Genomic DNA, 57,671 nt, shown 5'->3' on the forward strand with positions numbered 1-57,671 from the left:
TAAATAACAACTGCAACAAAGGCAATTGCCCCTCCTATTATGGTTAAGGTTTTAGTGCTAAATCTCTTCTTCTCTATTTTTTTGTCCATTGTTCGGTTTTACTATTTGATTACCCATTAACCAAGCCTGTGCCAAAAGCTTAAAAAACAAATAAAACACTAATAAACAATGACTTAACTAATTTTAAAATTTTAACCTGTTCATTATCGAACAGTTTATGTGCGGGAGCGGACAGTTTGATTAAATTTGTGATAGAAATTACTACTTTCTTCAGCAAATAGAGATAAACACTTTATGTTAGACGCTACCGTTTTAATCATCGACGATGATGATGATATTCTTTTAAGTGCCCGCCTGTTCTTAAAACAGCAGGTAAAACAGGTAATTACCTGCAAATCGCCAAAAGAAATTAATGTTTTACTTAGCAAAAACGAAGTCGATATTATCTTGCTGGACATGAATTACCAGAAGGGTGCAAGCGATGGACGTGAAGGTTTATACTGGCTTGAGCACATTTTATCGATTGATAAGGATTATGTGGTCATATTAATGACGGCTTTTGGTAATGTTGAGCTTGCCGTTAAAGCCATAAAAAACGGCGCAACCGACTTCATTCTTAAACCTTGGGAAAACGAAAAACTTTTTGCTACCATCTCAGCAGCATCAAAGCTTCGCGAATCGACCAGAAAAGTGAAAAAGCTGGAAAAAATCCATACTTCTTTACAAAAAGATATGGCCAGGGGTTTTGAACACATTGTTGGTGAGGCCGATGTTATAAAACAGCTTCAAAATACCTTATTAAAAGTTTCGCCCACAGATGCCAATGTATTAATTTTAGGTGAAAACGGTACCGGAAAGCAGGTATTTGCTTATGAAATCCATGGAAATTCGCAACGCAAGAACCAGGTTTTTATGCATGTTGATTTAGGTTCCCTAAATGAAAATCTTTTCGAAAGTGAATTGTTTGGATATGCCAAAGGTGCTTTTACCGATGCAAAAGAAGATAAACCCGGTCGTTTCGAATTAGCAGATGGCGGAACTATCTTTTTGGATGAGATTGGAAACCTGAGCTTACCATTACAGGCCAAACTCTTAAGTGTGTTGCAAAACCGAACGGTTACCCGCCTTGGAGAAAGTAAAGAACGTAAAGTAAATGTTAGGCTAATTACAGCAACTAATATGCCCCTGAACGACATGGTTGCTAAAAACACTTTCAGGCAGGATTTGCTCTTTCGTATCAATACGGTTGAACTTTTATTACCGCCGCTAAGAAAGCGTGGAACCGATATTCTGCTACTTGCAAATCATTTTATGCAGGTTTTCAGTTCGAAATATCATAAAGAAATTAGAAATTTAAGTCATAAAGCCGAAGAAATGCTGTTAAATTACAAATGGCCTGGCAATGTGCGGGAGTTACAACATGTTTTAGAGCGGGCAGTAATCATGAGCGATGGCAATGAAATTTCGGATGATGACTTACAATTAAGCCCGCAGCGCTTTACACAAACTACTGCGGTGCCTGATGAAATGGCACTTGAGGATATGGAAAAAATGATGGTTCAAAAAGCCATCGACAAGCATAAGGGAAATATTTCTAAGGCTGCAGCAGAATTGGGCTTAACCCGGGCAGCTTTATACAGAAGAATAGAGAAATTTGGAATTTGAGCGAAAAAACCTGAAGACTAAAGCGGAAAGCTTTTGGCCTTTTAACTTTTTAGCTTTTAGCATAGAAACATGTTTTATAAACGCTTTACTTTTCGTTTAGTATCCAGATTGGTAATCATTAACCTTTTAGGTTACCTGCTTTTTTACCTGGTTAAGAATACACAACTGTGGTTTACGATTATAGGTGTAAGCTTAATTTTGATAGGTTCGATTATTTCGCTCTATTATTATATCAATGAAATCCGCTCTGATATTAAGCGATTTATTTTAGCTGTAAAAACCCGCGACCATACCTTAAATTTTAAGAATAAAGCAACCAAGGGCAGTTTCCCTGAACTATATGAATCGTTTGGCGAAATTTTACAGGTGCACAAACAAATCAGGATGGAGCAGGAAGCCATGTTTCAACTCATTAAAACCATTCTTGAACAAGTTCCTGTTGGTGTAATTGTAGTTAAGAATAGTGAAACTGAGCACGATAATGAGGAAATCGCATTTTTTAATCAGGCGGCTTCAAATCTGCTTGGCGTTCCGGCTTACAAATACTGGCATCGTTTAAAACAGCATTTGCCAAATTTCACTAACGAGGTAGACCAGATTACTGCCGGAGGAAAACGATTTCTGGAGTTGAAAATCCAGGAAAAATTGATTCAGCTATCAACTGAGGTTATTCCACTAAACCTTTACGGGAATAACTACACTATTATCAGTTTCCAAAACATTAAAGATGAGATTGAGCAAAAAGAAACCGAAGCCTGGAATAGGTTAATTGGTGTAATCTCGCACGAAATATTAAATAGCATTACGCCAATCAGCTCTTTATCCGATACCATCAATAGCATGGTAAGTAACAAGGAGAACCTGGATTTGGATGAAATGGAGGATTTGAAAACGGCCCTGCAAACCATCAAACGCCGTTCAACAGGTTTATTGGATTTTGTTAAAGATTACCGTTTGATTGCAGAATTGCCAACCCCAAACCTCGAATCACATACTATTGGCGAAATCCTTAAACACATTAAAGTACTCATGCAGCCATTTGCCAAGGTTAAAAATGTGGTTCTCGATGTTGAACAAACTTCATCTAAAATTACAGTTCAACTCGATTTAAAACTTATCGAACAGGTATTAATCAACCTGATCACCAATAGTATTTATGCTGTCGAAAATAACGAAAACCCTTATATCTCTGTAAAATACCGTTTAGAAAACACCAAACTTTATATTGATGTAAGCGATAACGGAAAAGGCATAGAATCAGCTGATTTAGAGAAAATTTTTGTCCCTTTTTACACTACCCGGAAAAATGGCTCAGGCATTGGTTTAACCATTAGCAGAAACATTATGAAAATGCATCGCGGTAGCATTGAAGTGGTTTCGATACCAAATGAGCAAACAACTTTCTCGTTGCTTTTTAATTACGTTTAAGTTATTTACGGCAACTTTCTTTATCGGGGCTTATCCTTTTTAGCAATAGTTCTACTATTTCAAAAAATCATCTGAATGTTCTTTTAAAATAAAAATTCAAACAAAAACAGAATTAAGCGCTTTTATTAATGTGGATACATCAAATACAAGCATGAAGACAGTTATAATATCGAACAGACTACCCGTTAAAATTATTGAAGAAGACAACGAATATACTTTTATACCCAGCGAAGGAGGCCTTGCCACTGGTTTGGGCGACGTTTACAAATCAGGCAATTCAATATGGATTGGCTGGCCGGGAATAGAAGTTCCTGAAGAAAGACAGGAAGAAGTAATTCAAAAACTTAGTACGCTCAACCTGTATCCCGTTTTTCTTACCCAGGAAGAAATAAATCTATATTACGAAGGCTTTTCAAACGAGGTTTTGTGGCCTGTTTTTCATTACCTGGTTACCTACGCACATTACGAGCAAAATTATTGGGACTGCTATAAATCAGTAAACGAAAAATTCGCAAAAAGTGCGATGCAGGTGCTAAACAGGAGAGATAAAATTTGGATTCAGGATTACCAGCTACTACTATTACCAGGAATATTGCGAACTAAACTTCCGAATTCTACCATTGGATTCTTTCAGCATATTCCATTTCCATCTTATGAGATATTCAGGTTAATCCCCTGGCGTGAGGAATTACTGAATGGCTTAATAGGAGCCGATTTAATCGGTTTCCATACTTATGATGATGTACGACACTTCATCAGTACAGCAACACGATTACTAACAGTTACTTCTTCTTCAAATGTCATCCATAACAGTGAAAGACAAATTGTTATCGAAGCTTTCCCGATGGGAATAGATTATGATAAATTTTCTGCGTTAACAGCAACTGATGAAGTAAAACATGAAATCTCGAATTTCAGAAATGGAAAAGAAGATATGAAAATTATCCTTTCCATTGACCGCCTGGATTATAGCAAAGGAATTTTAGAACGACTGAAAGCACTCGAATTACTGTTGCAGGTACATCCCGAATACATTGGTAAAATCGAGTTATTCATGATCGTAGTTCCTTCAAGGGATACGGTACCCCAATACAATGAGCTTCGCGAGCAAATTGATCAGTTTGTTGGAAATTTAAATGCCCGCTACCGTTCTATGGATTGGATTCCGGTTAATTATTTCTACCGCTCTTTCCCTATTGAAGTATTATCAGCGCTGTATTCATCTGCTGATATTTGCCTGGTTACCCCCATGCGTGATGGCATGAACCTGGTAAGTAAAGAATACGTTGCCAGCAGAAATAACGAAGATGGTGTTCTTATTTTAAGCGAAATGGCCGGTGCTTCCAAAGAGTTAACGGATGCACTTGTTGTTAACCCGAATAACCTTGGCGATATCATGGATGCCATCGTTACCGCCTTAAAAATGCCCGTAGAAGAGCAGCAGCAGCGTATGAAAGCCATGCGTTCCATAGTAGAAAAATTCAATGTGAAACATTGGGTAAACAATTTTATATTAAGATTAAACGAAGTGAAAGATTCACAAAAATCATTACTAACAAAACACGCAGTAAATACGATTAATGAGATTATTGCTGCAAAATATGCAAAAACGAAAAACCGCGTACTGTTTCTTGATTACGATGGGACGCTGGTAGATTTTACCGGAAATATTGATGATGCATCGCCGGATGATGAATTATATGACCTGATTGAAAACCTGACATTAGATAGTTCAAATACGGTTGTTATTATTAGCGGCAGAAGAAATGAAACACTTGAAAAATGGTTTGGACATTTAAAGGTTGATTTGATTGCCGAACATGGTGCCTGGCAAAAAACCTATGGCGATAAATGGAATTGTCTTCCTTTATTAACTGACCAATGGAAAAGTGAAATTAAAGCACAACTGGAAACCTACACAGATAGGACACCGGGATCATTTATAGAAGAAAAAAGTTATTCATTGGTATGGCATTACCGCAAGGCGGAAGAAGGACTTGGCGATTTAAGGGCGAACGAAATTGTAAGTCATATGAAAATTTTGGCTGCAGATAAAGGTTTACAACTGATGCCAGGAAACAAGGTTATCGAATTTAAAAATATTGAAGTAAATAAAGGAAAAGCTGCATTGAACTGGTTATATAATAAACATCCTGACTTTATTATGGCTTTAGGTGATGATCATACCGATGAGGATATTTTCAAGGCTTTACCCGATGATGCTATTACGGTTAAAGTTGGCAATAATCTTTCTGAAGCAAAATACTATCTAAATGATTTTAAAGAAGTTAGAAAACTTCTCTGGAGTTTAGTTAAAGAAGAATTTGTGGAGAGGGATTGAGTTCGTTACGTCGTCATTCTGAATGCAGTGATCTCTTACATACTGTTTTCTGGTTCGGTGACACAATAAATCAGGTTAAAATACCAAAACGCTAAATACTGGTCGGTGATGCACCGACCAGCTTAAAATTAAATCCTTACAAAAATATTGGTCTATCCAGTTTAATCGCAATGCGATACGCGGCGTTCATTAAGCCTACATGGCTATATGCCTGCGGAAAATTCCCCCATTGACTACCCGTTTTGGCATCAACATCCTCACTGAAAAGTAACAGGTGATTACAATATTTAATAATGTTTTCAAATTCCTTAATCGCCTCGTCAGTTCTGCCTACGCAAGCCAATGCTTCAACGTACCAGAAAGCACAGATTAAAAACGTTGTTTTAGGTTTTCCAAAATCATCGGCATGCAGATAACGGTAAAATAAACCATCCTCAGTTTTCAATTCTTTTTCCAACGCAATTAAATGGTCTTTTGCTTTATCTGATGCAGGGTCAAGGTAATTCATCATGATTAGCTGCAATGTACTGGCATCCAGATGGGGGCTTCCAACAGCATTGGTATAAACCTTTCTTACTGGATCGTAACAAGCCTCAATATGTGCTGCTGCTTTATCGATTAGCACTTTTGCTCTGTCCTCGAAATCCTGGTTACCGATTGTTTTTGCCATTTTTAAGGCGGCTTGTGCACCTGCCCACTGAAACAAATTACTATAGCAATGTACATTTGCTATATTCCTGAACTCCCAGATGCCGGCATCTTCCTCATCAATTGTTCGCTCAATTTTAGACAGTACGCCCTCTATCCATTTCACCGAATCACTTCGTTCTGAGAATACAAAACGATGATCAGTATAAAGTGGCAACATTGAAATTAACACCTGCCCGTAAATATCATTCTGTATATGTTCATAGGCCTGGTTACCAACCCGAATGGGCTGTTCACCTTTGTACCCTTCTAAATGCGGTAAAGTATGCTCAGTAATTTCCCGCTCACCGGCAATTCCATATAAGGGTTGGTAGCGTGTATCCTCGGCACGAGAGATATCAGATAAATAATTAAAATACTTTTCCATTTCCTCAAAATGCCCGATATGATTAAGCGAAGTAAGTACATAGTGTGAATCCCTTAACCAGCAATAACGGTAATCCCAGTTTCTTGTGCTTCCAGGCGATTCAGGCAAACTCGTAGTACTTGCAGCTATAATGGCACCGGTATCTTCGTACTGATGAATTTTTAAAACCAAAGCCGAACGAATTACAAATGGCTGGTAAAAGCCTGCAATTGATGAATGTTTAATCCACAGGCGCCAATAGGCAATCGTATCACGAAGAAAGTTTTCAGCAGTACTTACTACAGGTGCTTCCAGGTTCTGACCATAAGTCATGATCAGGTATTTTGCTTCGTTTAGCACAAAAGCTTTCTCATCTAAAATATAAGTTAAGGAAACATTTGTACTCAGCCTTATATTCTCATCACAACCTAAATAGTCGATATGATTACTGCCTCTGCTCGAAAGCATTTTCCCTTTTCCATAATTGCAAACCGGTTCGCATTTAACTGTAATCCTCGGGCTTCCCTGTAATGGTTCTATTTTTCTGATAAACATTAAGGGTTTGAAATACCTGTCGTATAAACGGAATCGTGGCGCAAAATCAGTTATACGATACTTTCCATCTTCTGCCGTGATTTCCGTTCGCAATACATTCGTATTTTCAATATAGTATTGATTTGTAGTGTACTCACCTTGAGGAAGAATAGAAAATTCACCACCTTTTTTCCTGTCCAGTAAGCTACCGAAAATAAAAGGGCTGTCGAAACGCGGCCAGCAAAGCCATGAGATATCTGTGTTTTTATTTACATGCGCTAAAAAAGCGCAATTTCCAATTATTCCCGTTTGATAGAGGTGTTGTTCTGCCATGCGATTAATTTGAGTTTAATTAAATACTAACAAGCGTGGCCCTAAAATGTTGGAGCAAATGAGGAATTTTAAGGAGAATTAAACATCGTGTATGAAACAAGCTCTTATTAAATAAGCCTGATTGAAGAGGAAATATTTTTTTGCTAATAACTTTGAATAGACTGTCATGCTAAGGCACGAAGCATCTGCAACCGATGAAACGGCTGTTTCTTGCCTCAGCATGACAACAGTTAAAATATTGAAACGTAAAACAGGGCTGCAACCGGCGCTAGAATGCTGAACGTTCAATTCAAAAATCATAGATAATCATTAAATTCTTTACAAGAAAAAAGCCAGTTCCGAAATACACGAAACTGGCCTAGTTAATGATAATGATTATCTTAAATTACTGTTCCACTTGGTAAAACAGCACCTTTTTTTACCACTACAATGCCGTCTTTAACAGCATAAAGCTCAAAATCGCCATCCTCTAAATGCGGACCGCCATTAATTTTCACATCATTTCCAATTCGGCAATTTTTATCGATGATGGCATTGTTAATGTAACAACGATCGCCAATACCAATTAGGGAATTGCCTTTACTATTTTCAGATTGTATTTCTTCTAAAGTCTGGTACCGGTCGCTTCCCATGATATAAGCATTAGTTACAACAGTATGCTTGCCAATTCGGGCACGAATACCCAAAACAGCATGTTCTACCCTACTCGCCTGTATAATACATCCTTCAGCAATAATGGCTTTCTCTAAAGTTGTACCCGAAATTTTTGATGGAGGTAACATCCTTGCACGGGTAAAAATAGTATGATTACTATCAAACATATTAAACTTCGGAATCTCATCCGTTAAGCCCAGGTTAGCTTCGAAGAACGATGAAATATTACCTATATCTGTCCAGTAACCTTCATACTGATAACTTAGCACACGACTTTGCGTAATTGCTCTCGGTAAAATCTCTTTACCAAAATCTTTCTCCTCCTCGTTTTCGTTCAGGATATTGATTAAGTATTCGCGATTGAAAACATAGATACCCATTGATGCCAGAAAATTACGCCCCTCGCCTTGCATCTCTTCACCTGTATCAGAAATCCACTCTTCAAGACCTGTTTTTGGTTTCTCGATGAAAGAAGTAATCATATTTTCATCATCTGCCTTTAAAATACCAAAGTCGGTAGCATCTTTTGCATTCACCGGAATGGTAGCAATCGTAATTTCCGCATTGGCTTCGATATGTTTTTCAATCATATCTTTAAAATCCATCTGGTATAACTGATCGCCAGATAAGATTAAAATGTAATCAAACTCATGCGAAACAATGTGGTGCATACATTGGCGAACGGCATCGGCAGTTCCCTGGAACCAGCCTGCATTCTGTACCGTTTGCTCTGCCGCAAGAATATCAACAAAAGCCGTACTAAAATGGCTAAAATGATAAGTATTTTTAATGTGTTTATTTAGGGATGCTGAATTAAACTGGGTTAACACAAACATACGGTGGATGCCAGAATTGAGGCAATTTGATATTGGGATGTCTACCAACCGATATTTACCAGCAATTGGAACTGCCGGTTTAGAACGTGTTTGTGTTAATGGCGATAATCTAGAGCCCTGGCCACCGCCAAGGATAACGCCTAAAACTTTGTCAGTCATGTTTAAGCTTATTTTAATATTTGGTATAATTCTATGTAATTCGTTGCTGCCCTATCCCACGAATGATCAATCTTCATCATGGTTTTACGTACTGCTTTAAAAGCTTTTTTATCATTGTAAAAGTTTACTGCCCTGTTAATGGAATGCATAACATCCCAAATGCTGGTCTGGTCGTGGCAGATACCAAATCCATCATCTCCAATATCAATCACGGTATCCCTCAAACCGCCAACTCTGCGCACAATCGGAACCGTTCCGTAGCGCAAGGCATAAAGTTGATTTAAGCCGCAAGGTTCTACCCTTGATGGCATTAGGAGAAAATCAGCCCCTGCGTAAATTTGATGAGAAACCTGCTCATTGTAACCAATGTAAGCGTTGTACTTTCCATCAAAAATTCCTTTTAACTGATTTAATCTTCCTTCTACCCAATTATCGCCAGAACCTAAAACTAAAATATTAATATTTTCGCCATGTTGCTGCAATGCGGTATAAAAAATATCAGGAAGTAAATCTGCTCCTTTTTCATCTACCAGCCTACCAATAAAGGTGAATAATGGCTTTGAAGCATCTAATTGAAAAACATCGCACAAGGCCTTTTTGTTTGCAGCTTTTCCTGCCTCAACTGTTTTTAAATTGTAACTTTTGCCTAACATTGGGTCAGTTTCCGGATCCCACACTTCATTATCGATGCCGTTTAAAATGCCGCTGCATTTCCAACGCTCCTGCCTAAGCAAACTTTCCAGCCCACGGGCATTATTCATCATCTCTTCCAGATAACTTGGCGAAACAGTAGTTACCCTCCAGGCACATTTTATGGCCGATGCCAGTGGATTTATTGCATCATCCCAACCTAATAAACCACCTTTCCATAAATCAAAAGCAGGTAAATAATATAATTTATCCCATCCAAACTGACCTTGATATTGTGCATTGTGAATGGTTAAAACAGTAGGTACTTTACTTATATTTTGATATTTAAGGCAGTTCGAAACCATGAAAGGTATTAATCCTGTATGGTGGTCGTGACAGTGAATTACATCCGGGCGATGTTCCCACTGCGCTATCCAATCTAAAGTAGCAATCTGGAATGCAACAAAACGTTCAGTATCATCGCCATAACCATAAACATTTGGTCTATCAGTTAATCCCTGTATGTGAACAATGTATAAATCGTAACCAAGCTTATTGGTCTTTTCCCTTAAAATCCGGTAAGCAAAATGGTGATTACCATAATTAGCCCAGGCATCGTATGCTACTTCAAATTCGCTCTCGCGAACAAATTTTGTTTCATACGCAGGCACAACCACTTTGGCTATGTGGCCGGTTTTATTCTGGTATTTAGGTAGGGCCCCTACAACGTCTGCTAAACCACCAACTTTAGCAACTGGGTAACATTCGGCACTAATATGTATAATTTCCATCAAATATTTGGTGTAGATAACTCCGTTAAGTTAGTAATTGTTTTCCGATTTAGAAATAATCGGAAATTTATTTTTGATGGCATTTTTTTCGTCAGAATCGGTTCTTATTGGAAGGGAATATTCATCACTTTTAGTGGGCTACAGCCCTGCTTTTCGTTCCAATATTTTTCAAACTTCTGTTATATTAAGACCCGAAGCATCCGTTTCAACGGTTGCAGATGCTTTGTACCTCAGTATAACATTATATTAAAGCTTAGCTGCAATAAAAAGTATTTCTAATCAATCAGGTTTATTTAACAAAGGCCTGTTTATAACAATTCGTCTGATCTTATCATATTTTACTTCTGCGGAAGATCATTAAAAACAAAAAAGCCGTTAACTTTCGTCAGCGGCTTTATAACAAAACAAATAAATGTGGTTTAGGTTAATTATTAATATTCTTCTGCTATAATTTCGTAGAAATCTCTGATAGGCTGAAATTGCGGATGTAAAGAAACCACATCACCAAAAACCAGTAATGCCGGGGCGGTAATTCTTTTATCTTCTACAACCTCTGCAATGGTATCAACAATGCCTACTGCTATTTTTTCCTGTGGCGTAGAACCATTTTGAATTACTGCTACTGGTAAAAGGTTTTTATTTTCAGCCTGAAAAATGGCTGCAATTTCTTTCACTTTCTCAATACCATTTAAAACGACAATTGTTGCTTTTGTTTTGGCAGCAATGTATAAATCTTCTGAAATTTCTCCCTGCGCATTTGTTCCGGTTACTGCCCAGAAACTTTCGCTAAGGTCTTTATAAATCATTGGTATTTTCTGTAAGCTTGGTGCTCCTGTTGCGCTAGAAATACCAGGAATAATTTCTGTAGGGATGCTGTACGATTCTGCGGCATCGATTTCTTCGTAACCTTTTGCAAAGAAAAACGGGTCACCACTTTTTAAACGAACTACGTGACCGTAGTTTAAAGCATAATCGATAACCAATCTGTTAACAGCTTCCTGTGAGAAATTCTCATCATCAGTACGCTTTCCAACGAAAACTTTTGGAATACCATCTGGTGCATGACACAATAAAGCTTCGTTCACATTTGCATCATATAAAACAACATCAGCTGTTTTTAATGCTTTAACACCTTTTAAACTAAACAAATCCGGGTCGCCAGGACCAGCACCGATTAGTGTAATTTTTGGTTCAATGTTCGCTTTTTCTACTTTATTTAAAATCATGGCAGTAACAAATTAGCTCGTGATAATTTTTATTAATTATACAAATATATAAAGTCTATAGAAATTGTAGTAATTTATTTTAAAATATTTTAATTTTATAACATATCTGCAAGAAACAAATCGATCAGTTAGATCAATTCGCTGAAAATCAAAACAATATGCACGGAATCCATTTTCTAGAAAAGATTACTTACAAGGTACTTCCTCGAAAGTAAATTTACCTGCCTCATAATTAATCGGCTTGCCTTTTACAAAATAAGATCTACCCAGTGTAGTTTCTATCTGGGCAACACCCATTATTAATTTACCATCTTTCTTTAAAAACGCAAGTGGGTTGGTAAATGCTCTCGTGGTATCGCCACCAGTATTAAAGCGATAATCAACCAGTAAAGTATCGCCATTAAACTTGCCATTTAAAATACCATTATTCTGTGGCTTTTCGGCATACTTAACCAGCAAGGAACCCGTAACTTTTCCTGAAGCCAAAGTCTTAACAATCATTGCAGCACTATCTTTTTCAAAAGATGATGTATAACAGGTTTGGTTAGTTACTGAGTCTACTTTGGCACCATTTGCTTTGTTATCTGAAGAATTGCAAGCATAAAAAAATGGAAAAGCAGTAATAGCGAGGTAAATAATTTTGTTTTTCATCTTATGATTTTTTAAAGATTAACAGTTATCAAATATAAAAATACGATGAAAAGTTTTATTCATTTCCATAATGATAAGACCATAATCTTTATTTTTTTCTCATAAAATTTGTAGTCATATCTGTAGCTTTATAAAAGAAAAACGGGGCTATTGTTTTTCAATGCCCCGTTGAAATTGCTTTCACCTCAAATTTTAATCGAGGCTTTCATTATTATATTTGGTTGTGGTTCTACTGTACAATGACATACTCCATCTCCCCTTTATATTTTATTTTAACTATTCTACTGCTGCTCTAAACATTAAAGCACCTACTGTTAAATTAGTTCGGCTATCTATTAATATTGCTGAACCATTTGCTCGATTATCATCGTATAAATCAAATGCTAAAGCATCAGCTGTTTTAACGATTACGCGACCGATATCATTTAATTTAAATTCGTCGGCTGGATGTTTTTCTAAAGTATTAATATCAACCTTGTGGAGAATTTCACTGATTTTACATTTCGTAACCTTGCTATTATGCTGAATTAGATACATAATAGAGGTATCTAAAGCACGGCCGTCCATCCAGCATAAATCGGCTTCAATTAATTTAGATTCCTGAGGTAAAGCAGTTGCATTTACAATAGTATCGCCACGGCTGATATCTACATCATCTTTTAGATGAATGGTAACCGACTGCCCGGCATGTGCGGCAGTTGATGTATGGTCAAAAAACTCTATCTTTTCTATAGTTGAACTTGCGCCTGATGGCAAAACAGTCACCTTATCATTCACATTAAATGTACCGCTTAGAACGCGACCAGCATAACCACGATAATCATGCAGTTCATCTGTTTGAGGACGGATAACCCATTGCACAGGCATGCGGGCTAACTGTGATTTTTCCAGGTGATCAGTATCTACTTTTTCTAAGAAGTGCAATAAACTTTCACCTTCGTACCATGGCATGCGCTCTGAATTTTGAACAACATTATCTCCTTTTAGCGCACTAACGGGGATAAAGTTCACATCTGTAAGTCTGAGTTGCGCTGCTAAGACCTTGTATCTATCCAGGATCGCATTATAAGTCTCTTCACTATAATCTACCATATCCATTTTATTGATACAAACCACTACATGTTTAATACCCAATAAAGAAACTAAGTAAGAATGGCGGATAGTTTGCTCAACAACACCATTTCGGGCATCGATTAAAATGATTGCCAGATTAGCTGTTGATGCTCCTGTAACCATGTTTCTGGTGTATTGAATATGGCCGGGCGTATCGGCAATAATGAATTTACGCTTATCGGTTTGGAAATATTTGTAGGCTACATCAATAGTAATACCCTGCTCGCGTTCTGCTCTTAAACCATCTGTTAAAATGGCTAAATCTATTGTTCCATCATCGTTTTTTCGGTTAGAACTTTGCAAAGCCTCCAACTGATCGGCTAAAATAGAGTCTGTATCATATAACAAGCGGCCAATTAAGGTACTTTTACCATCATCTACACTGCCCGCTGTGAAAAATTTTAATATGTTCATTTTTTATAGTATTAAGATATTAGTATCAAGTATCAAGACAAATTGTAGTCTATCACTTCCATACTTATACTTAGCTTAAGTTAAATTATCTAAAAGGTTTAATTGCATCCCATCTTGATACCTGATACCCCAACTTGATACTCCCTTAAAAATATCCTCCCTTTTTCCTGTCTTCCATTGCGGCTTCAGAAACTTTATCATCCATCCTTGCACCTCGTTCAGAAATTTTTGAAGCACTGATTTCTGAGATAATGTCATCAATTAATGTTGCTTCAGATTCAACTGCGGCAGTGCATGACATATCGCCTACAGTACGGAAACGCACTTGTTTTCGGAAAATAAAATCGTCTTCATCCATATTCAGGAACGGAGAAGCCGCCATTAACTGCCCATTTCTGGTAATCACTTCTCGCTCATGAGCAAAATAGATACTCGGTAACTCAATATTTTCTCTACGAATATAATTCCAAACATCTAACTCCGTCCAGTTGCTGATGGGGAAAACCCGTACATTTTCACCTTTGTGGATTTTACCATTATAAATATTCCATAATTCAGGCCGCTGGCGTTTTGGGTCCCACTGGCCAAATTCATCGCGAACAGAAAATATTCTTTCTTTAGCTCTTGCCTTTTCCTCGTCTCTACGGGCGCCACCAATACAAGCATCAAACTCATATTTCGCAATTGTATCCAACAGCGTAACGGTTTGTAAAGCATTTCTGCTGGCATTCTTACCTTTTTGTTCCACAACTTTCCCCTGATCAATCGATTCCTGAACGGAGCCAACAATTAGCTTTTCACCAATTCTTTCAACCATTTTATCACGATAATCTATCGTTTCCTGAAAATTGTGGCCAGTATCAATGTGAACTAAGGGAAAAGGAAATTTCCCTGGACGAAATGCTTTTTCGGCTAAACGAACTAATGTAATCGAATCTTTTCCACCTGAAAATAACAAGGCGGGTTTTTCAAATTGCCCTGCCACTTCGCGTAAAATGTGAATGGCCTCGGCCTCTAATTCATCTAAATAATCAAAATTATAGTTACTCATTTATTAAGTTCTGATTGATTGAATACCGAATAATTGAATATGACTTTATATTTCATTACAATCATTCAAACATCAATTGTTATATCATTTGTTGTTAATCCTGTTGTTTGTAAGCCTTTAGGCCTTCTCTATAGCATGTAAGCCACACTCTTTTTTACTTTGGTCTTCCCACCACCATCTTCCTGCCCTGAAATCTTCGCCGGGTTGCACAGCCCTTGTACATGGGGCGCAACCAATGCTCGGGAAGCCCTTATCGTGTAAAGTATTATAAACGATGTTGTTTTCCTTAATGTAGTTTTTCACATCATCCAGCGTCCAGTCGAAAATCGGGTGAAATTTGATCAATTGATTCCCTTCATCCCATTCTAAATCGTGCATATCTTCCCGGTTCGGGCTCTGCTCAGCCCTAATTCCCGTTACCCAGATTTCGTTACCTTTCAATGCTCTTTTTAAAGGTTCAATTTTCCGGATAAAGCAACACTCTTTTCTATTTTCTACCGATTCGTAGAAACTGTTCGGTCCTTTTGTATTCACCATATCCTGCAATAATTCGTTTTGCGGATAATAAGCGTGAATCGGTTTATTGTATACTTCTAAAGTACGGTTCCATACATAATAGGTCTCCGGAAAAAGTCGCCCTGTTTCCAAAGTGAATACCTTTATCGGAATATTATTCGAAAAAATTAAATGCGTAATGGCCTGGTCTTCCCAACCAAAACTGGTAGAAAAGATTATCTTACCGGCAAATTTATCTGCCAGGAACCTCAACTTATCTACTGTAGATAAGCCTGCTAATTCTTGTTTTAACCCCGCTATATCCATTACTAAATTAATTTTAAAATAAACATAATTACACTGCGCAAACTTACAATCATAACAATAATGCCAACGGCTACCATAATGGTTTTTGCTGAAATTTTGTTTGAAACCCTCGCAGCAATTGGCGATGCTATGGCACTACCAATAATAAGGCCAACAACTGCTTCCCAGTGCTTGCCACCCAACATTGTAAAGAATGTTAAAGAGCTTAATGTTGCAATAAAAAACCGACTGATTTTTACTGTTCCCAATGAAAAAAGCGGATGACGGCCACCGGCAATTAAACTTGAAAGTACAATTGAACCCCAACCACCGCCAAAAGCAGCATCGATAAAACCACCAAGAAAACCCAATAAGCCGATTTTTTTAATTTTCTGATCGGCTTTTTTTCTTTTGATGTTAAATGCTTTCATCAGGATTACTCCACCTAAAAATAAGGTGTAAACAGCAACAACAGGCTTAACATAAGAACTGTAATGTTCTAAAGAGGATAAAATATATGCGCCTAAAACCGCACCGATAATTGCCGGAAGTATCAGGATTTTAAACAATTTCCAGTTCACATTACCCATGCGATAATGCATCCAGCCGGCAATGCCATTGCTCATTACTTCGGAAATGTGGATGGCCATACTTGCAGATGCGGGTGGTAAACCCATTGCCAGAGAGAATGATGCTGTAGTTACACCATACGACATTCCAATAGCGCCATCAATCAGGGCAAATACAAATCCTGCTCCTAAAAACCAGTAAAACAATGGGTCGATATTAATCAGGAAAGATTGAAATTCCGGCTCAGTATTCCATAGCGTGGCGCCGATTGTTCCTATCAATAAAATTGAAGTCAGCCAGATCAGCCATTTGATATTACGTTCAGCAAAACTTTTTTTAGGATTTATTAAGCTCTCTGTAACTTTATTCAGCTTTTTAACCTTTGCCGAAAAATCGCCGTTTAAGGTTTGACGCAAGGCACTCATGTTTTGCAATGTTTCATCCAGTTCCTGAGGAATACCTTCATTCAAAATCTGCTTTAAACGCTTTGCAATGGTTGGCGACTTACCGTTGGTAGAAATAGCAATTTTTAAGTCGCCTTTCTGCACAATAGAACCGAGATAAAAATCACATAAATCAGGTTTATCTGCCACATTAATAAGTAAACCTTTTTCGTGTGTAACCGCCCTTATTTCTTCATTCAAAATATTGTTATTTGTTGCTGCAAATACAATATCGATGTTTTCAAGATCCGAAACATCAAAACTTTTTTGTTTCACTTTAATTTGAGGGTAATCTGCAACGAGTGCACAAACCTCCTGCGAAACAGTTTCGGCAACAATAGTAATTTTAGCACTATGGCTGTTATTTACAATTGCCGTTAATTTTTCCAGACCAATATTTCCTGCACCAATTAATAATGTACGCAGCTTGTTCAGCTTTATAAAAACCGGAAAAAGCTGGTTACCTTTCTCCTCTTCAGAGAAAGTTGCCGCATTATCTTGTTGGTTAGGCAATACTTGCATACTGTTTTATTAAGTTTTTAAATGATGGATGTAATGAAACAACTTCTCCAAAAATCAATAATGCTGGTGCTTTCACGCTTTCTTGCTGAACTAAACTTTCAATTGTATCAACCGTACCCACAACAAGTTTCTCTTCTTCAGATGAACCATTCTGCACCACTGCAGCTGGTAAATGATGTCTGCCCGCAGCTTTAAAAATCTCAACAATTTTTGAAAGCTTTTTCAGGCCCATTAATACTAAAACCGTTGCGTTCGATTCAGCCGCCTGATAAATATCATTTGATACTTCTCCTGAAGTTGTTGTACCTGTTATCACCCAGAAGCTTTCACTCAAACCACGATGTGTTACCGGAATTTGCTGCAGGCCAGGAACACCGATAGAACTCGATATACCCGGAATTACATCAACCGGAATACTGTAAGAAGCAGCATAATCCAATTCTTCATAACCTCGGCCAAAAACAAACGGGTCGCCACCTTTTAAACGTACCACATGGCCATAGTTTAAAGCATAATCGATCATTAGTTTATTAATGGTTTCCTGGGGATAAGAATGTTCACCCGAACGTTTTCCCACATAAACTTTAATGGCTTCAGCAGGTGCGTGTTCCAATAATGCTTCATTGGTTAATGCATCGTATAAAACCACATCGGCTTGCTGCAAAGCCTTAACTCCTTTTAAGGTTAATAAATCGGGATCTCCCGGACCAGCCCCTAAAAGCGTTATTTTTGATTCTTTATATATTTTTTGATCGCTCATGATTATGCTTTTATGGTTGCTCTTTTTTCTTTAATCTGATTTAAAAATTCTTCCGCCTGGTTAAAAAAGTTTTTTGCAAATGCTTCAGATGGTTCGTTTTTATTAATCTGCAAGACCAGATCTGAGAAGTTTGTTGGCAGGTTAAATTCTCCAGTTTCCACGTAGTGATTATCAAATTCTCTGATTACACCAACCTGTGTGCTGCTATTTATGCCTTTATCTAAAAGCAAAGATTTTGCTGCACTAACAAATGTGCTGTAGGTATGGTAAATGGCATCGGCATAGGCACCTTTCTCTAAATTTTGCTTGGCCCAATCAAATTTTTCATCAGCTTCCAGCAATAAGGTGGCTACTAAATCGATAACTACACCGGCACACTCACCAACACCGATTGCCGTAGCAAACTGCTCTACATGGCCCCAATCAACAAATTCTTCCTGCTGAAGATTGGTTAAATCAGCCAAAGGCTTTAATAACTGATAAAAGTGATCTTTACCCTTTCTATCATAATATTGATGAAAGTTTTCGTTTTCACCGGTATTAGCTTTGAAATCATTTAAAATAAAGTGAAGTACGCTGGTTGCTCTTTTAGATGGCACCTTAATTACACGTTCTGCAACACGACCAACACCATTACCAACTGTACCACCGCCAAGCATTACCTGCACTGCTGGAACAACTTTACCTTCGGCTTTAACAGAACTACCATGAAATCCAATTTCAGCTAAACCATGTTGCCCGCAGGAATTCATACAACCACTGATTTTTATCTTGATGTTCTTTTCGTAGATAAATTCAGGAAAATCAGTATAAATCACTTCCTCTAAAACCTCGGCAAGCGTCATTGAATTCGATATACCCAAGTTACAGGTATCGGTACCAGGACAAGTTGTAATATCGGCCAGGCTATCAAATCCGGCTGTGGTAAAACCAATTTTATTTAAAGCAACATATAATGAAGGTAAAGCTTCCTTACGAACAAACTTTAAAAGCAATCCCTGGTTTTGGGTTACCCTGATTTCATCGGCAACATAAGGTTTAATCGCTTCAACAAAAGCTCTTGCCTTATCAGTTTTAATATCACCAACCTGAACTTTAACATATACGGCATAGAAACCTTCTTGTTTTTGTTCAACAACATTAGTCGCCGACCAGTGCTTATAATGGCTATCATTTAAAATTTCAACAGCATCATATTCTCTGGTTTCGGGCAATGCAGGTTGAGGAACTGTAGCTCTGTCGATTACAAAAGTTTTAACTTTATTGGCTACACGCTCTTCAGCAACCAATCTTAAAACTTCTTCCAATCCTAGTTTTTGTACCAGATATTTTAAACGTGCTTTATTTCGGTTGGTACGTTCTCCATATCGGTCAAAAACCCTTAACACGGATTCGGTAAAGGGAATAAGCTGGTCTTCAGGTAAAAAATCGTTTATCGCACTTGCCAAAAAGGGCTGGGCGCCTAAACCACCTGCAAACAGAACCTTAAAACCGCGTTCACCTTGCTCATTAATTTTTGGAATAAAACCTAAATCATGGATATAACTAAAAGCAGTATCCCTTTCGCTTGAAGAGAAAGAAATTTTAATCTTCCTGCCCATTTCCTGGCAAATCGGATTACGCAGAAAGTATTTGAATACTGCATGGGCGTATGGAGAAACATCAAAAGGTTCCTCTTTATCGATTCCTGAATTTGGCGATGCCGTTACGTTACGTACCGTATTTCCACAAGCTTCTCTCAACGTGATATCATCCTGTTCGAGTTTTGCCCAAAGTTCAGGTGTTCTATCGAGGCTTACGTAGTGTAACTGAATATCCTGACGAGTAGTTAAGTGCAGGTTTCCACTGCCATACTCATCAGCTATATTCGCTATGCGTAATAATTGTTTAAAAGTTACCTTTCCAAATGGTAATTTAATCCGAATCATTTGTACACCGGGCTGCCTTTGGCCGTAAACGCCCCTGGCTAAGCGTAAGCTTCTAAATTTCTCGTCGTGAATGGTTCCATCCCGAAAAGCTTTAATCTTATTCTCTAAATCGATAATGTCCTGCTCGACAATATTGTTTTCGAGTTCTGTTCTGAAACTTTGCATATGTGTTGTTAGCTTTATCCAAAAAATGCCTCTCTTGTACCGAGAAGCATCCAATATTTTATACCAATAAATTATTAAAATACCCCCTTCTATTGTGTGTTACAACAATAGTTGATGGTTTTCATATAAATATTTGCTGACATAAAACTGTAATTCATCTTCCAAATATATAAAGTATATAGAAATAGTCGTAATTTTTATTAAAAAATATTACATTCGATGGATGAATTTCAAAATGAAGCGATTAAGAATTGGTGATATCGAGTTTTAAATTATCTTCCCTACCGATAACATCAGCGATGCTGGTTTCACTTAAAACCTTTAGTGTAGCATCCCTAACATCAATAAATGCGCTTCTAATCCCGCAGGTTTTTTCATCAACACATTCATCACATTTGTGGTAAAAATTTAAACTTGCACATGGAACCATTGCAATCGGGCCATCTGTAACCCGCATTACCTGAGCCAGTAGAATTTCTTCAGGCTTCTTGTTTAGACTGTAACCACCACCGGCACCTTTTTTACTGTATAAAAAGCCGGCATTGCGTAAATCTAACAAGATTTGTTCTAAGAATTTTTTTGGGATATGCTCTTCCTCAGCAATCTTCGAGATTTGCATTGGTGGTTTCTCTACATTTTTACCTAGTGCAACAAGTGCTTTAATGGCGTATTTTGTCTTTTTGGATAGCATATTTTGTACAAAGCTAGTAAAAGTATGTAATATATAAAATATGGCGTGATTACAGTTAATTAAACGCCAATAACAGCTTGTTTAATAAATCAATTAATAATCAGCAACCGTAAAAAAAGTGTAAGGAAAAACCTTCTCTGCATTATATCTGTCTTTTAGATTTACTTTTACCCAAAATCATTTTATGAGAAGGAGATTTAACCTCATACCAATCATCATATTTGCTGCATTGTTCGGCTTTCTGAATGCATATGTATTATCAGGATTAACAACAATAATTACAGACAAACTGTTTGTTGGAGCTTTCTGGATATTTATTACAGGGTTGGTAATATCTTTAGTTTTTGCCATAAGAAGTATGCAGGCAAAAGGAATAACTAATTTTTTCAAAATTGTTGGCCATTTGTTCCTGATTGTATTCGTAAGCGAAATCATCTTTTCAGTTATTTTAATTGCCGGAGATTTATATCGTTTAATATTAGGGATTACATCAAACTTTCAACCATCGGGTTTCCATTGGTTAGGCAGAAGTAGTTACTGGGTAGATTTTGCGTTTATTATGTTCTGCTTAACCATAGTAGTGTTTATTTATGGCATAGCCCGTGGTAAATATGCTTACCGTGTTATTAAACACACTTTATATTTTAATGATCTGCCACAAAGCTTTGATGGTTTTACGCTAACCCAAATATCAGATATACATGCCGGTAGTTTCACCAATCCAAAAGCAGTACAAAAAGGCATCGATTTAATAAATGCTCAAAAAAGCAATTTATTTGTTTTTACTGGCGACCTTGTTAATAACGCGGCGTCAGAAATTGTTCCTTATATCGGCCATTTCTCGCAAATAAAAGCGCCTTTCGGACAGTTCTCGGTTCTGGGAAATCATGACTATGGCGACTATATTAAATGGCCAACAGAAGCCGATAAGATTAAAAACTTGCAGCAGTTAAAAGCTTATCACGCAGAACTGGGTTTTAAATTATTATTGGATGAGCATGTAGAACTACATAAAAACGGAGATAAGATTATTCTCGCCGGTGTAGAAAACTGGGGTGTTGGTTTTGGTGAAAGAGGTGATTTGAAAAAAGCACTTAGCGGAACACAAAATAACGATTTTAAAATTCTGCTATCTCATGATCCTACGCACTGGGAGGCGCAGGTTAAAGTATTTTCATCGAAAATTCAGCTTACGCTTGCAGGACACACGCATGGAATGCAATTTGGAATTGAAGCTTTTGGAATAAAATGGAGCCCGGTAAAATACCGTTATAAACATTGGGCCGGCTTAAAAAATGAGAACGGCAGATATTTAAACGTTAACCGTGGTTTTGGCTTCTTAGGTTTTTCGGGTCGAATTGGCATTTGGCCTGAGATTACCGTAATTGAGCTTAAACGTAAAACAGATGGTTAGCGATTGAATAAAATCTTATATTGTTCCGTAAATCCTGATGATGAGAACATTGATTTTAATCTTACTGAGCACTCTTTTCTTCCAGAAACCAACGATCGACAATAATAAGGACAGGTGGAAACCATACTACCTGAATGGAACACCGGCACAAACTGCCGACAACTGGCTACTTCCATTTGCAGCATCGAGCAGAAAAGATGTCAAAAGCATTAAAGTTATTAGCATATTCGGCGACCACAGGGATAGCTTTTACAAAGGCCATATTCATACTGCGATCGATATCAATCCGTCGCAACCAAAAAGCAAGCTGGTAGCAGTTTATTCAATGGCTAATGGAATGGTTTGTTCTATTCATCTTGGTGAAAACCAGCGTACCGTTGTTATTAAGCACAAACTAAAAAATGGCTCGGTAATGTTTACAACCTATAAACACCTAAAAGAGGTTTATGTTAATATTGGACAACAGGTTACGCCAAACACCAAACTGGCCCGTTTATTTACAAAAGAAGAAAGCAAGAAATACGGTGGGGATTATCATCACCTTCATTTAGAAATCCGCAAGAAATTTGACGATTATGGCTGTGCCAGCTGGTTAACCATGAATAAAGTACAGCTTAACGAACGTTATTATAATCCTCAGATTTTTATCAAAGAAAATATAAAGTTGTAAAATTACCCGCTATATTTTCCTTTAATTTGAAACTGTAAAAATCATTCATCAGAAAAATAAAAACCTAAATGAGCAATATAGATTTATCAAAGCGATATGATAGTATGAGTTATCGCCGTAGCGGAAAAAGCGGGCTAAAACTACCTGAACTTTCGCTTGGTTTATGGCATAATTTCGGACATGTAAATGTTTATGAAAACAGTAAAAAACTTATAGAAACAGCTTTTAGCCAAGGCATAACACATTTCGATTTAGCCAACAATTATGGCCCGCCTCCCGGTTCGGCTGAAGAAAATTTCGGTAAAATTTTAGCAGAGAACTTCAAAAGCTATCGCGATGAAATGATTATTTCATCGAAGGCTGGTTATACCATGTGGGATGGCCCTTATGGCGATTGGGGCTCAAAAAAATACCTTGTTTCGAGTTTAGACCAGAGTTTAAAACGGATGAGGCTTGATTATGTGGATATTTTTTATCACCATCGCCCTGATCCAGAAACACCTTTGGAAGAAACCATGGCTGCTTTAAACCTTATTGTTCAGCAAGGCAAAGCACTTTATGTAGGGATTTCTAATTACCCTGCCGAAGATGCAGCCAAGGCTTTCAAAATATTAAAAGATATGGGTACGCCGTGCCTAATTCATCAGCCAAAATATTCGATGTTCGAAAGATGGGTAGAAGACGGCCTTATGGATGTGCTTGAAGCTCATGGTGTGGGTTGTATTCCTTTTTCTCCACTAGCGCAGGGTTTACTCACCGACAGATATCTTCATGGTATCCCAGCAGATTCGAGGGTTGCTACGAGTGGTGTGTTCTTAAATGAACGTAACTTAACGCCTGAGAAATTAAGCATTATTTCAAAACTTAACGATGTTGCGAAATCAAGAGGACAGAAACTGGCGCACATGGCAATTGCATGGTTGCTTAAAGATGAACGTGTAACATCTGTTTTAATTGGGGCAAGTAAACCTGAACAGGTTACCGATTCGATAAAAGCTTTGGATAATATTCGTTTTAGCAGTGAAGAACTCCAAAAGATAGATTCGATTTTAGCAGGTAAAGCATAAAAAAGCGGCCATCCAAAAAAAGGATGGCCGCTTATCTTTTTTATCGGAATCTATTTTGAAAACTTATAAACAGAACTTGTTTTATAAACTTGCCCCGGTTTTAATGTCGTTGTAGGAAATTGTGGTTGATTTGGCGAATCAGGAAAATGTTGGGTTTCCATGCAAAATGCTGTCCTGAAATCATCCTTAACACCAGTTTTGAAAGTATTTTTACTTTGCATAAAATTACCACTATAAAACTGTAATCCTGGTTCCTGTGTATAAACATCCATTACAATCCCTGACTTGTCGCCCTTAACAGTTGCTGCATGATACATGCCTTCTGCTTTTGTTTTATTTAAAACATAATTGTGGTCGTAACCTTTACCATTGGTCAACTGTTCATTCTTATCTTCGATATTGGCACCGATTGTTTTCGTTTTTGTAAAATCGAAAGGTGTACCAGCAACTTTTTCCAGTTTACCTGTCGGAATTAGCGTCGAATCAACCGGTGTATATTCGTCGGCATAAATCTGTACCTCATGCTTTAAAACATCGCCACTTCCCTCTCCGTTAAGATTGAAAAATGCATGGTTTGTTAAATTCAAAACAGTTGTTTTATCTGTTGTAGCAACATAATCCATCTTTAATTCATTATTATCCGTTAAAGTATAAGTTACTTTAACATCGAGGTTTCCTGGAAATCCTTCTTCCATGTCTTTCGATAAATAATGGAATTCTATAGTATGCTCATTTACTTGTTTTGCATCCCATACTACATACTGATAACCTTTTTTACCTCCATGCAAAGTATTTACGCCATTGTTTGTAAATAAGGTATAATTTTTACCATCTAAAGAAAATTTTCCTTTTGCAATGCGATTGCCATAACGCCCTATTGTTGCTCCAAAATAAGGTTCAGTAGATTTTTCATAACCATTAACACTTCCAAAACCAACAACAACATCGGTCATTTTTCCGTTTTTATCCGGAACAACTAAACTCACCAAACGGCCACCATAATTTGTAAATACGGCTTCGGCATTGTTTACATTTTTTAAAGTATAAAGCGCAGTAGGCTTACCATCGATTTCTTTTTTAAATGAATCGGCTACAAGTTTTACTACTGCAGAGCTATCTGCTTGTGTACTATCATTTGATTTCTTTTGCGTTTCTGACTGGCAGGAGGCAAATGCAATTGCAGCAATGGCTAATAATGAAAGGGATTTAAATTTCATAAGAATGATGAGAATTGGTTAGTACTTTTTAATTGAGATTAAATCTATTAAAACGTTTTAGAATAACGATTTAAATCTATAATATTTTTACAGTTATTTTTTTCATTCTGAAGAAAACATTATTGTCAATTATTTGTTTATCAAAAAGATAAACAGCCCCAGATATGAACCAGCAAATTATTCTAGATCCAAGAGATGAATTTATCGGTATAGCCGAAGAACAAGACAGAAATTATTGGGCCGAAAGATTAGGTGTAAGTATAGAAACACTAAAATCGGCAATCAGGGCAAGCAAAAGTACTGCACTGGAAAGTGTAAAAAACTATCTGGCTCAAAAGAATAAATAAGCTAACAGATTTCATTTCCAGAATATTAACTGAATAAACAAATTATTTATTCAGTTAATAACGTTTTGTATCACAATTATCCTGGTTCTTCCTCCGGAAATTCTTCTTTAAGCTTTGTAACAACTTTAGAAATTGTATCTTCTATAAGCTGTAATGATGCTGGTATAGAAACGTCATTTATACGTTCTCTGCCCAAAGTTTCAACATCACGAATTACTTTTTGTAAAGGCATTATACCTAAATTATCGATATTCGATTTAAGTTTATGGGCAATAGCACCCATTTGTTCCAAATCGCCAGCTTGATAAGTCTCGATCATTTCCTGCACGGTTATAGGTGTTTGCTCGCAAAACATATCTACCATTTTCTTAACAAACACTTCCCTTCCCTTGCTGATGGTTCTTAATCCGGCCAAATCGTAAAGCACTTCATCTTCTTCCTGCGTAAACTGTTCCATAATATTATGAGTATTTGGCTGACTCTCATCTGCCGAGGTTATCCACTTATCAATAGTTTTTAAAAATTCTTCTTCATTAATTGGCTTGGTAATATAATCGTTCATGCCTGCAGCTATACATTTTTCTCTTTCACCTTTAATGGCTGAAGCGGTTAACGCGATAATCGGTGTGTTTATATTAAGTTTACGAAGCTTTTTAGTGGTTTCATAACCATTCATTACCGGCATTTGAATATCCATCAGTATCACATCAAAGGTTTCCCGGGCTATCATTTCAAGTGCAATTTCACCATTTTCAGCAACCATTACCGTGGCGCCGAAATCTAGAAGTAATATTGAAGCTACAAGACGGTTCAAATCGTTATCATCTGTAACCAGCACCTTTTTTCCAATAAGAAAATCTTCGCTGAATTCGGTTTCCTCTTTTTCTGGCATATCTGCAGATTTGCCTTTTGGTAATTCAACCACAAATGAAATTGTTGAACCTACGCCTTTCACACTTTCTACAAAAATCTCCCCACCCATTTGCTCAATTAACTCGCGACAAATACTCATGCCTAAACCAGTACCACCGTATTTACGGCTTACAGACTCGTTTTCCTGGCTAAATTTATCGAAAAGATGTTCTACGAAAGCAGCATCCATACCTATACCAGTATCGACCACAGAAACATGTATAACCTGCGAATTAGGTTTATCTGCAATTACACGACATATTAAATCAACTGAACCTTTTTCGGTAAACTTAACAGCATTTGTCATTAAATTAAGTAACACCTGATTTAAGCGATACGGATCGCCGATTAGTACGGGTGCAATATTTCCATCGAAATGGAAATTATTTAAGTCCAGGCCTTTTTCTTCACCTTTATGGGTAATTACCTGCATTGCATTCTGAAGTACATCAATCAGATTAAAGCCTATATTTTCAAGGCTAAGTTTACCTGCATCAATTTTCGATAAATCGAGTACATCGTTAATAATTACCAGTAAGCTTTTTGAAGCAGTATGTATGGTTTCTAAATAAAACTCCTGCTGGGGTTCGAGGTTGGTTTTGGCCAGTTGGTTTGCCATACTCATAATGGCATTCATTGGAGTTCTGATTTCATGGCTCATATTTGCCAAGAATATCTCTTTAGAATGGGCCGATTGTTCTGCTTCAATCCTAGCCTCAACCAAATCAGTTTCCTGCGTTTTCTGATTGGTAATATCCAGGTGAATTCCAATCGAACCTACCAGTTCGGCCTTATCGTTATAGCGAGGGGCACTGCTAATCAGCCACCACTTTTTATCGCCACTCTTATCCCTTGTTTCTACTTCATAGGCATCAGCAAGCCCATTATCACTACTTTTATTTTTTTCCCTCTCTGCATTAGCATCATCATTTACCAGGAATAATTCTGCAAAATTCTCACCAATAAGCTCAGGCATTGAATAACCGCTCATATGACAGAAACTATTATTAGCATAAGTTATTCGTCCATCATTGTCGACCTCAAGTAAACCGAGTTTCATATTAGCGAGAATACTTCTGTATTTTTCCTCGTTAATACGTAATGATTCTTCTATACTTTTACGCTCAGTGATATCAGCCATAAAGCCGGTAAAAATTTTCGAATCATCCTGATCTGTATAAGAATAAGATGAATGTACGGCATACCAACGTGTATTTAAGCCAGGAATCGTGATTTCGGATTCATCGTAAAATGGCTCGAGCGTATTCCGGCTGTGCTGCTGTTTAATATTAATTCTTTCCTGGTCAAGAGGTGCAATATATTTCTGGTTCCAGAATTCTTCAGGCGTAATTCCGAAAACACGTTTAATAGCAGGACTGATGTACCTTAATCCATCAGTTCCATCAGCACGGTATTCATATTCATAGATTACACCTGGTATGTTTTCTGAAAGTGATTTAAATTGTCTTACCCGTTGCTCAAGTTCTTGTTCTGTCCGTTTAATTTGTGTAATATCTGTATGTGTTCCAACTACGCGGAGCGGCCTGCCATTCTCATCTTTTTCGATAACAACCCCCATATCCAATACCCACTTAATATCCCCGTTTTTATGAATAATACGATATTCTTCGTTATGTGTATCGATTAACCCTCTTCTATACTTTTTAAAATTAGTAACCAATAAATGAAAGTCATCTTTATGAACATGATCCCACCAGTTCGATTCGCTCTGCTCAAGCTCATTTTCATTGTAGCCCCAAAAGTCATTATTGGTTTTAGAGAAGAAAGTTTTACCGGTTATAAAATCGTGTTCCCAAACATTCCCTATCTTTTCAAGAGCTATCCTGAAGCGGTTTTCAGATTCTTTAAGTCGTTCCTGGGCCTCTTTTTCATTTGTAATATCCTCAATTACGGCAAAGAAACCCGTAAGCTCTCCATTCTGATTATGGATAGGTTGTCCTTTTATACGTGCCCAATATGGTTTACCTGATTTCGCATAGTTGTAAATGTCTGCGCTGAAATTTTCACCTTTAGCTACGCACTCATTTAAATAATCCAAAGTTTCGCTACTGGTATTAGGCCCATGTAATAAGTGTTCAGGTTTTTTGCCAATAGCCTCATCAAAAGTATACCCCGTCATGTTGGTAAAACTTTGATTTACCCACGTTATTAAATCTGCGCTATCAGTAATAATTACAGTATTTGTATTTACCTCAGCAATTTGAGATAGGATTAACAACTGTTCTTGTTGCTCCCTTAATGCTTTTTTCTGTCTAGCTACACTGTCCAGGTCTGTTGATTCAATGCCGGCGAAAAAAAACAAATTATCGCTCAGTAAATATTCAAAGTCCCCCTCTATTAACACATTCGAATTAAATAAACTGTTTAGCGTTACCTGTTGGCCGCTTAAAGTTTTAAGAAATTGACTTATATGTTCGCTTTGATTAGCATCATTAATGTTAAAATGCTCAAAAAATAATTTGTTAGAAAGTTCAAGCCCTAATTTATCAAAGCCATCCCCACAAGATTTGATAGTCAAATCACTGTTGATAATAATATGAAATGGAAATAATCGGTTAAGTTGATCTTTATTAAAAGAAAAGAGGGACGCACTCATATTTTTCAACGATAATTTATTATTTGAGATTTTGGTCTCAAAGAGAGTTTAATTTTTAGTAGATGATTTCTTCTTCGCCCCTTATAATGAAAAATAATTGTTACTTAAGAAGTAAAAAGAAATTAAAGATATAAGTTTAAAATTTAAAAATATATATTGCCAAAAAGTTTTAAGAAAGCAGTATAATTCCAAAGTTAAATTTTGAAGCTTTCGTCTAAAATAATCAAAAAAAAAGCTTTATTACCCTCTAATTTTGGCACAAGACTTTATTTTCGTCAAAAAAAATATTTTTTCAAAATATTATTCCAACAAATTGATTTGTAATTAGAATGGTTTTTTATATCATTGCACAAAATATCATCACCTGTTATATACTTTATAGGCTTGATTGTCGAAAAACGGCAAGATATTCAAATAATGGTTATATTATTGATACTATAATAGATAGAACTGGTTTTTTGTTAAACTCCAAAACAAATGAAACCGATCTTAACAACGCTACTACACAAATATCCAAAGGAATTTTATGCTGATGCATTTCTTCCTCTTAGAAATTATGTAGAGCACCTTACTAAAGGTTATCATTTTATTTGTTAAAGAAAGATTAATCAGTCCCAACAATAAAGCATAGATTTATTAGTTTTAAAAACCTAACAACAAATTTTTACGTTATTTAATAGCTTTAGTTTAAACCACGTTCTAAAAAATGAATTCATCAGGTACACGAAAAATCAAAATTCTAATTGTAGAAGATGATATTTTCATGCAAGCTATCCTCGAGGAGATTTTAAGTTCTACTTATGATATTGATATCAGATCGAATGGTATGGACGCACTTTCTTTTCTCCAGAACGGGAATATCCCTGATTTAATTATTGCCGACTTAAATACACCTAAACTAAGCGGATTGGAATTAATTGAGCAGGTTAAAGTAAGTGATTTTTTCAATTCCGTTCCAATAATCATTTTATCTGGTGAAGAAAGCTCGGATAAACGAATAAAATGTTTGGATGCCGGCGCTGATGATTTTATTGTAAAACCTTTTAACCCTGCCGAATTAGAAGCAAGAATTAGAGTTGTTTTAAGAAGAATGGGCAAATTGAGTGCATAATTTTATGAGTGAAGAATTTTACGCTCCGCCAGGCACACCAATAATTGCTTTAGTTGGCTTCGAAAATGCTTTTGCAGAAATGTTTGCAGAATGCGATTTTGGAAGCAATGAGTTAATGCACTTCGAGAATGGAATGAAGATGGTTAACACCTGGACGGAACAGCATCTTAATATCGTTGCTATCATCTCGTACAGCGAAATTATGGCTCCGGCCGGTTTGGCACTTGTAGAAACTTTAAAAAAGAGAGAGCTTCCATTAGTTCCATTTTTCCTTGTTGTAAACTATTTTAACCCTAACTTACGTAAACTCGCATTATCGGCTGGTGTTTCTGATGTTTTCAGAATTCCTTTAAAGTCGAACAGGGTAGAAAAGAGGGTCAACTTTTTAATAGACAACTGGATTTTACTAAAAGACAATATAAAAGCTGATGTGCCTCCAATAAAAAATATCGGCTTTGCAAAACGGGTTTTCGATATTTTCTTTGCAGGTTTAGCTCTTTTTATGCTGTCGCCTTTATTCCTGATTATCTATATTCTTATAAAACTAGAATCAAAAGGCCCGGTATTTTACTATTCGCTTAGGGCAGGTACAGGCTTTAAAGTGTTTAAATTCTATAAGTTCCGTTCGATGTTTGTAAATGCTGATCAGCGAATTAAAGATCTTAAACACCTTAATCAGTACGATATTGATTTGGGTAAAAAGGAAACTGACAACACAATTAAAGAGAGCTTGTGTAGCCAATGTGCTGCTGATGGCAAATGCCAGTACCCGCTTTATGCAGACAATATCCAATGGTGTGAAAAAGATTTCAAATATGCCAAAATAGCCAATTCTGGTTCTGCTTTTTTCAAAATTAAAAACGACCCGAGAATAACTAAAGTAGGTAATTTTATCAGAAATACTAGTATTGACGAACTTCCTCAGCTCTGGAATGTAATTATCGGTGATATGAGTATTGTTGGTAATAGACCCCTCCCGCTCTATGAAGCAGAAAAACTAACAACAGATAAATATGTTTTACGATTTGCAGCTCCTGCAGGAATTACCGGTTTGTGGCAAGTTGAAAAACGCGGAAAAGGAGATATGAGCGAAGAAGAAAGGCTAATGCTTGATAATACTTACGCTAAAAATCAAAGTTTTGCTAATGACATCAAGCTTATCCTGAAAACTATTCCGGCTTTATTACAAAAAGAGAATGTGTAACAACTAAGTTTCTTTAAAAAAATCTGAAAACACAAAACTATTTCTAGTTTCGCATTAAACAGATAAACAAAATCATCCATCATTAATTATTGCCTATTGAAAAATTTACTACTCGCCCTTGCATTAGTATTTTGTTCTTTTTGTGCAAAATCTCAGTACGTTTTTGAACAAGGTAATCTACCTGAAAAAATCTCCATCCTTAAATATGCATCTCTTGCTAATGTTGGTCAACAAAACTTAACAATTAAGCAGGTTATTGCTGATTCAATTAAGCTAAATTTTAAAATGCAAAACGGCAAACTTGCCAATTTAGGTTTTACAAGCAGTAATTACTGGTTAAAATTTACGATTAAGAACAATCTAAGGGTTCCAGTTTTATATTACCTGGAAACATCAGAACCCGTTACTGATAATACTAATTTGTATTTGATTGATGAGCAAGATAAAATTCAGGAAGAATTTAATGGTGACAACATTGCTTTTAGTAAAAAAAATGTAGCATCGCGAAAAACACTTTTCAAAATTGAACTCAATGCAGGCCAAACCAAGCAAGCCTATATTGAAATCAAAAATGATGGCGAAAAAAACACTTTACCCCTCTACCTGATAAGCCAGCAAAAGCTACTTAAAGATACCTACTATTACCAGCTTGTAATGGGTATATTTTACGGTATATTATTGATTATTGCTATAACCTACTTTTTCTTTTATTTCGCATTAAAAGAAATCTCTTTCCTGTATTATTCCTTATATGTAATTTTTGTAGGGCTTTGCCAGTTTACGCTTGATGGTTTCTATCACCAATACATTGGTACTGGTAATTCATGGCTTGATTTGCACATGGTTATAATTTCTGCAATTCTAAGCTGTTACTTCTTCGGCAAGTACAGCGAAGTTATACTCGACCTTAAGGAAAAAAATTATAATACCCACAGGTTATTTAGTGTTTTATATATCCTATTAGGGATTGTAATGATTGGCATTATTATTTTCCCAAGCTTTTTAAAGTACGCTTATCCGATAATTAACCTACTCACTTTTGCAGGAATGCTGTTAATCTTTTTGGCAATATTCTTCATCATCAAGCGAAAACAAACCTTAGATGTATTTTACACGGCGGGGATTGCTATATTATTCTTGTGCATACTGCTAGCCATACTCATGAATTTTGGCGTGTTTCCAGAACATTTTTCAACTGATAATATTACTAAACCTGGAATTGGCCTTGAAATCATTGCATTATCACTTTCAATGGCCAACAGGATCCGTTTACTTAAATCTAAAAAGGAAGAACTTCAAACCATTGCGCTCCAGAAATCTGAAGAAATGAATGATATAAAGTCTTACTTTCTATCGAACATGAGCCATGAGTTGAGAACCCCGCTTAATGCAATTCTTGGTTTAGCAGCAATAATGGAAAACGAAACCAATGATCCAAAAGTTAGGGCAAACTGCGAAGTAATCAAATATGCCTCCCATGGACTAATTTCGTCGGTAAATGATATTCTTGATTTCTCAAAAATTGAAAAGGGCGAGCTGGAACTTGAAAAATCCGAATTTAAGCCTTACGAAATATTTAATAAGCTTGCGTTAAGTGCTAAACGCCAGATTGAGGACAATGGTTTAGTATTTAATTTTTACAGTTCATTAAGCCCGGATACAACGGTAATCGGTGATCCAGTAAGACTTGAACAAATTGTATACAATGTTTTAAATAATGCGGCAAAATTTACTCAACATGGTTCAGTATCCTTTAAAACGAAATCTTCCTTCAATAACGATAACCTTAATCTAACCATCCTGATAAGCGACACTGGCGTTGGTATCCCTCCTCAAAAACTTGATTCAATTTTTGGTTTATTCTCTCAAACCACATTGGATAACAAGCGCAAATTTGGAGGATTTGGTATTGGATTAACCATTGTTAAGGCACTTGTTGATTTACATTTCGGAAAAATAGAAATTAAAAGCAAGCTGAATGAAGGAACAAGCTGCGAAATCTCATTAAGTTTTCCTGTTATTGTTAAGAAAGAAATGCCAGCAAATATTTATTCTGAGGATAATTATGATTTATTCGGCAAAAAAATACTTGTGGTTGAAGACAATCCGATGAATCAGATGATTATCCAAATGATGCTGGAGGATTGGAAAAACACAACAGTAAGCCTGGCAAATGATGGCTCGGAATGTTTGGAAATGCTGAAAACCGAACATTTCGATGTAATACTAATGGATTTGCAAATGCCGGTGATGGACGGTTACGAAGCTATTGAAGCAATAAGAAGCGGTAAAACCGGCTCTGATAAAATTAACATACCAATTATTGTAATCACTGCAGATGTTACGAAAGAAACTAAAGACAGGGTATACCATCTTGGCGCTAATGATTACATGAATAAGCCTGTTGACGACAAACTGATGTATCAGAAAGTGACCTCAGTATTGGTTGCATAAAAAAGGTTACTAAAACGATTTGTAACAGTTTAAACGCATTTTATTAGAAATAAATAAATTCAAAAACTATTTATTACTTTCGAAATAAAAAACCAAAAACCCAATGAAAAGAGCACTATTAGTTTTCTCTCTGTTTACCATGATTTATGGTGTTGCCGTTGCACAAACGCCCAACACTTTAACAAAAAAAGAAATAAAAAAAGGCTGGAAGCTTTTATTTGACGGACAAACAACCAAAGGCTGGCATACTTACCTACGAGATACTGTAGGTTCTAAATGGACAGTTCAGAACGGTGCAATCGTTTTCGATCCTAGCAAACCAAGGAATGGCGGTGGCGACATTGTTACCAATGAAGAATATGAAAACTATGAATTAAACCTGGAGTGGAAAATATCTAAAGGCGGAAATAGCGGAATTATCTTCGATATACAGGAAGATCCAAAATATCGTGCAACTTATTTAACAGGACCTGAAATGCAGGTTTTGGACAATATCGATGCTGAAGACAATAAGAAAGAAAATCACCTTGCAGGTTGCTTATATGATATGTCTGGCGACGCAACGGTATCTAAACCAAAACCAGTTGGCGAATGGAACCAGGTAAGGCTAATTCAAAACAAAGGCCATTTAACTTTTTATCTTAATGGCGTAAAAACCTTCGATGGTCAAATTGGAAGTGAAGAATGGAATAAACTTGTTCAGAACAGCAAATTCAAAGATAAAGCATTTGCAAATTTCGCTAAAGTAGCTAAAGGTAAAATAGCTTTACAGGAGCATCCAGGATCAAGCCAATGGAGAAATATTAAAATCAGAGTATTGTAATCATCCCTAATCAATTCTATAGGCCTGTTTGCTCAAAAAGTAAGCAGGCTTTTTTATTTCAAATGGCTTAAATCGCAATTTAATATGGCCTATATAAGCCCTGTTATTTCAATAAATTAATGATTAATTTGTTAAACAATTAATCATAAAACTATGTCATTTCAGGGATATTTAAGAACCATAAAAGAAAAAACAGGCTTAGGGCCTGCCGAATTAAGAGAAAAAGCAGCACAAAAAGGCTTTACAGTAGCTGGCAGTTTAAAAACAACCGTAAAAGCCGGAGAAATTGTATCGTGGCTAAAAGAAGATTATGGCTTAGGTCACGGCCATTCAATGGCCGTTTACGCACTTTTAAAAGGAATAAAGAACGAGGATAGCGAATAAAACAAAAAGCCTCTGATGTAAACATCAGAGGCTTCAGATTTTGCAATAAGATGGAATTACAATGTTGCCATATCGATTACAAACCGGTAACGAACATCTCCTTTTTCCATTCTTTCGTAAGCCTTATGAATGTCTTTCATGTCTATCATTTCAATTTCAGAAACAATATTATTTTCGGCACAGAAATCAAGCATTTCTTGCGTTTCTTTAATTCCGCCAATACCTGAACCCGCAAGGCTTTTTCTACCGCCAAGTAAACTGAAAGCAGCAATTTCGGCAGGTTTTGGTGGTACACCTACGCAAATATGTGTTCCGTTAGTTCTCAACAAAGAAAGGTACATATTGAAATCGTGTTCAGCAGAAACGGTATCGAGAATAAAATCGAAAGTTCCTTTTGCGGCCTTGATTTGTTCAGGGTCAGTGGTCACCACAAAATGATGCGCACCTAATTTTTTAGCATCTTCCTCTTTTTTAGGAGAAGTACTTAAAACGGTTACATCAGCGCCGAAGGCAACACCAAATTTAACCGCCATGTGGCCTAAACCACCTAAACCTAAAACGGCAAGTTTATGCCCTTTACCAACTTTCCAGTGGCGCAGCGGCGAATAAGTGGTAATGCCTGCACACAATAATGGCGCTACAGCAGCCAAATTTAATTTATCAGATATATTAAGCACAAATTCTTCACGCACCACTATGCTATCTGAATAACCACCATAGGTTGGCGTTTTGCCATCACGTTCTAAACCATTATACGTCTGTGTATTTCCTTCAAGGCAATATTGTTCCAAATCCTGCTTGCAATTCTCGCAAACCTGACAAGAATCTACCATACAACCCGTACCAGCTAAATCACCAACTTTAAATTTTTTAACGTGATCGCCAACTTTTACTACCCGGCCAACAATTTCATGACCCGGAACCATTGGAAAAATACCTGGAAACCAATCATTTTTTATCTGGTGTAAATCGGAGTGACAAACCCCGCAAAAAAGTATTTCAAACTGTACATCATGTGGTCCAACTTCTCTGCGCTCAAAATTCCATGGAGCAAGATCTGTTTCGGCACTCTGTGCCGCATATCCTTTTGCTGCTATCATAATTTTTATTTTGTTTTACTATCTATACAAAGATAATGGCCAATTGTTAAGCAATTATTACACTTTTCAAAGAAATGATTACGATATTCAAATAATTTAACCAGAAAATTAAAGATTCAGCTAAGCATTCAAAAACTCCAGCGATTGCTTCAAAATGGTTAAAGAATCCTCCATTTCTTGTTTCTCGAGTCCCCCAAAACCCAAACGTGTTGCGGTAATGTCTTTGGTTTGATAGAGAATCGTTTTTGGGAGAAATAGCCCAAGTTCTTCGCATTTCTTCTTTAGCTTAAACAGATTTGGAGCTTTAATCCACTCCACCCAAAAAGCCAGCCCTCTTACCGGAATTTTAAATTTGATTTCGGCTTTAAACTTATCATTTAACAATTGTTCAAAATGGGTTCTTCTCTCCTTATAAATTTTCTTGTTCTTTTTTAATAGCCTGTGGATTTCACCTTCATTAATCCACGCTGTGAGCACTTGTTCCTTTACAAGGTCAATACCAGGCTCTAAAATATTCTTATGCTTTTCGAGTTCCTGGATAAGTGCTTCTGGTGCCGAAACGAAACCATAGCCAAAACCAACCGGCAATGACCTCCCCAACGAACCGACATAAATTACCTGCTTTTCCGAATCCATTGCAGCCAAAGGCAGAATCGGGTTGTTATCAAAATGAAGGTCAAATTCATAATCATCCTCAATAATGATAAAACCATACTCAGTGGCCAATTCTAAAATTTCAATTCGTCTTTTCGCAGTTAAAGAAACCGTAGTTGGATAATGATATACAGAAGTCAGATAAAGAATTCTAATGGCCTGTTCCTGACAAATTCTTCTTAGATGACTTGTATCAATCCCATCATCATCAACCTGAACCGTAATAATGTCCGCACCACTGTCGGCTATGGTCATATTGGTTAAATAGTAGCCTGGCATTCCGACAACCACCTTATCACCGGGTGCAATGAGCATTTTAAACAAAAGGTATAAACTAACTTCATGACTCGTTGTGGTGAGTAGGTTTGAAGCTGCTATCTTCAGGTTCCGTGTTAAATTCAAAAAATTAGAAATCTGTTTTTTAAATTCATAATTAGTTCCTGCAATCTGCTTTGCAGGAACATTATTATGATTTTTTCCTTTTAATTCAGATACATAGAGACGAGCGAGTACATCCGATTGCGCTAATCTTCCGTCAGGCAAACCATCGTTAAACTGCAAATTTAAGTCGCTGGTCTCAGTAGGGTTTTCAAGTAAGGAAGATCGCTTAAAATTAATGCCTGAGCTTTTCTCAACACCATTTTTAGTAATAGATGATGAGACTATATTTTTGGAATTTTCTTTTTGATCGGACAAGATAAAAACACCCTTATTTGGCTTGATTTCAACAAACCCTTGCGATTCGAGTTCCTGAAAGGATTTTATTAATGTATTCCGGTTAACCGATAATACTTTACATAGCGCCCTCGTTCCAGGAAGTTTTGTACCTTCTGGTAATAAGCCAAGCTGTATTGCTTTTATAAACTCGAAAACAATCTGTAAATAAACTGCTGTTTTATCGCTACTGTTAATACGAACGAAACTTTTGAAGGGAATTTGAACCGGACTATCCATTATATTTAAACTGGCTTACTTTAGTGGTACGGCAATATACTACTTTTGCAAAAAAATTAAAGATGAGAAAAATTTACTTCTTAATATTGATGTTACTAAACATCAGTTTATATGCCCAGCAAAAGCTGGATAGCGTAATAACCATTAAAGAGGTTGTGATCAATGAGAATGGCTTCAGCACACCTATTTCAAGGCAGAACAGAAATGTTTACATCATCGATAAAGAAACAATTGCCAAACTTCCGGCCCGTACTTTACAGGAAGTATTACAGTATGCCAATGGTGTCGATTTAAGACAAAGAGGCCCTTTTGGTGGGCAGGCAGACATTAGTATTGACGGAGGAAGTTTTGAGCAGACTGTAGTATTGCTAAACGGCACAAAGATTATCGATTCGCAAACGGCACATAACATGTTAAATTTACCTATCCCGGTTGAAGCCATTGAACGTATCGAGGTTATTCGCGGACCAGCCGCAAGAATTTATGGTATTAACAGTTTAACCGGTGCAATTAATATCATCACCAAAAAACCAACTAAATCTGGTGTTCTATTAGATACACATGCAGGAACAAATTTTGAAAAAGATACAGAAGGAACCGGAAAAACTTTTTATAATGCCGGAATTCAGCTCGGTGCTGTTTTAGCAAACAAAAACAACCAGCAATCTTTTTTCGGTTCGCACGATAAAAGTAATGGCTATCGTTTTAACACCCAGTTCAAAAATTCGAAACTGCTTTATCAGGGAAGTTTCCAGTTCAATGAAGCTAACGAACTGAATGCTTCATTTGGGTATACTGAAAATGAGTTTGGCGCCAATGGCTTTTACGCAGCACCAAGTGATAAAAATTCGACTGAAAAAGTGCAAACTACACTTGCAGCATTGCAATCGACGCACAAATTATCAGAAAGATGGACATTAATGCCACGATTGAGTTACCGTTATAGTTTTGATGATTACCGTTATTATGGGAATATCAATCCTAATGCAGGTGTCAGCAAACACACTACAAACACAGTTTCAGCAGAAGTTACCGGTACTTATAAAACAGACAATGGAGAGTTGGGGTTAGGCGCAGAGCTGAGAAGTGAAGACATCAATTCCTCAAATATCGGAAAACACCAGCGTGAAAATGCAGGCTTTTTTATCCAATACAGAACTAACCTGCTTAAAAACCTGAATGTAAATGCCGGAACGTATGTAAATTATAATTCGATATATAAATGGCAGGTTTATCCAGGCCTCGATGCCAGTTATACAGTAACACCATCGTTTAAAGTAGTTGGAAATATAGGAACAAGTCAGCGTATCCCCTCTTTTACCGATCTATATTTAAGCCAGCGACCAGGAAATATTGGAAACCCTGATGTTAAACCTGAGAATGCTTTTCAAAGTGAATTAGGTTTTAAGGCCTTTACCGGAAACTTTACTTTTAATGCCAGCGGTTTTTACAGGCAAATTGATAAGTTTATCGATTGGACCCGATTGGTTACAACTGAACCTTGGCAGGCCAATAATGTTGGCGATATGCTTACCAAAGGAGTTAATGTCCGTACTAATTACAGCCTCGGGGTTTCAGAAAATGCTAAATTCAACCTCAACCTTGCTTATTCTTATCTAAATTCGAAGTTCAGCAATATGGAAACCGTTCTCGCTTCTAAGTATCAGCTATCTTCTTTAGAACATCAGGTAACCAACACGGTCGATTTTAAGTACGCAAATTTCTCCATCTTACTGGCAACCCGCTATAACCAAAGAATAACCGGACAATCTTACTGGATTAACGATGTAAGAATCAGCCAATCGGTTAAAAAATTCACCATCTATCTTGATGCCCAGAATATTTTCGATGCGCAGTATGTCGAAATTGGCGCTATTCCGCTGCCATCACGTTGGGTAGGTATAGGTGTTAAATTCGTTACTTTTTAGACTCCGAATTATAAAAGAATCAGCATCATTGCTGCAAAAAGCTTTTAAAAATTTATTGTATTTTTGCAGCAATGATTTATTACAAAACCGAAGAGCAAGTTGAACTGATGCGAATCAGTGCACTTTTAGTAAGCGAAACCCTTTCTGAAATCGCTAAAATATTAAAGCCGGGTTTAGCAACTATCGAAATCGATAAACTTGCCAACGAATTTATTCTCGACAATGGTGCAGTGCCATCATTTTATAATTACCAGGGTTTTCCTCACCATATTATAACCTCGCTTAACGATGTTGTTGTACACGGTTTTCCGGGTAAGGAAACCCTAAAAGACGGAGATATCCTTACTGTTGATGTTGGCGTAATTAAAAACGAATATCATGGCGATCATGCCTACACATTTGTGATTGGCGATGCAAGTGAAGAAATTTTAAAGCTTGTTAAAACGACTAAAGAATCGCTTTTTGTTGGGATTAACGAGGCTGTAGTTGGTAAACGCTTAGGAGATATTGGTTATGCCATCCAAAACCATAACGAAAAACAAGGTTATGGCGTTGTCCGCGATTTTGTTGGTCACGGATTAGGTAAAAGCATGCATGAAGACCCGCAGGTTCCGAACTACGGAAAAAGAGGCAGTGGTTTACTTTTAAAAGAAAACCTTGTACTTGCCATAGAGCCGATGATTAACCTCGGTAAAAAGGAAGTATATATTGAAAAAGATGGCTGGACCGTTAAAACAAAAGATGGCAAACCCTCTGTTCATTTCGAACATGATGTTTGTGTAAAGAAAGGAAAAGCACTTATTTTATCAGATTACGCACCTATTGAGGCGGCTGAAAAAGCAAATACTAATTTAAAGTTTGTTGGCTAATACAACTGATAAATTTTAAACCATACAGGTAATAACTACAAAGCCTTGGATTTTTTCCGGGGCTTTGTGGTTTAAATCAACTGTTTGATTGTCGAGAGCAATGAACCCCATTCGTAGGGTTTTCCAATAATTGCATCGGCCTCACAATCAATTTCAGCGATATCATCATAAATAAGTCCTGTAAGCAGTATTACTGGAATGTGAGCTGTTGATTTACTTTTCTTTAAATCATCACAAATTAAACGGCCATCTTCTTCACCTAACCTGATATCGAGAATAATTAAATCTGGCTTCAGCTCAATAATCGCATTATTGATTTCAGAAGGTTCGCTGAGCGCCCTTACTTCAAATTTTGCTTCTGATAAATATTGTTCAAGTGCATTCAGCAACAATTTATCATCATCAACCACAAGAATTTTCTTTTGCATAATACTAATTTTCAACCTGTTGAACGGAGCGCTATTGCAACATTAGTTCAATTATAAGGCCATATTGAGATTCTGAACAAGAGTTTAACAATTTTGTTAAGAAAATAACAAAATTATCACAAAGAAAAATTATTTACCGGCATATATCCGATAATGAAAACAAATTTTAATGAGTATTGTTCAGTATAAAGCACCAAACTGTTAAAACTTTCCAGCATATGAAAAAAGTTGATTTTCATGCAGAATTACGAAAACAAATACTTTCAGTTTGTAAAATAGAACACCTAACCATTAAAGACTGTAAAGAAATTTCGGAAAAAATTTTCGTCAGGGACAGAAACTACCTGTCGGAAAATACGATAAAACGTTTTTTTGGCTTTACTAATCTACCCGTTTTATTCTCGCCTTTTGTATTAGATAGCTTATCTCACTTTGCAGGTTTTAAGGATTGGGATGATTTTTTAAATCAAAAACAAGCGCAACTCAACACCTATATTTAAGGTTTAATTACCTTGCATAATCTGTTTTTTTAGTGTTTCATCTTTATTAAAAATATAATCTGACACACCATTAAGCATGGCTTTGTAATAGATATTTTTATTTAAACCTTTACAGATAAAGGAAACGATATAGCCTTTCCCGATTTCAATCTCTGAAAAAATCAAGCTAAACTTCTTCGACTGAATCCAGGAGTGAAAAGCAGCGTCAACAGAACCGATATGACATTCTACCGTGCATTTTTTCGGCAAGCTTTCACTAAACTGTAAGGTATAATCAACAGGAAGTTCAATAATACCAAAGCCCATCAGTTCGATGAGAATATTCGCTTTGTTTATGTATTTTTCAGTCATAATTTTTCGAGTTCAAGCATTTTTTCTGCAAATCTTTGTCCCAGCAAATCGGCAGACGCTGTATTAAAATGAATCCCATCTCCTTTATCACACAAACCTTCAGCGCTTACTACAGCTGTAAAAGGAACCTTACCAGGTAATTTTGCAAGCTCTTTATTGATTGAACCATACGCGGGATTATAATGTCCCAATTCTCCGACAACAAAGGGCAGATTGGGATTGCCTGTTAAATTTCTGATTCGTTTAATTAATAAAATCAGCTTTGGGAGGTAAGCTACAGCCTTTTTCTCTTCACTATCTGATTCGCCCTGATGCCAGAGTACTCCTTTAACTATTCCAGTTTTCATTGCCGCAACAATTCTTTTTACGGCATCATCATAAGGATACTTCTTTGTGTTTTTATCTAAGGCTTCCGGCTTCCATACATCGATTGATGTTCCGCCCACGGCCGTAGGCACCAGCCCGATTGTTTTCGAAATATGGTTTGCCGGCAACACTAATCCAAATGATAAACCTGGTCCCACACCTAAAATACCTGGCTTATCGAAATGCAAAGGATTTTTAGCAGGGAGCCATTTTAAATCGGCTGAAAACATCATTACTTTATTATTTTTAACAAGACTATCTCCTGCGCTTATAACTCCCCTGCCCGCCATGTTCGATTGCCCCATTAAGATGTATACATCCATACTATCTGCTATAAGATTTGCTTTTCTTGTAGCAAACGCAGATAAGCCTAACAGCAGAAAAATGGCTATTCGCTTAAAATTAAATTGCTGATAAAACATTATATTTTCAATTACTGCCTGGTTTTTTGAATTGTTCAAAGGGAACAACGCCGCTTTTTTCAGCCCACTGTACATAAAGTTTGTCCATGATGGCGACCTGCTTTTTATGCGATGCACTTAAATCAAATTGTTCTGTACGGTCGCTTTCCATATCATATAACTTCCATTTTTGTTCTGGAAATGTAGCTACAAGTTTCCATTTACCCTGTCTAACAGCTTTGTTGCCCTCATGTTCAAAGTAGATTTCGCTGTGGCCTTTCCATTGCTGATTTTTAATCAATGGCAGAAGACTAATACCAGGAGTTGCAGTAATGTTATTCCCTTCGAATTGTGTTGGATATGTCGCCTGAGCAAGTTCAAGGCAGGTGGGCATCAAATCGATAATATGTGCAGGTTGATGGTTAATAAATCCATTTGAAATCAAACCAGGATAACTGACAATCAGAGGAGTTGAAATACCACCTTCTTGCTGCCAATGTTTATAGCTGCTGAAAGGTGTATTGCTTACGTTAGCACCCGCCCGCCCATAGGCAGTAAAAGAAGTGTGATCATAAGAAGGTTTTTTACTCGCCTGAAGGATTTCGGGCAGAAAGCCTCCGGAAATTTCTTCATGGCTTGCACCATTATCAGAAAGAAAGAAAATGATGGTATTATCTCTTTGTCCACTTTTTTCAAGTGCAAGCAAAACTTTACCGATATTTTGATCCATCCGATCAACCATAGCGGCATAAACCGACATTTCAGCATCCCATTTATCCTTTTCTTCGTCCGAAATTTCATCCCAGGCTGGTATTGCAGCATCTCTTGGAGAAAGTCTGGTTTCCTTGGGCAGAATACCTAAGCTCACCATTTTTTTTAACCGCTGTTTTCTTAATTCATCCCAACCGGTTTTTTTATAATTGCCCCGATATTTACGGATATCTTCTTGCAAAGCATTTAGCGGCCAATGCGGACTGGTGTAAGCCAGATACAGAAAAAATGGTTTTTTATCCTTTTCAGTATTAGCAGTAATGTAGTTGATGGCCTCGTTGGTATAGGCGTCGGTTGCATACCAGTTTTCTTCAGATGAAATAAGGGTATTATCTTTTACCAGTTTTAACTTTTGATTAGGCCGGTAAGGTGTTGTTGGATTAAAATAGCTACTGGCTCCGTCAATCAGGCCATAATATTCATCAAATCCACCTTGTAAAGGCCAGTTTTCGTATTTCTGTCCAACATGCCACTTTCCTGACATGTAAGTACGATAGCCGTTGGAACGAAGCACTTCAGCAATGGTTACTGAATTTTTATTCAGGTATCCCTGATACCCAGGTGCTGGTTTTGCATCGACCATATCGCCCATTCCTGCCTGATGTGGATATAAACCGGTAAGCAAAGAAGCCCTTGAGGGGCAGCATCGCGACGCGTTGTAAAATTGGGTCATTGTTAATCCCCCGGCGGCAAGTTTATCAAGGTTTGGAGTTGCAATTTCTGAACCAAAGGAGCCAATATCAGAATACCCCATATCATCGGCCATGATGATGATGATGTTTGGCTTTTGTGCGTAAAGCTTAGCTGTAGAAAGAAGCAGTATGACAATCAGTATTTTATAGAAATTCATAATCATTTACCAGGATTTTTTTGATATCTTTTATCATACTATCTACAAATCACCGACTGTAGGTTCTGTCTATTTCTGCTCCCCTATCACCCTGAGCTTTCATCCAGCTTTCAAGTTCTTTTTTGAAAATGGTTATTTTCTGCTCATAGACTTTATCTCCCGCGAGATTGTGAAGCTCATATGGATCTTTGCTTAAATCGAAAAATTCTATAGCTGGCCGGTTACTAACCCTGTTTACCAGAAAAGAGGCCTGTTTATCCGTTTTCGCCTTGTCTTTCCACGATTGCCATACACCAAAATCACCTGGTGTATCATACCATTTAATTGAATATGTTTTTTCAGGAGATAAATTGAGGATCAGTTTGTAACGGTCGCTACGAATACTTCTGCTTGGATAAGCAGGTCCTTCGGGGATGTTATTGTACATCCCATAAGCATAATTACGGGCAACTTTAGATGTTCCTTTAAGTACAGGAAGAAAACTTTTGCCGTCGAGTGAATCAATAGGTTTTCCGCCCGCTATATCAATCAAGGTGGGGGTTATATCTTCATATTGTACTATAGCGCCTGTTTTTAGATTAGACTTAATGACGCCTGGCCATCTTACAATCATCGAACTTTTCTGTCCGTAATCCCAGCAAGTCCATTTACCACCAGCAAACTGAGGACCTTGTTCACCCAGAAATATAAAAATGGTATTATCCTCCTGTTTATTTTTTTTGATGAGTTCCATTAAATCGCCCACCTGATTATCCAGACGTCTTATTTCGGCGAGGTATTTCCGGTATTGTTCACGGGTTTCTCTCGTATCGACCATATTTGGAGGCAAGATGAGTTTATTTACATCGAATTCGTTAGGGTCGCCTTGATCCCAAGGCATATGTGGGTTAATACTCATTACGAACAGGCAAAATGGCTTATCCCCTGTGGTCATATATTCCGACACACCGGCAAGATTATATTCATCATTACTGGAAACACAATTATTCTGAAAGCCTTTAATGATATCAAAAGGGAAAGAAGTAACTGGTTTCGTACTGTGGTCTTTACCAGTTAAACCAACTTGATAACCTAAATCTGCCAAATAATGACCAATGCTTTTTACATTTTGGTAAACGGGTTTATGATTCTGAAAGGAGCCATGCCTGGCCGGATATAAACCTGTAAACAAGGAAGCACGGGTAGGAACACATGTTGCATGAGATGCATAAATATTGTTAAACTGTAACCCCTGGCTTGCAAGTTTATCTATATTTTGTGTTTGCAGGTTTTTCCCTCCGTAGCAGCTGAGTTGTCTGCTATCAAGATCGTCGGCCATAATAATGACAACATTTGGCCGCTTTCTTCCTGCCTGAGCGTTAACGATGACAGGCAACAAAAACGCAAGGATGAAAATATGGAAAAACTTATTCATAAATACATGCAAGTTGGTTGTAACCACCTTAGGCAACTTAGTTCAACTTAGTTTAAAAATCCCTTTAATGTCTTAGGTGGTAAATAATTAACACTTCTTATTTTAAAAACCACCTTAGGCACCTTAGTTCTGCTTAGTAAAAAAACTTAGGTGTCTTAGGTGGTAAATAGATATTATTTTTTTTCTTAGGTATTTAATAAATTAATAGCCTGGGTTCTGCTCTAATTTAGCACCGTTATTCCTTTCCAGTTCTGAAGCGGGAATAGGCCATAAATTATAGGTTGGTAAAATGTCTGAGTAATAAGGATTACATTTTTTAACCCTATCGTAAACTAAACCAAGTCGCATCAGCGTAATTCTTCTTTTTTCTTCTGAACCTAATTCACGCATACGTTCGTCAAGGATATAATCGATATTTACGTTTGCAGGAAGTACGTCTGTCGCGTTCGAGCGACTTCTTACCGCATTAATATCAGCGGCAGCGTTAGTTAACTGGTTTAATCCAAGGTAGGCCTCGGCCCTTAGCAAATACGTTTCTGCTAGCCTGAACATGTACTGATCGGCATAAGTTGCACCAGCACTTGCTTTGAGCAATAAGGTTGCCTTATTTTCAAACATCCCGTCCGGATGATCTCCCGGCGTAGTTACTTTCGATTGAAAAGCATAAAAATCTCTACGTGGTACTGTTATACCTGCCGGAGGTGTTCTTGTCGAGATCATTTGTCCAAATTGCGGGTGCGAAGGATTTGTAACCTTAAACTCGCGGACAAAATTAAATGGTGCATTTCTGATATCATTGTTAAAATCACTCGCCCAGATAACATCAGAGAAGTATTTGGTAGAAATTGCCCAGCCAATACCTCTTCCTCCGGTATAATCACTTATCGGATAAAGAAATGGCTGAATACTGCTTCCGGCTAACCTAAAATTAAGAAACTGAGGTGCAAAATGTCTTTCCATCTGGTAAGAACCGCCAATACCTGTTGATACTGTACCTCCGCCAGGAACATCCGTTTCAAATTGAATTACCCACAAACCTTCTTTATTTGTACCATTTTTCCGGTTTTGGTTTCCTTGCTGAAAAAGATCCCAATAAACGTTTTTGGTCGCATCAGATTGTTTTACGCCAAACCGGGTACGCATTAACGCAACATTAGGGTTGCTGATGACTACAGTTGCCGCATCAACCGCGTTTTGAAATTGACCTAATGCCAGGTAAACTTCAGAAAGTAAGTGGTTTGCTGCAAGATTATTAATCTGACCATCCTGTACTGCATTTATAGCTGGCAAATTGGCAGCCGCAAACTTCAGGTCAGTAACAACCTGCGCTAATACCGCAGCTTTCGTTGCCCTGATATAATCGGTTTTTGGTGATACTACTTCCGTAGTATTTAAAGGAACACCGCCATATAGATAGGCTAATGTACGATAAGCCATCCCCCTGAAAAACCTTGCCCTTGCCTCTACTAAAGTCTTTTCTGCGGCACTCATAGATGACGCCGGGATCCTGTCGATGATGGTATTCGATTCGGCAACAATTTTAAACAGTGAGGTCCAGTGAATAAGTGGAATTTCAGTACTCAGAGGAGAATATGCCGCTACCATGTTGGTATGCCTTGTGGTTGCAGGCTGTCCATCGTAAACGATATCAGTACCGAAAACATAATCGAAAGGTCTTTGCTCTCCGCTGCTATAAAATTCTAGCCTTATGCGACTATACAGATTGTTTACCGCAGCATCGAAATCCTTTGAGGTAACATAAGCATTTGAAGTACTTAGGAAATCAAGGGGTGTTTCATCCAGAAATGTCTTTTTACATGAAAAGCTGATCGTGGTTAAAAGACATATTATTATTGTAATCTTTTTCATCTCTTTTAAGTTAAAATGTAACATTAAGTCCAACAGCATAGCTTCTGAAAACAGGCCTTCCATCGTTAACTAAGCCTTGATTTGTCTCCGGATCCCAACCTTCCCATTTGGTCCATGTTGCCAGGTTTCTTCCGCTAACAAATACATTCAGGTTTTGAAGTTTAAGTCGCTCGATAAATTTGCCACTAAACTTATAAGTTAGTGACACATCCTGTAACCTGATAAAGCTTCTGCTCTGGTATAATGATGGATTTAAAGTAGCGGACACAATAGATCTCGGATATTTTCCATTCGGATTATCAGGCGCCCAGAAATCGATACCGCTTAAGTAGCTATCTCGAACAGCATTGTCATCTCTGATTTTACGTGGGGTATTTCCTGATAAGTAAGCATCGCCGCCTCCCTGAACTGAATTCAAAAATACCGTAAGGGTAAGGTTTTTATACTGGAAGTTATTTAAAAAACTAAATCTGTAACCCGGATTCGTTGTACCCAGAATGGTACGGTCGCTGGCATTGATTACACCATCTCCATTCTGATCAACGATACGGTATGTTCCTGGCGAATAACCTGCCGGAATCTGTTCACCAATCTGCCATATTCCATTGGTTTGATAATCATAAATAACACCAGTAGTTTGGCCAATGAAAAGCCCTGATTGCGGAAGATCATCTTCTACTCCATCGCCGTTTTTATCGCCCAGCAGCTTCACAACTTTATTTCTGTTCCTTGAGAAGTTTAAGGTTGAGGTCCATTGGAAATCTTTGGTAACGATATTTTTTGAATTCAATGCTACCTCAATTCCCTTATTATTCAACTGACCAATATTGGTTAAGATGTTACTGAAACCGGTTATAACTGGAATATTTACAGAATAGAGTAAATCTGTGGTTTTGGTATCGTAATATTCTATCACGCCCGATAACCTGTTTTTCAAAAGTGTAAATTCTAAGCCCAGGTTAAGACCAATGGTTTTTTCCCACCTCAAATCAGGATTGGAGAGCGAGTTTACCTGTTGTCCGAACTGTGTTGAACCGCCATCACCAAAAACATAAGCAGCACTTACATCAACATTGGCCAGTGAGGAATATCTTGTGGTTTGATTACCTGCCACACCATAACCAGCTCTAAGCTTTAAGTTATCGATCCAGTTAACTTTAAAGAATGATTCTTTTGAGATATCCCATCCAACAGAAACAGATGGGAATACACCATACTTATTGTTCTCCGCAAAGCCGGAAAAGCCATCTCTTCTGATTGTTCCGGTAAATAAATACTTACTATCGAAGTTATAGTTTAAACGGAACATCTGGTAATTTAAAGCTTCTTTCCAGGCACTTGAAACAGCAAATCTGTTTGTTCCTTGCTGCAGATTGTTATAACCCAGGGTTAGTCGCGAAAATCCGGTTGAATAAGCCCTGGTATAGCTGTTTTCGCGTTCAATTGCACCATACAATAAAGTACCAGTAAAATTGTGCTTCCCTACACTTTTGTTATAGGTTAAGATATTATCAAAAGTATAATCGTAATATATAGTATTTTCTTTCGATGCTTGCCCGGTTAGGTTGGCATCATACTGATTCGAAATATTTTTAAGCTCTACACGATAGTTATTACCAAAACTTACTTTATAGCTAAGTCCTTTTATTGGTAGCTGTACATTGGCGTAAACGTTCGCAAAAAAGTAATTCTTACGGTCATAATCATCTGCCTGGTAGCTTAGAAGCGGATTGGTTAAATTGGTGTTATATGGATTTATCCTTAAATTTCCATTAGCATCCCATGGCAAACTGAGGGGCGACATGGCATTTATGGTTCCAAAAGCAGGTTCAACGCCATCTTCATTTACAAATGTTCCAAACGATTGTAAACCGATGGTTAACCAGTTTGTAGCTTTACTTTCGATGTTCGCCCTGATTCCTTTTCTTTTAAAAAGGTCGTTATTAATAAAACCGGCATTTTTAGTTAAACTTCCCGATAAAAGGTAAGTAACCTTATCACTTCCACCTGATACACTTAACTGGTTATCTAAAACCGAACCCGTGCGTGTGGCTTCATCGTACCAGCTGAAATCGTTTGGTAAAATATTACCTTGCGAATCTTTCATCGATGCATCTACATAAGTTGCAATATTAAAGGCAGGATTAGGTTGCGTATAGCCCGGTGCTAAAAATGCCTGATCATAGTACAGGTATTTGATATGGTCGAGGTATTCATCTCTGGCCATCGGCTTGAGATCGATATTTGGTTTTTGGGTGGCATATTGTGTTGAAAACGAAATTCTTGTTCGCCCGGCAACACCTTTTCTGCTCGTAATCAGAATTACACCGTTTGCAGCTTGTGCACCGTAAACAGCTGTAGCACTGGCATCTTTCAGTACGTCGATGGTAGAAATATCGTCTGGGTTTATCGATGTAAGTGAACCACCATACTGCACACCATCAAGAATGATTAATACGTTCTGGTTTCCGCTTAAAGTGCTTTGTCCCCTGATGTTAATTGAAGGTGTAGCACCCGCACGGTTTACCTGTCCAACATTTAACCCGGGAACTGTTCCTTGCAAAAGGTTGGCAACATTTGTAGTTGGTGAAGTCCTGAAATCATCAAGATTTGCCCTGGCTACCGAACCTGTTACATCGGCTTTCTTTTGTGTACCATAACCCACAACAATTACTTCGTCGAGGTCGGCCTGGGAAGATTTCAGCGATACATTCAGAATTTTTGAATCGCCAACAGCTTTTTCCTGACTATCGTACCCTACAAATGAAAAGACAAGTATAGCCTGTTCATTGGGCACGGTAATTTTGTAGGCACCGTTTTCGTCGGTTATAGCTGTAACCGTGGTATTTTTCAGCTTTATGGTAACTCCGGGAATCGGGCCACCACTTTTCTCATCAACAACTTTACCCGTTACAACAAATTCAAATTTGTCGGCTATTGGGTTGCTGTTTTTTAGTTTAATACTTTCATGCGCATCTACACTATCCGCCAGACATGTTGTAACGAAACCTGCCGGGATGACAAACTGCAAAAAAGTAATGCTCATAAATTTGAGGAGTAGAACTTTAAGTTTCATAATATTTGATTCAGATTATTGGTTAGATTATTTATTTGAAGCAATTCATTTACGCAGCTTAGAATCAACCCTTGGCTAATCTGCTGGAAATGAAAGCAAAATATACTACCGGCATATTGCTACCGGTAGTTTAAATCTGAATATTATACGGGTACTAGTTTCATGGTTCGTTTGGTTAGGTTTATAATTTGGTTAGGTTTTTTAAGTTGAGAGCGCTTTATTATTTTCCGTTAAGTTTTTTTATCAGATCGGTTTCATCCTTACGGTAAGGGGTTCCGTCTGGATTGAATATTTCATGAAACCATTCTATAGGTTCGCTACCATCGGCCAATGGCGTATCCCAGGCATATTTGGTATTGGTTTTTCCGGCAACAAACCCCCAGTTAATGGCACCAACATTTTCTTTTTTAAGCAAAGGAAGGATGTTCGAAAAGCGGCTGTTACGGCTGCGGGCCATGTACTCCGTACAAATTAATGGCCTTCCGTTAGCCTTTAATAAATCGATAACACGTTGATGCCATTCAGGGGCTTCGTAATCATGGTAGGTAATAATATCTGAATTTGCGATTTGCAATGCATTTAGCTTTTCAAAACCCCAGCTCCACAAGCCAATACTAATCGGCTGACTAGGGTTTACCGCCCTTGCCCATTCAATTGTTTTGGTTAATAGTGGAATGGTTGTTTCAAGCTTCCCGCTGTTGCCAGGTTCGTTGTACAAATCCCACAGCAGCACTCGTTTATCATTCGCAAAATGGTTAAGCACTGCTTTTACATAAATTTCAAGCTCAGGAAAATTGCTTTCTTCTTTGGAAGCAGGATCGCCAGGGTCCTGTAGCCATCCCGAATTATGAATTCCTGTTTTAGGAGCTGGCTGTTTTCCGATATCGCCGGTTTTATTCCAGCAATCATCAAAGAAAACAAACATTGGACTGATATGGTGCTTATCGGCAATGGTTAAAAACTGATCCATACGATTTAGGAAACCTTTCGGATCCTGTATATATGCTTTGCTGTGAAGAAACACTCGAAGTGTATTAAAACCGATGCTTTCTGCCCAGTCTAATTCCTTATCTATTAAATCAGGACTAAAAGTATCTGCCTGCCACATCTCAAGTTGGTTGATGGCATTTGCAGGAATGTAGTTGGCACCCGTTAACCATTTGTGCTTGCTGTACCATTCGTTTGCTTTTTGTACCGACCATATTTGGCCTGGTGCTTTTTGAGCTTTCTGTGCAGCAACATTGCTGATAACACTTAACGTTAAGAGGCCGGATAGTAAAAAATTCTTGATCTTCATTTCGTTTTAGCTTGATTAATTTAAATTAGACGGTATGTTTAAAGGAATACCAGTTTTAACAGGCACACCAAAATTTGGTGTACCATCTGCATTCCAGGTAAATTTCTGTGCCCTTGGTGATCGGAAACCGCCGCAGCCTTGCCCAGGTTTATCATTGGCATGATATAAAATCCAGTCTTCCTTACCATCGGGCGATTTGAAGAAAGAGTTATGTCCCGGCGCATAAACGCCGTTTTCCTCCGATTTAAGAAAAATCGGTTCCGGGTGTTTAGTCCAGGTAGAGGGTTTCATAAAGTCATCACTAACTTTTGCTGATAACATTCCGAGCGCATAATAATCAGTCCAGCAGCCACTGGCAGAAAAAACAATAAAAATCTTATTGCCATGAACTAAAAACTGAGGGCCTTCATTTACATCAACATGAGGCGGATTATCTTCTGATTTTAAATCGCCATGTCGTTCCCAGGGCAAAGTTGGTGTAGAAATTTTAACCCGGGCCGAGTTAATTGTCCACGGATTTTCCATTGTGGCAATAAATATTTCCTGCTTGCCGTTTACATCACCTTCCCAACCCGACCAAACCATGTACAGCTTATTTTTTATTTCAATAATGTCGGCATCAATGGCCCATTTATTGGTTGCATCGCCAACTTGCCCTTTAAAAACCCAGGTTCCTTCCATCGGGTCGGGCGAAGAATTCTCCAGCACATACATCCGATGATTCGCATTTTTACCATCATCAGCAGCAAAATAGGCATACCATTTGCCTCTTAAGAACATCACTTCAGGGGCCCATATTTCTCTTGAATAAGGTCCTTTTTCAGGTGCTTTCCAGATGGTTTTATGCGGCGCTTCTTTTAAATCGGCCAGGTTTTTACTCTTCCACAATTCTATCCGGTTACCGGTAGTATGGGTATAGTAGTAATAGCCATCTTTATAATAGCTGTAGGGATCTGCGCCCGCTGGCAATAAAGGGTTGGTAAAAGTTTGCGATCTGACAGTAATTACTGCAAGCAAAAGGAAAAAGCTTAATAAAATTCTTCTCATAAACAGTTTTTTGTGCCGAAACAATCCAGCGCCTTAGGGAAAAAATATGCGTGTACCTTAACTAATTTGGTTAGTTCGTAAATGCCTGCTTTTAGGGTGGCTAATTACAATAGTCAAATATGATTGATTTTATAAAGTTCCTTTTCCCATAATATTTCAATATTTCCCCATTTTAGTTCTATTTTCGATTAACGCTACGTTAAAAAGCCTTTAAAGTAGTCTTATAAAGGTTTTAATACATGGTAGCGGTTATTTCATAATCTGGCATTGCGAGCGAAGTAACCATGCACTTGTTAATCACATTGTGATATTGATATATTTGATATTGAATTTATCCGTTTGAAAAAGTTATTCCTGATTTCTGTATTTTGCCTTATAGCTACAATTTGTGTGGCGCAACCCTACTATTTCAGGCATTACCAGGTAGAAAAAGGCTTATCCAATAACGCAGTTTTCTGCGCTGCCCAGGATAACAATGGCTTTATGTGGTTTGGCACTAAAGATGGCTTAAACAGATTTGACGGCTATCAGTTTAAAACCTACCGGCACGACACACAGCTTCCTGGCAGCCTTGGAAACGATTTGGTTTACGCCTTACATAAAGACGCGGCAAATCATTTATGGGTAGGCACTAACCTTGGCGTTTACCTATACCTGCCACAAACAGAAAAATTTCAGGTTATAAAAGGAACCGAGCATTTAAGGATAAACGACCTAACATCAGACAATAATGGAAACCTATGGATTATTTCCATCAGGAAAACCTTTATCTACAACATTGCCACTAAGAAACTTTTTGCTTTTGAGAAAAAGGCGCCTTTTGATGCAACTTCTGTAACAAAAATGAACGATGGCAGTATCTGGATAACCACTTTACAAGGTACTATTCAGCATTATGATGCTAAGCTAAAGCAATTCAGGTCGTACAATGTGATGGATAAGTCCAACCCAAAGGAAAATAGCTGGGCCACAAAAATGCTCGATATCGGTCATGGCAAAATCCTCATTGGAACTGCAAACCAGGGGATTAAAACTTTTGATCGCAAGACAGGGTTAACAACACCGGTTATAACTTTCAACAGTAACAAAACTTCCATCTATGTACGCGATATGATAAAAGCTTCGGATAATGAATGCTGGATCGCCACAGAATCGGGAATTTACATTTATAATGGAAAAAAAATAATCCAGCTAAATAAACAGTACGGAAATATGTATGCACTTTCTGACAATGCTGTTTATACTCTTTTTAAAGATCGCGAGAACGGCATTTGGGCGGGAACATACTTTGGGGGATTGAATTACTGTTCGAGCCAGTATTCGGTTTTCACCAAATATTTTCCCCAAAAAGGTGTTAATGCAATAAGCGGAAGTGATGTAAGGGAGATCTGTAAAGATGGCAATGGAAATCTTTGGGTAGGTACCGAAGATGCCGGATTGAATATGCTGGATGCAAAAACCGGTTTATTTACCAATTTTTCTCCGGATGGAAAGCCTTCCAGTATCTCCTATTCAAATATTCATGGTTTGCTTGTAGATGGAAACCGGCTATGGATTGGCACTTTCGAACACGGCCTTGATATCATGGATATCAAAACAAAAAAAGTAATTAAACATTATACGCCCGGAAAAGGGAATTCCCTGTTAAGCGGGTTCATCCTAACTTTTTGTAAAACCAAAAGTGGCGATATCCTTCTCGCAACCATTGTTGGCCTTTATAAATACAATAAACAAAAAGATGATTTCGACTTAATTGAAGGCCTCCCCCTGATCTTCTATACCACAATAACAGAAGACAGTAAAGGTAATATCTGGGCTGGTTCGTTTAATCATGGCATTATTAAATTCAGGCTTGATAAAAAAGGATTTGTTCATTACGAGCATAACCAGAAAAGCCCGAAAAGCCTGGCTCATAATACCGTTAACGGTGTCTTCGAAGATAGCAGCAAAAACATTTGGGTTACAACAGATGGTGGTGGTTTAGATAAATTCAATCCAAAAGATGATAACTTCGAAAGCATTACGGTAAAAGACGGTTTGCCCAGTAATTTTCTTTTTAAAATTATTGAAGATAGCGACAAAAAGCTCTGGATACCCAGTAGCCGTGGCCTTGTAAAGTTTGATCCGGAGACAAAAGCGGTAAAGGTTTATTCCAGTTCAAATGGTTTGCTTTCTGATCAGTTTAACTATAGTTCGGGTTTTAAAGATAACGATGGGAGAATTTTCTTTGGAAGTGTAAGTGGAATGATCAGTTTTAACCCAAAAGACTTTAAAAATATAAGCATCCAGCCACCCGTAAAAATAACGGGATTCCAGATAAATAATGAGGAAATTGATGTACAAAACAAATCTGTATTATCCGAATCAATATTAAATACAACAAAGATTGTATTAAATGATGCGCAATCCTCTTTCAGTCTTGATTTTGCAGCAGTGAGTTTTCTTTCACCGGAAATGACGCAATACGCCTACCGTATGAAAGGCATCAGTGATGATTGGAACTACCTGAAAACAAACCGGAAAGTTTACTTCACCAAACTCTCGGCAGGCGATTATGTATTCGAGGTAAAAGCCCTTGGTAATGGCAATACCACCTGGACAAAAAACAATCCGCATTTAGCCATCACTATACTTCCACCGTTTTATAAAAGTAGGCTCGCCTATGCAGTTTATATACTTTTGCTTTCGCTCGTTGCCATATACCTTTTCAGAAACTACCATAAGCGCATGGAAAACCGGAACAGGCAACGGATGGAGCGTTTCGAAAACAAAAAAGAAAAAGAGATTTATCAGGCTAAAATTGAGTTTTTCACCAATATTGCCCACGAAATACGCACACCGCTTACTTTAATAAAAGGGCCTATGGGCGATTTAATCAAACAGGCATCAGATGTGCCTTATATGGAAAAGAAACTTAAAATTATGGAGCGGAATACCGACCGGCTCTTTAAGTTGACCAATCAGCTATTGGATTTCCGTAAAACTGAAGTAAACGGCTTTTCGCTTAATTTCGTTAAAGCAGGCATTTCCGAAATCCTCAGCGAAATTTTCACCATCTTTCAACCAGTTGCCGAACAAAAAAAACTGGACTACAAATTAAATCTTCCTGAAAAAAAGATTGAAGCTTATATCGATACAGAGGCCTTTTATAAAATATTAAGCAATTTAATTGATAACGCTATCAAATATAGCGATACGCTGATAACGGTTAATTTAGAGATGCCGAAAGATTCATCATCGGTGTTTCAGATTACGGTAATTAACGATGGAAAAACCATTCCGTCAGAGTTGCACCATAAAATATTCGAACCTTTCTTCAGGGCTACCCAAACGCAAATGAAACAGGGAACAGGAATCGGATTGTCTTTATCAAAATCATTGGCAGAACTACACGGAGGCAGTATTGTTGTAATTAATAACGAAGAAGGCCATAACCTGTTTGTACTCGAATTGCCAGTGCATCAGTTAATCGAGTTTAATTTGAAGGGAAAATGGAAAAAAAGAGTATAACCGATTTAAGTACTAATGAAGCACAGCCTGATAAGTTCGTGGTGTTGCTGGTGGATGATGAGGAAGACATCCTTGAATATGTTTCTGATGTTTTAAGTGAAAAATACAGGGTAATAACGGCAAGTAATGGTCTGGAGGCATTAGAAAGGTTAAACGAAGAAATTATTCAACTCGTGATTAGTGATGTGATGATGCCAGAAATGGACGGTTATCAGCTTTGCGATAAAATTAAATCGAACCTTGAATACAGCCATATTCCGGTGATATTACTTACTGCAAAAACCGGGCTTCAAGCTACCATCGAAGGCCTGGAAATGGGTGCTGATGCCTATGTAGAGAAGCCTTTTCACACCGATTTTTTATTGGTACAAGTGGCATCATTACTTAAAAACAGGGATAAAATAAAAGCCTATTTTGCCAGTTCTCCACTCATTCACATTAAAAGCATGGCTCATACCAAAGGCGATGAACTATTTCTTGAAAAACTCCAGAACCTGATTAATGAACGGCTGGATGATCCTGAACTTGGCGTAGAATACCTTGCCGACCGTATGAATATGAGCCGGCCCACGCTATATCGTAAAATCAAATCGATTTCAAACCTGAGCAGTAACGAGCTTATCAATATTACCAGGTTAAAAAAAGCCGCAGAACTGCTCAATGAAGGCATATTAAAAATATATGAAATATCTGAAATGGTTGGTTTCAGCTCGCATAAACATTTTGGCCGTACTTTTTCCAAACAGTTCGGCATGTCGCCAAAAGAGTACGTTCAATCAAGACAGGAATCATAAATTCATTATCAAACTGATTCCCCTTAAATATGGATTTTCTTAAAGACTGCTTAAGATTAGTTTTACAGAAAATACATTAACCAAAAAATATTCATTTTGTATTTGGTATTATACAAAATTTTAAATAATTTGCGCCTTTCATATTTCATATTATATGAACAAAGGCTTATAAAATATAGCCCTTATCAGGATTGATAAGGGCTATATTTGTTTTAAAGCTATACATAACTGTGCTTAACTTATTTAAGCAAATATGAATAACAAGTTATATTTTAAGCAACAGGTTGATAATATTAGCGATAATCGGATTTTGATCATTGCTTCTCCAGTTTAAATAAAGATCTGTTGGATAGGGCAAACTAATGTACCTAACTCCAGGAATATCATGAAAGATATAAGAATCGGGCAGAATGGCAATCCCTTGATTTTTCCTTACCAATGCAATAATGGTTGATCCAAATTCTGAATGCAGGTAAACGTTTGGCACCACTTTAAGCGATTTAAACATATTC

The 57,671-nt window shown here is 37.4% G+C and carries 44 protein-coding genes (2 of these 44 only partly in view); 17 read left to right on the forward strand and 27 right to left on the reverse strand.

Features of this window, described 5'->3' with window-relative positions:
• On the reverse strand, nt 1-89 hold the 5' portion of the coding sequence (locus tag R2R71_RS14735) for an efflux RND transporter periplasmic adaptor subunit (protein ID WP_316832041.1). It extends 1,156 nt beyond the left edge of the window; the window shows 89 of its 1,245 coding nt (coding positions 1-89); it begins with the start codon at nt 87-89; the stop codon falls past the left edge of the window.
• Nucleotides 90-294: 205 nt separating this feature from the next.
• Here R2R71_RS14735 and R2R71_RS14740 point away from each other — a divergent pair, with 205 nt between their 5' ends.
• The 3 genes from R2R71_RS14740 (at nt 295) to R2R71_RS14750 (ending at nt 5,434) form a co-directional block, all read left to right on the forward strand.
• Nucleotides 295-1,665 (forward strand): sigma-54 dependent transcriptional regulator, encoded by a 1,371-nt coding sequence (locus R2R71_RS14740; RefSeq protein ID WP_316832042.1) that lies wholly within the window; start codon nt 295-297, stop codon nt 1,663-1,665.
• A 69-nt stretch (nt 1,666-1,734) separates the two neighbouring features.
• Nucleotides 1,735-3,093 carry a sensor histidine kinase gene (locus R2R71_RS14745; RefSeq protein WP_316832043.1) on the forward strand — a complete coding sequence of 453 codons (1,359 nt, stop codon included), beginning with the start codon at nt 1,735-1,737 and terminating at the stop codon, nt 3,091-3,093.
• 151 nt (nt 3,094-3,244) lie between these two features.
• On the forward strand, nt 3,245-5,434 hold the full coding sequence (locus tag R2R71_RS14750) for a bifunctional alpha,alpha-trehalose-phosphate synthase (UDP-forming)/trehalose-phosphatase (RefSeq protein WP_316832044.1): 2,190 nt from the start codon (nt 3,245-3,247) through the stop codon (nt 5,432-5,434).
• Between the two features lie 136 nt (nt 5,435-5,570).
• Here the strand turns inward: R2R71_RS14750 and R2R71_RS14755 are convergent, their stop codons facing one another.
• The 12 genes from R2R71_RS14755 to R2R71_RS14810 all read right to left on the reverse strand — a co-directional run bounded on the left by R2R71_RS14755 (nt 5,571) and on the right by R2R71_RS14810 (nt 20,760).
• On the reverse strand, nt 5,571-7,355 hold the full coding sequence (locus R2R71_RS14755; RefSeq protein WP_316832045.1) for a glycoside hydrolase family 15 protein: 1,785 nt from the start codon (nt 7,353-7,355) through the stop codon (nt 5,571-5,573).
• 380 nt (nt 7,356-7,735) lie between these two features.
• Entirely contained in the window at nt 7,736-9,004 is a 1,269-nt protein-coding gene (locus R2R71_RS14760; RefSeq protein ID WP_316832046.1) for a glucose-1-phosphate adenylyltransferase, read from the reverse strand.
• 8 nt (nt 9,005-9,012) lie between these two features.
• Nucleotides 9,013-10,425, reverse strand: a complete 1,413-nt coding sequence (locus R2R71_RS14765) for a glycogen synthase (protein ID WP_316832047.1) — start codon at nt 10,423-10,425, stop codon at nt 9,013-9,015.
• A 431-nt stretch (nt 10,426-10,856) separates the two neighbouring features.
• A complete protein-coding gene (gene cobA / locus R2R71_RS14770) occupies nt 10,857-11,651 on the reverse strand; it encodes a uroporphyrinogen-III C-methyltransferase (RefSeq protein WP_316832048.1) in 795 nt (264 codons plus the stop codon).
• 186 nt (nt 11,652-11,837) lie between these two features.
• Nucleotides 11,838-12,302, reverse strand: coding sequence for a hypothetical protein (locus tag R2R71_RS14775; RefSeq protein ID WP_316832049.1), 465 nt, complete (start codon nt 12,300-12,302; stop codon nt 11,838-11,840).
• 276 nt (nt 12,303-12,578) lie between these two features.
• Nucleotides 12,579-13,829: a sulfate adenylyltransferase subunit 1 gene (locus R2R71_RS14780; protein ID WP_316832050.1), complete on the reverse strand. Its 1,251-nt coding sequence runs from the start codon at nt 13,827-13,829 to the stop codon at nt 12,579-12,581.
• Nucleotides 13,830-13,974: 145 nt separating this feature from the next.
• Nucleotides 13,975-14,880 (reverse strand): sulfate adenylyltransferase subunit CysD, encoded by a 906-nt coding sequence (gene cysD, locus R2R71_RS14785; protein WP_316832051.1) that lies wholly within the window; start codon nt 14,878-14,880, stop codon nt 13,975-13,977.
• Nucleotides 14,881-14,997: 117 nt separating this feature from the next.
• Nucleotides 14,998-15,702 (reverse strand): phosphoadenylyl-sulfate reductase, encoded by a 705-nt coding sequence (locus R2R71_RS14790; RefSeq protein ID WP_316832052.1) that lies wholly within the window; start codon nt 15,700-15,702, stop codon nt 14,998-15,000.
• Nucleotides 15,703-15,704: 2 nt separating this feature from the next.
• A complete protein-coding gene (locus tag R2R71_RS14795; RefSeq protein ID WP_316832053.1) occupies nt 15,705-17,216 on the reverse strand; it encodes a TSUP family transporter in 1,512 nt (503 codons plus the stop codon).
• Nucleotides 17,200-17,976, reverse strand: a complete 777-nt coding sequence (cobA, locus tag R2R71_RS14800) for a uroporphyrinogen-III C-methyltransferase (RefSeq protein WP_316832054.1) — start codon at nt 17,974-17,976, stop codon at nt 17,200-17,202. The genes R2R71_RS14795 and cobA (R2R71_RS14800) overlap by 17 nt, the downstream gene beginning before the upstream one ends.
• A gap of 2 nt (nt 17,977-17,978) precedes the next feature.
• Nucleotides 17,979-20,069, reverse strand: coding sequence for a HEPN domain-containing protein (locus R2R71_RS14805; protein ID WP_316832055.1), 2,091 nt, complete (start codon nt 20,067-20,069; stop codon nt 17,979-17,981).
• A gap of 244 nt (nt 20,070-20,313) precedes the next feature.
• Nucleotides 20,314-20,760 (reverse strand): Rrf2 family transcriptional regulator, encoded by a 447-nt coding sequence (locus R2R71_RS14810; RefSeq protein WP_316832056.1) that lies wholly within the window; start codon nt 20,758-20,760, stop codon nt 20,314-20,316.
• A 184-nt stretch (nt 20,761-20,944) separates the two neighbouring features.
• Here R2R71_RS14810 and R2R71_RS14815 point away from each other — a divergent pair, with 184 nt between their 5' ends.
• The 3 genes from R2R71_RS14815 to mgrA all read left to right on the forward strand — a co-directional run bounded on the left by R2R71_RS14815 (nt 20,945) and on the right by mgrA (nt 23,911).
• Nucleotides 20,945-22,174: a metallophosphoesterase gene (locus tag R2R71_RS14815; RefSeq protein ID WP_316832057.1), complete on the forward strand. Its 1,230-nt coding sequence runs from the start codon at nt 20,945-20,947 to the stop codon at nt 22,172-22,174.
• A 37-nt stretch (nt 22,175-22,211) separates the two neighbouring features.
• Nucleotides 22,212-22,844 (forward strand): M23 family metallopeptidase, encoded by a 633-nt coding sequence (locus tag R2R71_RS14820; protein WP_316832058.1) that lies wholly within the window; start codon nt 22,212-22,214, stop codon nt 22,842-22,844.
• A gap of 68 nt (nt 22,845-22,912) precedes the next feature.
• Nucleotides 22,913-23,911, forward strand: coding sequence for an L-glyceraldehyde 3-phosphate reductase (gene mgrA / locus R2R71_RS14825; protein WP_316832059.1), 999 nt, complete (start codon nt 22,913-22,915; stop codon nt 23,909-23,911).
• A gap of 50 nt (nt 23,912-23,961) precedes the next feature.
• On the opposite strand, the gene R2R71_RS14830 is transcribed toward mgrA, so the two are convergent.
• Nucleotides 23,962-25,128 carry an aldose epimerase family protein gene (locus R2R71_RS14830; RefSeq protein WP_316832060.1) on the reverse strand — a complete coding sequence of 389 codons (1,167 nt, stop codon included), beginning with the start codon at nt 25,126-25,128 and terminating at the stop codon, nt 23,962-23,964.
• A gap of 164 nt (nt 25,129-25,292) precedes the next feature.
• Between R2R71_RS14830 and R2R71_RS14835 the strand changes: the two genes are divergently transcribed.
• Nucleotides 25,293-25,475: a DUF3606 domain-containing protein gene (locus R2R71_RS14835; RefSeq protein ID WP_316832061.1), complete on the forward strand. Its 183-nt coding sequence runs from the start codon at nt 25,293-25,295 to the stop codon at nt 25,473-25,475.
• Between the two features lie 76 nt (nt 25,476-25,551).
• Here the strand turns inward: R2R71_RS14835 and R2R71_RS14840 are convergent, their stop codons facing one another.
• Complete coding sequence (locus R2R71_RS14840; protein ID WP_316832062.1) at nt 25,552-28,926, reverse strand: PAS domain S-box protein; 3,375 nt, start codon at nt 28,924-28,926, stop codon at nt 25,552-25,554.
• A 784-nt stretch (nt 28,927-29,710) separates the two neighbouring features.
• On the opposite strand from R2R71_RS14840, the gene R2R71_RS14845 reads away from it, so the two are divergent.
• From R2R71_RS14845 to R2R71_RS14865, 5 genes are all read left to right on the forward strand, one after another.
• On the forward strand, nt 29,711-30,115 hold the full coding sequence (locus R2R71_RS14845; RefSeq protein ID WP_316832063.1) for a response regulator transcription factor: 405 nt from the start codon (nt 29,711-29,713) through the stop codon (nt 30,113-30,115).
• A 4-nt stretch (nt 30,116-30,119) separates the two neighbouring features.
• Complete coding sequence (locus R2R71_RS14850) at nt 30,120-31,319, forward strand: sugar transferase (RefSeq protein WP_316832064.1); 1,200 nt, start codon at nt 30,120-30,122, stop codon at nt 31,317-31,319.
• A 96-nt stretch (nt 31,320-31,415) separates the two neighbouring features.
• Nucleotides 31,416-33,773, forward strand: a complete 2,358-nt coding sequence (locus tag R2R71_RS14855) for a hybrid sensor histidine kinase/response regulator (RefSeq protein WP_316832065.1) — start codon at nt 31,416-31,418, stop codon at nt 33,771-33,773.
• 103 nt (nt 33,774-33,876) lie between these two features.
• Nucleotides 33,877-34,596 (forward strand): DUF1080 domain-containing protein, encoded by a 720-nt coding sequence (locus tag R2R71_RS14860; RefSeq protein WP_316832066.1) that lies wholly within the window; start codon nt 33,877-33,879, stop codon nt 34,594-34,596.
• Between the two features lie 153 nt (nt 34,597-34,749).
• Nucleotides 34,750-34,980 (forward strand): DUF4287 domain-containing protein, encoded by a 231-nt coding sequence (locus tag R2R71_RS14865; protein ID WP_316832067.1) that lies wholly within the window; start codon nt 34,750-34,752, stop codon nt 34,978-34,980.
• Between the two features lie 56 nt (nt 34,981-35,036).
• Here R2R71_RS14865 and R2R71_RS14870 read toward each other — a convergent pair whose 3' ends face one another.
• Both R2R71_RS14870 and R2R71_RS14875 read right to left on the reverse strand, forming a co-directional pair.
• Complete coding sequence (locus R2R71_RS14870; protein ID WP_316832068.1) at nt 35,037-36,080, reverse strand: NAD(P)-dependent alcohol dehydrogenase; 1,044 nt, start codon at nt 36,078-36,080, stop codon at nt 35,037-35,039.
• Nucleotides 36,081-36,200: 120 nt separating this feature from the next.
• Entirely contained in the window at nt 36,201-37,688 is a 1,488-nt protein-coding gene (locus R2R71_RS14875; RefSeq protein WP_316832069.1) for a PLP-dependent aminotransferase family protein, read from the reverse strand.
• 62 nt (nt 37,689-37,750) lie between these two features.
• Here R2R71_RS14875 and R2R71_RS14880 point away from each other — a divergent pair, with 62 nt between their 5' ends.
• Together R2R71_RS14880 and map are read left to right on the forward strand one after the other, a co-directional pair.
• A complete protein-coding gene (locus R2R71_RS14880; RefSeq protein ID WP_316832070.1) occupies nt 37,751-39,616 on the forward strand; it encodes a TonB-dependent receptor plug domain-containing protein in 1,866 nt (621 codons plus the stop codon).
• Nucleotides 39,617-39,687: 71 nt separating this feature from the next.
• A complete protein-coding gene (gene map, locus R2R71_RS14885; RefSeq protein ID WP_316832071.1) occupies nt 39,688-40,485 on the forward strand; it encodes a type I methionyl aminopeptidase in 798 nt (265 codons plus the stop codon).
• Nucleotides 40,486-40,556: 71 nt separating this feature from the next.
• Here map and R2R71_RS14890 read toward each other — a convergent pair whose 3' ends face one another.
• On the reverse strand, nt 40,557-40,913 hold the full coding sequence (locus tag R2R71_RS14890; RefSeq protein WP_316832072.1) for a PleD family two-component system response regulator: 357 nt from the start codon (nt 40,911-40,913) through the stop codon (nt 40,557-40,559).
• Between the two features lie 218 nt (nt 40,914-41,131).
• On the opposite strand from R2R71_RS14890, the gene R2R71_RS14895 reads away from it, so the two are divergent.
• Nucleotides 41,132-41,413: a hypothetical protein gene (locus R2R71_RS14895; protein WP_316832073.1), complete on the forward strand. Its 282-nt coding sequence runs from the start codon at nt 41,132-41,134 to the stop codon at nt 41,411-41,413.
• A 3-nt stretch (nt 41,414-41,416) separates the two neighbouring features.
• Here the strand turns inward: R2R71_RS14895 and R2R71_RS14900 are convergent, their stop codons facing one another.
• The 8 genes from R2R71_RS14900 to R2R71_RS14935 form a co-directional block, all read right to left on the reverse strand.
• A complete protein-coding gene (locus tag R2R71_RS14900; protein WP_316832074.1) occupies nt 41,417-41,764 on the reverse strand; it encodes a hypothetical protein in 348 nt (115 codons plus the stop codon).
• Nucleotides 41,761-42,552, reverse strand: coding sequence for a sialate O-acetylesterase (locus R2R71_RS14905; protein ID WP_316832075.1), 792 nt, complete (start codon nt 42,550-42,552; stop codon nt 41,761-41,763). Before R2R71_RS14905 ends, R2R71_RS14900 begins: the two co-directional genes overlap by 4 nt.
• Nucleotides 42,553-42,559: 7 nt before the next feature.
• Nucleotides 42,560-44,158, reverse strand: coding sequence for an arylsulfatase (locus tag R2R71_RS14910; RefSeq protein ID WP_316832076.1), 1,599 nt, complete (start codon nt 44,156-44,158; stop codon nt 42,560-42,562).
• A gap of 43 nt (nt 44,159-44,201) precedes the next feature.
• On the reverse strand, nt 44,202-45,566 hold the full coding sequence (locus R2R71_RS14915) for a sulfatase (RefSeq protein WP_316832077.1): 1,365 nt from the start codon (nt 45,564-45,566) through the stop codon (nt 44,202-44,204).
• 201 nt (nt 45,567-45,767) lie between these two features.
• Nucleotides 45,768-47,435, reverse strand: coding sequence for a RagB/SusD family nutrient uptake outer membrane protein (locus R2R71_RS14920; protein ID WP_316832078.1), 1,668 nt, complete (start codon nt 47,433-47,435; stop codon nt 45,768-45,770).
• Between the two features lie 10 nt (nt 47,436-47,445).
• Nucleotides 47,446-50,511: a TonB-dependent receptor gene (locus R2R71_RS14925; RefSeq protein WP_316832079.1), complete on the reverse strand. Its 3,066-nt coding sequence runs from the start codon at nt 50,509-50,511 to the stop codon at nt 47,446-47,448.
• Nucleotides 50,512-50,731: 220 nt separating this feature from the next.
• Entirely contained in the window at nt 50,732-51,808 is a 1,077-nt protein-coding gene (locus tag R2R71_RS14930; protein ID WP_316832080.1) for a cellulase family glycosylhydrolase, read from the reverse strand.
• 15 nt (nt 51,809-51,823) lie between these two features.
• A complete protein-coding gene (locus tag R2R71_RS14935; protein WP_316832081.1) occupies nt 51,824-52,855 on the reverse strand; it encodes a glycoside hydrolase family 43 protein in 1,032 nt (343 codons plus the stop codon).
• 339 nt (nt 52,856-53,194) lie between these two features.
• Here R2R71_RS14935 and R2R71_RS14940 point away from each other — a divergent pair, with 339 nt between their 5' ends.
• Nucleotides 53,195-56,365 carry a two-component regulator propeller domain-containing protein gene (locus tag R2R71_RS14940; RefSeq protein ID WP_316832082.1) on the forward strand — a complete coding sequence of 1,057 codons (3,171 nt, stop codon included), beginning with the start codon at nt 53,195-53,197 and terminating at the stop codon, nt 56,363-56,365.
• Nucleotides 56,347-57,159, forward strand: coding sequence for a response regulator (locus R2R71_RS14945; RefSeq protein ID WP_316832083.1), 813 nt, complete (start codon nt 56,347-56,349; stop codon nt 57,157-57,159). The genes R2R71_RS14940 and R2R71_RS14945 overlap by 19 nt, the downstream gene beginning before the upstream one ends.
• Nucleotides 57,160-57,424: 265 nt before the next feature.
• Here the strand turns inward: R2R71_RS14945 and R2R71_RS14950 are convergent, their stop codons facing one another.
• Nucleotides 57,425-57,671, reverse strand: the end of a protein-coding gene (locus tag R2R71_RS14950) for a LysR family transcriptional regulator (RefSeq protein WP_316832084.1). The gene runs 620 nt beyond the window's last position; only the last 247 of its 867 coding nucleotides appear in the window; the start codon falls outside the window, past its right edge; the stop codon is at nt 57,425-57,427.

Origin of the sequence: Pedobacter aquatilis, assembly GCF_032678405.1 — a bacterium.
Classification (GTDB): Bacteria; Bacteroidota; Bacteroidia; order Sphingobacteriales; family Sphingobacteriaceae; genus Pedobacter; species Pedobacter aquatilis_A.

Bases quoted from the DNA above. Each gene is read 5' to 3' on its own strand.
- R2R71_RS14780 (WP_316832050.1), bottom strand. From the start codon at position 13,829: ATGAACATATTAAAATTTTTCACAGCGGGCAGTGTAGATGATGGTAAA.
- cobA (WP_316832048.1), bottom strand. From the start codon at position 11,651: ATGATTTTAAATAAAGTAGAAAAAGCGAACATTGAACCAAAAATTACA.
- R2R71_RS14810 (WP_316832056.1), bottom strand. From the start codon at position 20,760: ATGCTATCCAAAAAGACAAAATACGCCATTAAAGCACTTGTTGCACTA.
- R2R71_RS14820 (WP_316832058.1), top strand. From the start codon at position 22,212: ATGATGAGAACATTGATTTTAATCTTACTGAGCACTCTTTTCTTCCAG.
- R2R71_RS14875 (WP_316832069.1), bottom strand. From the start codon at position 37,688: ATGGATAGTCCGGTTCAAATTCCCTTCAAAAGTTTCGTTCGTATTAAC.
- R2R71_RS14750 (WP_316832044.1), top strand. From the start codon at position 3,245: ATGAAGACAGTTATAATATCGAACAGACTACCCGTTAAAATTATTGAA.
- R2R71_RS14795 (WP_316832053.1), bottom strand. From the start codon at position 17,216: ATGCAAGTATTGCCTAACCAACAAGATAATGCGGCAACTTTCTCTGAA.
- R2R71_RS14745 (WP_316832043.1), top strand. From the start codon at position 1,735: ATGTTTTATAAACGCTTTACTTTTCGTTTAGTATCCAGATTGGTAATC.
- R2R71_RS14860 (WP_316832066.1), top strand. From the start codon at position 33,877: ATGAAAAGAGCACTATTAGTTTTCTCTCTGTTTACCATGATTTATGGT.
- R2R71_RS14935 (WP_316832081.1), bottom strand. From the start codon at position 52,855: ATGAGAAGAATTTTATTAAGCTTTTTCCTTTTGCTTGCAGTAATTACT.
- R2R71_RS14805 (WP_316832055.1), bottom strand. From the start codon at position 20,069: ATGCAAAGTTTCAGAACAGAACTCGAAAACAATATTGTCGAGCAGGAC.
- map (WP_316832071.1), top strand. From the start codon at position 39,688: ATGATTTATTACAAAACCGAAGAGCAAGTTGAACTGATGCGAATCAGT.
- cobA (WP_316832054.1), bottom strand. From the start codon at position 17,976: ATGAGCGATCAAAAAATATATAAAGAATCAAAAATAACGCTTTTAGGG.
- R2R71_RS14900 (WP_316832074.1), bottom strand. From the start codon at position 41,764: ATGACTGAAAAATACATAAACAAAGCGAATATTCTCATCGAACTGATG.
- R2R71_RS14945 (WP_316832083.1), top strand. From the start codon at position 56,347: ATGGAAAAAAAGAGTATAACCGATTTAAGTACTAATGAAGCACAGCCT.
- R2R71_RS14870 (WP_316832068.1), bottom strand. From the start codon at position 36,080: ATGATAGCAGCAAAAGGATATGCGGCACAGAGTGCCGAAACAGATCTT.
- R2R71_RS14915 (WP_316832077.1), bottom strand. From the start codon at position 45,566: ATGAATAAGTTTTTCCATATTTTCATCCTTGCGTTTTTGTTGCCTGTC.
- cysD (WP_316832051.1), bottom strand. From the start codon at position 14,880: ATGAGTAACTATAATTTTGATTATTTAGATGAATTAGAGGCCGAGGCC.
- R2R71_RS14740 (WP_316832042.1), top strand. From the start codon at position 295: ATGTTAGACGCTACCGTTTTAATCATCGACGATGATGATGATATTCTT.
- R2R71_RS14845 (WP_316832063.1), top strand. From the start codon at position 29,711: ATGAATTCATCAGGTACACGAAAAATCAAAATTCTAATTGTAGAAGAT.
- R2R71_RS14765 (WP_316832047.1), bottom strand. From the start codon at position 10,425: ATGGAAATTATACATATTAGTGCCGAATGTTACCCAGTTGCTAAAGTT.
- R2R71_RS14890 (WP_316832072.1), bottom strand. From the start codon at position 40,913: ATGCAAAAGAAAATTCTTGTGGTTGATGATGATAAATTGTTGCTGAAT.
- R2R71_RS14760 (WP_316832046.1), bottom strand. From the start codon at position 9,004: ATGACTGACAAAGTTTTAGGCGTTATCCTTGGCGGTGGCCAGGGCTCT.
- R2R71_RS14850 (WP_316832064.1), top strand. From the start codon at position 30,120: ATGAGTGAAGAATTTTACGCTCCGCCAGGCACACCAATAATTGCTTTA.
- R2R71_RS14830 (WP_316832060.1), bottom strand. From the start codon at position 25,128: ATGAAATTTAAATCCCTTTCATTATTAGCCATTGCTGCAATTGCATTT.
- R2R71_RS14790 (WP_316832052.1), bottom strand. From the start codon at position 15,702: ATGGATATAGCGGGGTTAAAACAAGAATTAGCAGGCTTATCTACAGTA.
- R2R71_RS14815 (WP_316832057.1), top strand. From the start codon at position 20,945: ATGAGAAGGAGATTTAACCTCATACCAATCATCATATTTGCTGCATTG.
- R2R71_RS14905 (WP_316832075.1), bottom strand. From the start codon at position 42,552: ATGTTTTATCAGCAATTTAATTTTAAGCGAATAGCCATTTTTCTGCTG.
- R2R71_RS14895 (WP_316832073.1), top strand. From the start codon at position 41,132: ATGAAAAAAGTTGATTTTCATGCAGAATTACGAAAACAAATACTTTCA.
- R2R71_RS14880 (WP_316832070.1), top strand. From the start codon at position 37,751: ATGAGAAAAATTTACTTCTTAATATTGATGTTACTAAACATCAGTTTA.
- R2R71_RS14755 (WP_316832045.1), bottom strand. From the start codon at position 7,355: ATGGCAGAACAACACCTCTATCAAACGGGAATAATTGGAAATTGCGCT.
- mgrA (WP_316832059.1), top strand. From the start codon at position 22,913: ATGAGCAATATAGATTTATCAAAGCGATATGATAGTATGAGTTATCGC.
- R2R71_RS14920 (WP_316832078.1), bottom strand. From the start codon at position 47,435: ATGAAAAAGATTACAATAATAATATGTCTTTTAACCACGATCAGCTTT.
- R2R71_RS14835 (WP_316832061.1), top strand. From the start codon at position 25,293: ATGAACCAGCAAATTATTCTAGATCCAAGAGATGAATTTATCGGTATA.
- R2R71_RS14910 (WP_316832076.1), bottom strand. From the start codon at position 44,158: ATGATTATGAATTTCTATAAAATACTGATTGTCATACTGCTTCTTTCT.
- R2R71_RS14925 (WP_316832079.1), bottom strand. From the start codon at position 50,511: ATGAAACTTAAAGTTCTACTCCTCAAATTTATGAGCATTACTTTTTTG.
- R2R71_RS14775 (WP_316832049.1), bottom strand. From the start codon at position 12,302: ATGAAAAACAAAATTATTTACCTCGCTATTACTGCTTTTCCATTTTTT.
- R2R71_RS14865 (WP_316832067.1), top strand. From the start codon at position 34,750: ATGTCATTTCAGGGATATTTAAGAACCATAAAAGAAAAAACAGGCTTA.
- R2R71_RS14930 (WP_316832080.1), bottom strand. From the start codon at position 51,808: ATGAAGATCAAGAATTTTTTACTATCCGGCCTCTTAACGTTAAGTGTT.